44 protein-coding genes and 3 pseudogenes are annotated in these 57,671 nt (G+C 70.7%); 19 read left to right on the plus strand and 28 right to left on the minus strand.

Annotated features, from left to right (window positions below):
* Positions 1-954, minus strand: a 954-nt coding sequence (locus tag GAS53_RS27385; RefSeq protein ID WP_151480448.1) for a DMT family transporter, incomplete at its 3' end; no start/stop codon positions are given.
* The gene (locus GAS53_RS27390; protein WP_151480388.1) at positions 951-1,799 is read right to left on the minus strand and encodes a phosphatase PAP2 family protein; all 849 of its coding nucleotides are present in this window, start codon (positions 1,797-1,799) and stop codon (positions 951-953) included. The genes GAS53_RS27385 and GAS53_RS27390, both read right to left, overlap by 4 nt.
* 226 nt (positions 1,800-2,025) lie before the next feature.
* On the opposite strand from GAS53_RS27390, the gene GAS53_RS27395 reads away from it, so the two are divergent.
* Positions 2,026-2,649, plus strand: a complete 624-nt coding sequence (locus GAS53_RS27395) for a TetR/AcrR family transcriptional regulator (protein ID WP_151480389.1) — start codon at positions 2,026-2,028, stop codon at positions 2,647-2,649.
* A 168-nt stretch (positions 2,650-2,817) separates the two neighbouring features.
* Here the strand turns inward: GAS53_RS27395 and GAS53_RS27400 are convergent, their stop codons facing one another.
* Positions 2,818-3,771: a DUF2510 domain-containing protein gene (locus tag GAS53_RS27400; RefSeq protein ID WP_151480390.1), complete on the minus strand. Its 954-nt coding sequence runs from the start codon at positions 3,769-3,771 to the stop codon at positions 2,818-2,820.
* A gap of 343 nt (positions 3,772-4,114) precedes the next feature.
* On the opposite strand from GAS53_RS27400, the gene GAS53_RS27405 reads away from it, so the two are divergent.
* The gene (locus GAS53_RS27405) at positions 4,115-6,793 is read left to right on the plus strand and encodes an ATP-binding protein (RefSeq protein ID WP_151480391.1); all 2,679 of its coding nucleotides are present in this window, start codon (positions 4,115-4,117) and stop codon (positions 6,791-6,793) included.
* Positions 6,794-6,895: 102 nt separating this feature from the next.
* Here GAS53_RS27405 and GAS53_RS27410 read toward each other — a convergent pair whose 3' ends face one another.
* From GAS53_RS27410 to GAS53_RS27445, 8 genes are all read right to left on the minus strand, one after another.
* Positions 6,896-7,696, minus strand: a complete 801-nt coding sequence (locus GAS53_RS27410) for an SDR family NAD(P)-dependent oxidoreductase (protein WP_151480392.1) — start codon at positions 7,694-7,696, stop codon at positions 6,896-6,898.
* A 97-nt stretch (positions 7,697-7,793) separates the two neighbouring features.
* Entirely contained in the window at positions 7,794-8,942 is a 1,149-nt protein-coding gene (pcaDC, locus tag GAS53_RS27415) for a bifunctional 3-oxoadipate enol-lactonase/4-carboxymuconolactone decarboxylase PcaDC (RefSeq protein ID WP_225859108.1), read from the minus strand.
* On the minus strand, positions 8,939-10,267 hold the full coding sequence (pcaB, locus tag GAS53_RS27420; protein WP_151480450.1) for a 3-carboxy-cis,cis-muconate cycloisomerase: 1,329 nt from the start codon (positions 10,265-10,267) through the stop codon (positions 8,939-8,941). The genes pcaDC and pcaB overlap by 4 nt, the downstream gene beginning before the upstream one ends.
* A 77-nt stretch (positions 10,268-10,344) precedes the next feature.
* Complete coding sequence (gene pcaG / locus GAS53_RS27425; RefSeq protein WP_151480393.1) at positions 10,345-10,908, minus strand: protocatechuate 3,4-dioxygenase subunit alpha; 564 nt, start codon at positions 10,906-10,908, stop codon at positions 10,345-10,347.
* Positions 10,909-10,910: 2 nt separating this feature from the next.
* The gene (pcaH, locus tag GAS53_RS27430; RefSeq protein ID WP_151480394.1) at positions 10,911-11,681 is read right to left on the minus strand and encodes a protocatechuate 3,4-dioxygenase subunit beta; all 771 of its coding nucleotides are present in this window, start codon (positions 11,679-11,681) and stop codon (positions 10,911-10,913) included.
* An 8-nt stretch (positions 11,682-11,689) separates the two neighbouring features.
* Entirely contained in the window at positions 11,690-12,892 is a 1,203-nt protein-coding gene (locus GAS53_RS27435; protein WP_151480395.1) for a thiolase family protein, read from the minus strand.
* Positions 12,889-13,533, minus strand: a complete 645-nt coding sequence (locus GAS53_RS27440; RefSeq protein ID WP_151480396.1) for a CoA transferase subunit B — start codon at positions 13,531-13,533, stop codon at positions 12,889-12,891. Before GAS53_RS27440 ends, GAS53_RS27435 begins: the two co-directional genes overlap by 4 nt.
* Positions 13,533-14,315: a CoA transferase subunit A gene (locus tag GAS53_RS27445; RefSeq protein WP_151480397.1), complete on the minus strand. Its 783-nt coding sequence runs from the start codon at positions 14,313-14,315 to the stop codon at positions 13,533-13,535. Before GAS53_RS27445 ends, GAS53_RS27440 begins: the two co-directional genes overlap by 1 nt.
* A gap of 205 nt (positions 14,316-14,520) precedes the next feature.
* Here GAS53_RS27445 and GAS53_RS27450 point away from each other — a divergent pair, with 205 nt between their 5' ends.
* The gene (locus tag GAS53_RS27450) at positions 14,521-14,994 is read left to right on the plus strand and encodes a MarR family winged helix-turn-helix transcriptional regulator (protein WP_151480398.1); all 474 of its coding nucleotides are present in this window, start codon (positions 14,521-14,523) and stop codon (positions 14,992-14,994) included.
* Positions 14,995-15,001: 7 nt separating this feature from the next.
* On the opposite strand, the gene GAS53_RS27455 is transcribed toward GAS53_RS27450, so the two are convergent.
* Together GAS53_RS27455 and GAS53_RS27460 are read right to left on the minus strand one after the other, a co-directional pair.
* Positions 15,002-15,970 carry a DUF3048 domain-containing protein gene (locus tag GAS53_RS27455; RefSeq protein ID WP_151480399.1) on the minus strand — a complete coding sequence of 323 codons (969 nt, stop codon included), beginning with the start codon at positions 15,968-15,970 and terminating at the stop codon, positions 15,002-15,004.
* Between the two features lie 215 nt (positions 15,971-16,185).
* On the minus strand, positions 16,186-17,256 hold the full coding sequence (locus GAS53_RS27460) for an ATP-dependent DNA ligase (protein ID WP_151480400.1): 1,071 nt from the start codon (positions 17,254-17,256) through the stop codon (positions 16,186-16,188).
* A gap of 415 nt (positions 17,257-17,671) precedes the next feature.
* Between GAS53_RS27460 and GAS53_RS27465 the strand changes: the two genes are divergently transcribed.
* Positions 17,672-17,932: a hypothetical protein gene (locus GAS53_RS27465; RefSeq protein WP_225859109.1), complete on the plus strand. Its 261-nt coding sequence runs from the start codon at positions 17,672-17,674 to the stop codon at positions 17,930-17,932.
* Positions 17,933-18,010: 78 nt separating this feature from the next.
* On the opposite strand, the pseudogene GAS53_RS58425 reads toward GAS53_RS27465, so the two are convergent.
* Positions 18,011-18,754: pseudogene (locus GAS53_RS58425) on the minus strand (SDR family oxidoreductase); the annotation flags it as partial.
* A gap of 253 nt (positions 18,755-19,007) precedes the next feature.
* Here GAS53_RS58425 and GAS53_RS27475 point away from each other — a divergent pair.
* Both GAS53_RS27475 and GAS53_RS58430 read left to right on the plus strand, forming a co-directional pair.
* Positions 19,008-20,015 (plus strand): sigma-70 family RNA polymerase sigma factor, encoded by a 1,008-nt coding sequence (locus GAS53_RS27475; RefSeq protein ID WP_404829298.1) that lies wholly within the window; start codon positions 19,008-19,010, stop codon positions 20,013-20,015.
* 39 nt (positions 20,016-20,054) lie between these two features.
* A pseudogene (locus GAS53_RS58430) lies at positions 20,055-20,231 on the plus strand (GNAT family N-acetyltransferase); the annotation flags it as partial.
* Between the two features lie 227 nt (positions 20,232-20,458).
* Here GAS53_RS58430 and GAS53_RS57680 read toward each other — a convergent pair.
* Positions 20,459-20,713 carry a hypothetical protein gene (locus GAS53_RS57680; RefSeq protein ID WP_263974168.1) on the minus strand — a complete coding sequence of 85 codons (255 nt, stop codon included), beginning with the start codon at positions 20,711-20,713 and terminating at the stop codon, positions 20,459-20,461.
* On the opposite strand from GAS53_RS57680, the gene GAS53_RS27490 reads away from it, so the two are divergent.
* Positions 20,594-21,241, plus strand: a complete 648-nt coding sequence (locus tag GAS53_RS27490; protein WP_263974167.1) for a metal-dependent transcriptional regulator — start codon at positions 20,594-20,596, stop codon at positions 21,239-21,241. The two genes, GAS53_RS57680 and GAS53_RS27490, sit on opposite strands and share 120 nt — an antisense overlap.
* A gap of 423 nt (positions 21,242-21,664) precedes the next feature.
* Here the strand turns inward: GAS53_RS27490 and GAS53_RS27495 are convergent, their stop codons facing one another.
* Together GAS53_RS27495 and GAS53_RS27500 are read right to left on the minus strand one after the other, a co-directional pair.
* On the minus strand, positions 21,665-22,399 hold the full coding sequence (locus tag GAS53_RS27495) for a sigma-70 family RNA polymerase sigma factor (protein ID WP_151480402.1): 735 nt from the start codon (positions 22,397-22,399) through the stop codon (positions 21,665-21,667).
* A 163-nt stretch (positions 22,400-22,562) separates the two neighbouring features.
* Entirely contained in the window at positions 22,563-25,373 is a 2,811-nt protein-coding gene (locus tag GAS53_RS27500; protein WP_151480403.1) for a helix-turn-helix transcriptional regulator, read from the minus strand.
* A 209-nt stretch (positions 25,374-25,582) separates the two neighbouring features.
* On the opposite strand from GAS53_RS27500, the pseudogene GAS53_RS58040 reads away from it, so the two are divergent.
* From GAS53_RS58040 to ligD, 3 genes and pseudogenes are all read left to right on the plus strand, one after another.
* Positions 25,583-25,678 (plus strand): annotated as a pseudogene (locus GAS53_RS58040) (IS5/IS1182 family transposase); the annotation flags it as partial.
* 179 nt (positions 25,679-25,857) lie between these two features.
* Positions 25,858-27,585 carry an FAD-binding protein gene (locus GAS53_RS27510; protein ID WP_151480404.1) on the plus strand — a complete coding sequence of 576 codons (1,728 nt, stop codon included), beginning with the start codon at positions 25,858-25,860 and terminating at the stop codon, positions 27,583-27,585.
* Positions 27,586-27,864: 279 nt separating this feature from the next.
* A complete protein-coding gene (gene ligD / locus GAS53_RS27515; RefSeq protein ID WP_151480405.1) occupies positions 27,865-28,893 on the plus strand; it encodes a non-homologous end-joining DNA ligase in 1,029 nt (342 codons plus the stop codon).
* Between the two features lie 61 nt (positions 28,894-28,954).
* Here ligD and GAS53_RS27520 read toward each other — a convergent pair whose 3' ends face one another.
* A complete protein-coding gene (locus GAS53_RS27520) occupies positions 28,955-31,177 on the minus strand; it encodes an OmpL47-type beta-barrel domain-containing protein (RefSeq protein ID WP_192583306.1) in 2,223 nt (740 codons plus the stop codon).
* Positions 31,177-33,696: a ThuA domain-containing protein gene (locus tag GAS53_RS27525; protein WP_192583307.1), complete on the minus strand. Its 2,520-nt coding sequence runs from the start codon at positions 33,694-33,696 to the stop codon at positions 31,177-31,179. Before GAS53_RS27525 ends, GAS53_RS27520 begins: the two co-directional genes overlap by 1 nt.
* 236 nt (positions 33,697-33,932) lie before the next feature.
* Here GAS53_RS27525 and GAS53_RS27530 point away from each other — a divergent pair, with 236 nt between their 5' ends.
* Positions 33,933-34,901, plus strand: coding sequence for a multicopper oxidase domain-containing protein (locus GAS53_RS27530; RefSeq protein ID WP_192583309.1), 969 nt, complete (start codon positions 33,933-33,935; stop codon positions 34,899-34,901).
* A gap of 10 nt (positions 34,902-34,911) precedes the next feature.
* Here the strand turns inward: GAS53_RS27530 and GAS53_RS27535 are convergent, their stop codons facing one another.
* On the minus strand, positions 34,912-35,610 hold the full coding sequence (locus GAS53_RS27535; RefSeq protein ID WP_151480407.1) for an alpha/beta fold hydrolase: 699 nt from the start codon (positions 35,608-35,610) through the stop codon (positions 34,912-34,914).
* A gap of 187 nt (positions 35,611-35,797) precedes the next feature.
* On the opposite strand from GAS53_RS27535, the gene GAS53_RS27540 reads away from it, so the two are divergent.
* A complete protein-coding gene (locus GAS53_RS27540) occupies positions 35,798-36,844 on the plus strand; it encodes a LacI family DNA-binding transcriptional regulator (protein WP_151480454.1) in 1,047 nt (348 codons plus the stop codon).
* Between the two features lie 198 nt (positions 36,845-37,042).
* On the opposite strand, the gene GAS53_RS27545 is transcribed toward GAS53_RS27540, so the two are convergent.
* Both GAS53_RS27545 and GAS53_RS27550 read right to left on the minus strand, forming a co-directional pair.
* Positions 37,043-38,269: a glycoside hydrolase family 64 protein gene (locus GAS53_RS27545; protein WP_151480408.1), complete on the minus strand. Its 1,227-nt coding sequence runs from the start codon at positions 38,267-38,269 to the stop codon at positions 37,043-37,045.
* A 256-nt stretch (positions 38,270-38,525) separates the two neighbouring features.
* Positions 38,526-39,317, minus strand: coding sequence for a VOC family protein (locus tag GAS53_RS27550; protein ID WP_151480409.1), 792 nt, complete (start codon positions 39,315-39,317; stop codon positions 38,526-38,528).
* A gap of 368 nt (positions 39,318-39,685) precedes the next feature.
* Here GAS53_RS27550 and GAS53_RS27555 point away from each other — a divergent pair, with 368 nt between their 5' ends.
* The gene (locus GAS53_RS27555) at positions 39,686-39,931 is read left to right on the plus strand and encodes a WhiB family transcriptional regulator (protein ID WP_192583308.1); all 246 of its coding nucleotides are present in this window, start codon (positions 39,686-39,688) and stop codon (positions 39,929-39,931) included.
* 48 nt (positions 39,932-39,979) lie between these two features.
* On the opposite strand, the gene GAS53_RS27560 is transcribed toward GAS53_RS27555, so the two are convergent.
* Entirely contained in the window at positions 39,980-42,451 is a 2,472-nt protein-coding gene (locus GAS53_RS27560; protein ID WP_151480411.1) for a hypothetical protein, read from the minus strand.
* 155 nt (positions 42,452-42,606) lie between these two features.
* Here GAS53_RS27560 and GAS53_RS27565 point away from each other — a divergent pair, with 155 nt between their 5' ends.
* Positions 42,607-46,125, plus strand: a complete 3,519-nt coding sequence (locus tag GAS53_RS27565; RefSeq protein ID WP_151480412.1) for a hypothetical protein — start codon at positions 42,607-42,609, stop codon at positions 46,123-46,125.
* A 118-nt stretch (positions 46,126-46,243) separates the two neighbouring features.
* Here the strand turns inward: GAS53_RS27565 and GAS53_RS27570 are convergent, their stop codons facing one another.
* From GAS53_RS27570 to GAS53_RS27585, 4 genes are all read right to left on the minus strand, one after another.
* Positions 46,244-47,224, minus strand: a complete 981-nt coding sequence (locus GAS53_RS27570; protein ID WP_151480413.1) for an acyl-ACP desaturase — start codon at positions 47,222-47,224, stop codon at positions 46,244-46,246.
* Between the two features lie 214 nt (positions 47,225-47,438).
* Positions 47,439-48,215, minus strand: a complete 777-nt coding sequence (gene ddaH / locus GAS53_RS27575) for a dimethylargininase (RefSeq protein WP_151480414.1) — start codon at positions 48,213-48,215, stop codon at positions 47,439-47,441.
* A 350-nt stretch (positions 48,216-48,565) separates the two neighbouring features.
* Positions 48,566-50,908 (minus strand): ATP-binding cassette domain-containing protein, encoded by a 2,343-nt coding sequence (locus tag GAS53_RS27580; protein ID WP_151480415.1) that lies wholly within the window; start codon positions 50,906-50,908, stop codon positions 48,566-48,568.
* Positions 50,909-50,918: 10 nt separating this feature from the next.
* Positions 50,919-52,604 (minus strand): ABC-F family ATP-binding cassette domain-containing protein, encoded by a 1,686-nt coding sequence (locus GAS53_RS27585; RefSeq protein ID WP_151480416.1) that lies wholly within the window; start codon positions 52,602-52,604, stop codon positions 50,919-50,921.
* A gap of 314 nt (positions 52,605-52,918) precedes the next feature.
* Here GAS53_RS27585 and GAS53_RS27590 point away from each other — a divergent pair, with 314 nt between their 5' ends.
* Positions 52,919-53,587 (plus strand): GOLPH3/VPS74 family protein, encoded by a 669-nt coding sequence (locus tag GAS53_RS27590; RefSeq protein WP_151480417.1) that lies wholly within the window; start codon positions 52,919-52,921, stop codon positions 53,585-53,587.
* Between the two features lie 119 nt (positions 53,588-53,706).
* Positions 53,707-54,528, plus strand: a complete 822-nt coding sequence (locus GAS53_RS27595; protein WP_151480418.1) for an isocitrate lyase/PEP mutase family protein — start codon at positions 53,707-53,709, stop codon at positions 54,526-54,528.
* A gap of 51 nt (positions 54,529-54,579) precedes the next feature.
* On the opposite strand, the gene GAS53_RS27600 is transcribed toward GAS53_RS27595, so the two are convergent.
* On the minus strand, positions 54,580-54,996 hold the full coding sequence (locus GAS53_RS27600) for a spore wall synthesis regulator SsgD (protein ID WP_151480419.1): 417 nt from the start codon (positions 54,994-54,996) through the stop codon (positions 54,580-54,582).
* Between the two features lie 279 nt (positions 54,997-55,275).
* On the opposite strand from GAS53_RS27600, the gene GAS53_RS27605 reads away from it, so the two are divergent.
* The 3 genes from GAS53_RS27605 (at position 55,276) to GAS53_RS27615 (ending at position 57,582) form a co-directional block, all read left to right on the plus strand.
* Positions 55,276-56,340, plus strand: a complete 1,065-nt coding sequence (locus GAS53_RS27605) for a WD40/YVTN/BNR-like repeat-containing protein (protein WP_151480420.1) — start codon at positions 55,276-55,278, stop codon at positions 56,338-56,340.
* A 78-nt stretch (positions 56,341-56,418) separates the two neighbouring features.
* On the plus strand, positions 56,419-56,742 hold the full coding sequence (locus GAS53_RS27610) for a plasmid stabilization protein (protein WP_151480421.1): 324 nt from the start codon (positions 56,419-56,421) through the stop codon (positions 56,740-56,742).
* 96 nt (positions 56,743-56,838) lie between these two features.
* Positions 56,839-57,582 carry an endonuclease V gene (locus GAS53_RS27615; RefSeq protein WP_151480422.1) on the plus strand — a complete coding sequence of 248 codons (744 nt, stop codon included), beginning with the start codon at positions 56,839-56,841 and terminating at the stop codon, positions 57,580-57,582.
* Positions 57,583-57,671: the final 89 nt, after the last annotated feature.

Raw genomic sequence — 57,671 nt, forward strand, 5'->3', positions numbered from 1 at the left:
CGGCAGCAACGAGGGTTCGTACGACGCCGATCCGGGCTCCAAGGCGAGGACCGCGGCCACCGGATGCTCCTCGTCCACCGGATGTTCCTCGTCCACCCGAGCCTCCGTGAAGGGCTCCACCGCCACAGGCACCGGCTCCGGGGCCGAGCGCGACAGCGTCACCACACCCCAGGCCGCGATCCCCGCACCGGCCAGCGCCAGCAGCAGACCCGCCGCGCCGCCTTGCAACCGGTCGCCGAGCAGCGAGAGCCCGATCACCGCGGCGGCGATCGGATTGGCCAGCGTGACCACCGCGAGCGGCGCGCCGAGGCCGCCCTTGTAGGCGGTCTGCGACAGCAGCAGCCCGCCCGCCGCGAAGGCCGCGACCAGCAGCGCCACCACGATCACCTGCCCGCTGAGCAGCGGACCCGAGCGGTCCGTGACGGCGACCGTGACGGTCTGTGTGAGCGCCGAGGCGACGCCCGAGGCGAAGCCGGACGCGGTCGCGTGCCGCAGCCCGGGGCGCGCGCCCGGCCGGGCCAGTACGCCGATCAGGGCCGCGGTCGCGCCCGCGACGGCCAGCGCCTGCGGGACGCTCAGCACATCGTCGGGCGCGGGCCCGGACGCCGTGACGAGCACCGCGGCGAGCCCGGCCAGCGTCAGCGCAGTACCGCGCCACTCGACGGAGGTGACCCGCCGCCCCGCCATCCGCGCGCCCAGCGGCACCGCGGCGACCAGGGTGAGCGCGCCGAGCGGCTGGACCAGCGTGAGGGTCCCGTACTTGAGGGCGGCCACGTGCATCAGCGCGGCCGACGCGTTGAGGCCCACCGACCACCACCAGGCACCGCTGCCCAGCAGACGCAGTACCCCGGAGTCGGCGGTGCGCGAGGCGAGCCGCTCCTGCGCCACGGCGGCGGCCGCGTACGCGACGGCCGAGAACAGCGACAGGACGACGGCGGCGAGGGTGGCGCTCATCGCCCGGCTCCCACGAGCTCCGGCGCTTCGGTTACGTCGGGAGTCGCAGGCTTGTCCAGCGCATCCGATACGGGACCGTCGGCGAGTGCGCTCTCCCGGTCGGGCTCCGTGGGCGTCGCCGTCCGGCGCGGCGGACGGATCACGACGAGGGCGACGCCGAGGAGCGCGGCCGCCATGATCGCGTCGAGCCAGTAGTGGTTCGCCGTACCGACGATGACCAGCAGGGTGAGCAGCGGATGCAGCAGCCACAGCGGGCGCCATCGGGACCGGGTCGCGGCGATCAGGCCGATCGCCACGATCAGGGCCCAGCCGAAGTGCAGCGACGGCATCGCCGCGAACTGGTTCGACAGTGAGTCGGCCGCGGGCGACGCGCCGTACACCGTGGGCCCGTACACCTGCCCCGTGTCGACGAGGCCCGTCGCGGCGAGCATGCGCGGCGGGGCGAGCGGGAACGTGAGGTGCACCACCAGGGCGGCTGCGGTGATCGCGGCGAGGATCCGGCGGGCCCACACATAGTGCCCGGGCCGTCGCAGGTACAACCAGGTCAGGAAGGCCGCGGTGGCGGGGAAGTGGACGGTCGCGTAGTAGGTGTTGACGATGTGCACGAGGGTGTCGCTGTGCAGCAGCGCGGACTGTACGGCGCCCTCGCCGGGCAGGTGCGCGAACCGTTCCAGGTCCCACACCCGGTGTGCGTTGTCGAAGGCCTCGGCGGTGTGGCCCGTGGCCAGCTGCCGGCCGAGCTTGTAGACGAGGAAGAGCCCCGCGACGAGCAGGAGCTCACGGACGAGGGGCGGCCGCGATATCGCGGCGGACCCCTTCTCTGCAGGCTCGGTTCGGCATTCCATCCCCCGGCCCTTTCGCTGAAGGTCTTGCGTGTGCTGGTGCGTGGTGAGCCCAGGAGGGGATCCACTCGACACAGGAGTGGGTCCTGTCCAAGGCTCATCGATACGCCAGTGTACCGATACGAAGCCGTATCGGTACACTGGCGTATCGATAGGAGTTACGACACACTGAGAAGCACACGGAGAAGCGGGCCCACCGGGGTCGCGGAGACGAGCGAGGAGAAGAGCCATGACGTCGCAGGCAGCGGACGGACCGGAGACGGTCGTCGCCTCGCGCCGCTCCAAGATCACGCCCGAGCGTGAGCAGGAGTTCTTCGACGCCGCGCTCGAGCAGATGCGCGCGTGCGGCTATGACGCGCTGACCATGGAGGGCATCGCCGCCAGCACCCGGTGCAGCAAGTCCACGCTCTACCGGCAGTGGAAGACGAAGCCCCAGCTCGTGGCGGCCGCGCTGCGCGCCAACCGATGCCCGCGGTTCGGGGGCATCGACACCGGCTCGCTCGCCGGAGATCTGCGCGCGGCCGCGCGCGCCGCGGGCGCGTGCTCCGACGACGACGCCAAGCTGTTGCAGGCGCTCGGGCAGGCCGTCATGCAGGACGAAGAGCTGCAGTACGCGCTGCGCGACGCGCTCATCGAACCCGACCTCGGCTCGCTCCAGGAGATGATCCGGCGCGCGGTCGACCGGGGCGAGATCGCCGCCGACCATCCGGCCCTGGAGTTCGTGCCCGCACAGCTGCTGGGCATGATCCGCGTCCGGCCGGTCCTCGAGGGGCGAAACGCGGACGCGGACTACCTCGTCCGCTATGTGGAGGTGGCCCTGCTGCCGGCCCTCGGCCTCTCGGAGGCCACCTGAGACCCAGGCCGCCGTCCACGGGATGACTGGACGGCGACCTGCTCGCGCCGCACCGTGGGGACGGGGGCGGCGCGCACCCCCCGGCCGGGTGGGGTTCCTCTTGAGCGGAGAGGCGCCTCACCCGGCCGACTGGCGCCCGGTCCGTCGGCTGTACGTCGGGACCGTCGGCTATACGTCCTGTCCGTTGCCGCCGCCCGAGGACTCCTTGATGCCCTTGGTTATCTCGTCGATCACGGACTGCTTGGGTGCCTCGGAGCTGACATCGATGCCGAAGCGCACGACGACGAGCTGCTTGGAGTTGGCCGGGGCCGGGAAGACGAGCGACTCGACGTAGCCGTCGTCGCCCTTGCTCGTGACGACCTTCCAACGGACCGCGTAGCCCTTCTGCCCGGCCACGGTGACCGCCTCGGAGGAGAGTTCCTCGTGCGAGGTGATCTTGCCGTAGCTCTTGCCGCCGTAGGACTCCTCGGCGTTCTTGGAGATGTCCTCCTTCGCGGCTGCCTCGGCCGTGGTGGCCTTGAGCTCCAGCGCGAGTGCGGGGGCGGAGTAGGCGCCGCCGCGCGTGCACTTCGCCGAGGTGTCGCCGGGGCACTTGTAGGAGTCCTTGGACGTCACCTGGGCGCCCACCTGGATGGTCCCGCCGCTCCAGCCGTCGGGCACGGGGAGGCTGATGCCGTTGATCGGATCGGTGGCGTAGCCCTCCTCGGACGGCAGCGGCTGCGGGACGGCGCTCTCGCCGCCGTCCGGGCCGCCCTGGCTGCCGCCGTCCTGACCCTGCGGACCGCCCGGCTGCGTCGGGGCCGGCTGGGCGTTGCTCGAATCGCCGCCGCCCGAACCGTCGTTCGCGGTCAGCGCGTACACGCCGCCGCCGATGCCCGTGAGCACCGCCACGGCCGCGGCGACGGCTATCGCCGTGCGCACTCCGCGCCGCGGGCCGCCGGGCTGCGCACCCGCATACGGCCCGGCGCCCGGCGGGAACCCCGGGGGACCCCATACCGCGCCCGACTCCGCGGGGCGGACCTGCTCCGTCCATGTCCTACCGTCCCACCAGCGCTGCGTGGCGGGGCCGTCATTTGTCTGCCCGGGATCGGGATACCAGCCGGGGGGAGTCGCCTGCGTCATGGGTCCACCGTATGAGGCGTGCGTGAAAGCCGGATGAGAGGACCCGGATCCATTCCGCTCGGCCACCGGCCGCACCGGCTGTTTCGCACCCGGGAGCAGCCACGGCAGACCGTCCCGCCCCGGCGTCACCTCCGGCGGCGGGATGGCGGGAAGTCGGTTTCAGTGCACCGCTGTTGACGGTTTATTACTTTTTCCCGTGCAGGTCGGCGGCGCCGTCCGTCGCCTCCGGGCCTCCGCCGTCACCCGTGGCGGCAACAGGTGTCCCGACCAGGCTCCATCGTGCCTTCCGGAGGGCTAGGCTCAAGGTCTGTACGTCGTTTGGGCGACCTGGGGAGGTAGCGGGATGACGGAGGTACGGCCGGGAACGGCCGCCTCGGCACCCCTCTGGGAGCGCGACGCGGAACTCGCCGCGGTCGCGGAGGCGGTCGACGCCCTGTGCGCCGGCTCCGCCTCAGGCAGCCTGCTGGTGTTCACCGGCGACGCGGGCATCGGCAAGACCGCGCTCCTCGCCGAGTCGCGCCGGATCGCGGAGGCGCGCAAGTGCACGGTGTGGTCGGCGCGCGGCGGCGAGACCATCACGTCCGTCCCCTTCAATGTCGTACGGCAGTTGCTGCAGCCCGCACTCGTGGCGCTGATGCCCGACGAGGCGCGTGAGTACTTCGGCGACTGGTACGACATCGCGGGCCCCGCCCTGGGCATAGCGGAACCGGGTGACCGCCAGGCCGACCCGCAGGGCGTGTGCGACGGCCTGGTCGCGGCCGTGCGCAGGCTCGCCCGGCGCGAGTGGCCGCTGGTGCTTCTCGTCGACGACGCGCACTGGGCCGACCAGGAGACCCTGCACTGGCTCGCCGCGTTCGCGGAGCGCCTCGACGACCTGCCCGTCCTCGTGCTGGTCGCCCGCCGCCCCGGCGACGTCACCGGCGAGGGCGCCCGCCACCTCGACGCGATCGAGGCTCTCGCCCGCCCGATGCCGACGGTGCGCGCGCTGACCCCGGAGGCCACGGCCGGGCTGACCCGCGCCACGCTCGGCGCGCACGCCGACGCCCCGTTCTGCCGTGAGGTCTGGGCGGTCACCGGCGGCAACCCGTACGAGACCGTGGAACTCCTCGCCAAGGTCCAGGACACCGAACTCGAACCGGTCGAGGAGTCGGCCGCCGGACTGCGCGCCCTGAACCGCTCGGCGCGCGGCCGCGGACTCGTCGACCGGCTCGAAGGTCTCGGCGTCGACGCCACCCGGTTCGCCTGGGCCGCCGCGATCCTCGGTACGCAGATCTCCCTGGACCTGGCGGCCGAGCTGGCCGGCATGCAGCGGGACGAGGCGGAGCGCTGCGCGACGCTCCTGGGTGCGGCGCGCATCCTCACCGAGGCCGACCGGACAACCGGGCAAGTCATCGAAGGGGACCTGGAGTTCGTCCATCCGCTCATCGCCACCGCCGTCTACCGCTCGATCCCGGACGCGCTGCGCACCGCGATGCACGGCGTGGCCGCCTCCGTCGTCACCGCCTCGGGACTCGGTGCCGCGGCGGCCTCCCGTCACCTCCTCGAGGTGCACCCGGACGACGACCCCGAACTCGTCGAGCAGATGCGCGAGGCCGCCCGCGAGCACCTCGCCGTCGGCGCCCCGGACGCGGCCCGCCGCTGCCTGGAGCGCGCCCTGCTGGAACCGCCGCTCCCGGAGGTCCACGCGCGCGTGCTCTACGAGTTGGGCTGCGCCACGCTCCTCACCTCACCCGCGACCACGATCGCGCACCTTCGGGAGGCGCTCACCGTGCACGGCCTGGAGGAGGAACTCCGCGTCGACGCGGTCTGCCGGCTCTCCCAAGCACTCGTCCACAACGACCAGTTGGAGGACGCGGTCTCCACAGTCGACGCGGAGGCCGCCCGGCTCGGTGCCGGTCCCGCTCGGATGCGCCTGCAGGCCGTGCACTACATGTGGGAGGGCATGCACGCCGCCGAGGAGGACCCGCCCGGCCGCTCCCGCCGCCTCGCCCACCTCGTCAAACCGCTCACCGGCCGCGACAACTCCGAGCGCGCCCTGCTGATCCTGCGCGCCTTCGACGTCATGACCCGCGGGGAGAACGCCGAGGAGGTCGTCGAGCTCTGCGACCGCGCCCTCGTCAACGGCCGCCTCGCGCCCGGCCTCGGCTGGACCGACACCGAGTGGAGCTTCGAGCTCCTCATGATGCTCGGCATCTCGTACACGTACGCGGACCGCCTCGACCGCGCCGAAAGCCTCTTCACCGAGGCCCAGCGGACGTACGAGACCGCCGGGTGGAGCGGCGGCCATCTGGCCATCGCGACCGCCTTCGCGGGCTATGTGCACCGCAGACGGGGCCGCCTCAGGGACGCGGAGGAGTTCCTGCGCGAGGCGCTGCGGCGGGCGGACCGGGTGGGCCGCGGACTGCCCATGCACTGGGCCGCCGCCTGCATGCTCATCGACACGCTGCTCGCCCGCGGCCACGTCGGCGAGGCCGAGGAGATCGCCGAGCGGTACTCCTTCGAGCCGCCCCATCCGTCCACGATCGTCCTGCCGGACACCCACTCGATAAGGGGCCGCCTGCTGATCGCCACCGGGAGTGTCGAGGAGGGCGTGAACGAGCTGGAGACCGCCGAGAAGATGTCCGTGGCCCGCGGCGGCCACAACACGGTGATGGCTCCCTGGGCGGGAGACCTCGCCAGGACGCTCGCCGTCCAGGATCCGCGGCGCGCCGCCGAGGTGGCCGCCGACGCCCGTGTCCAGGCCGAGCGCTTCGGCACCGACACGGCCATCGGTGAGGCCCTCCGCTGCGCGGCCGCCCTGGAGACCGGCCAGCGCTCGGTCGCGCTGCACGCCCAGGCCGTCGCGTATCTCGAAGCGTCGCCCTGTGCCTACGAACACGCCGCGGCCCGCGTGGACTTCGGCATCGCGTCCCGCTCCGTGACGGAACTCGAGCGCGGCCTGACGCTGGCGCGTTCCTGCGGCGCGGACGGCCTGGTGACCAGGGCGCGGGAGGCACTGGACTCGGGCCGCGTCGCCCGCTGAGGCCGCGGCAGGCGCCCCCGGAGGGGCGCGGGGAACTGCGCGACCAGCCACGACGGACCCGCAGACGATCCACGGACTATCACGGCACTTCCTGCGGAGCGCTCAGGCCCCGAGCAGCCGGTCCGTGGCCGCCTCCAGGCGCTTCCACACGTCACGGTCGTACGCCTCCGCACGGGCCCGCGAGGGACTCGTACCGTCGAAGTACCGGCCGGTGTTGTCCTGCCCCGCCTCCGTGGTGGCGAGGGCCAGTACGCCCGCCGCTCCGTCGGAGATGGTGGACAGGGGCTCGATGCTCGCCTCACGGACCATCGCGGTGTCGATGAAGGTGGCGGGGTGCAGCACGTTGACGGAGACGCCGGTGCCCGCGAGCTCCTCGGCGAGGGCGAAGCTATGGGCGGCCAGGGCGAGTTTGCTGCGGCGGTACGCCGTCACCCCGTCGTAGTTCCGTGTCGTCTCGAAGTCGTCGAAGTCCAGGGGCAGTTGACCCGCCGAACCGACGTTGACGATGCGCGAGGGGGCGCTCGCGCGCAGCAGAGGCAGCAGGGCGCGCGTGAGAGCGACGGGGGCGAGGTAGTTGACCGCGAGCCGCAGCTCGTGACCGTCGGCGCTCTCCTCACGACCGGCACCGGGAGCGCCGAAGCCCACCCCCGCGTTGTTGATCAGTACATCGAGCCGGGAGTGGGCGGCGGCGACCCGCGAACCCAGCTCACGCACCTGTGCCAGCGACGCCAGGTCCGCGACGAAGCCGTGCGCCTCGCCCTCCGTGCGCAGCTCGGCGATCAGCCGCTCCGTACGTCCCGGGCCGCGGCCGTGGGCGAGGACGACGTATCCGGAGCGGGCGAGCTCGAAGGCGACGTAGCGGCCGAGTCCGGAGGTGGCGCCGGTGATCAGAACAGTGGGCATGCCTCCACCCTAGGCACGGGGGCGCGGGCGGTACGAGGTGCTGCTGAGGGTACGACCACCAGGGTCACCCTGGGGCACCTTCCTACGACCGGCAGTGTCACCCGGCGGCTTCGTCCTCCTCCGCGAGCACCCGCTGCGCCACGGCGAAAGCCGAGTTGGCCGCCGGCACCCCGCAGTACACGGCGGTCTGCAGCAGTACCGCGCCGATCTCCTCCGGTGTGAGCCCGTTGCGGCGGGCGGCGCGGATGTGCATCGCCAGTTCGTCGTAGTGCCCGTGCGCGACCAGTGCGGTCAGCGTGATCATGCTGCGTTCGCGGCGTGCCAGGGTCTCGTCCGTCCAGATCTCGCCCCACGCGTACCGCGAGATGAAGTCCTGGAACCGCGCCGTGAACTCCGACTGCCGGGCCTGCGCCCGGTCCACGTGCTCGTCACCGAGCACCTGCCGGCGCACCTCCATACCCCGCTTGGCGCCACCGTCGAGGTGCGCGCGCAGGGCGGTGAGTACGGCTTCCGGGCACTGCGCCGGCGCGAGGTGCGAGGCGCCCGGGATCTCGACGAGCGTGGCACCGGGCACCGCGTCCGCGATCTCGCGGAGGTGGGCGGGCGGCGTCGCGGGATCCTCACGGCCGGCGACGAGCAGCGTGCGCGCGCCGATCCGCGGCAACTGCTCACGGATGTCGAAGGCCGCGAGCGCGTCACAGCACGCGGCGTACGCGTCCGGATCCGCCGTGCGGTGGTCCTCGATCAGCTCCGGAACGGTGAAGCCGGGCGTGAACCAACGGGAGTCGGCGCCCTCCGCGAGCTCGGCCAGCCCCTCGGCGCGTACGCGCGCGGCCCGCTCCTCCCACGGCTTGGACCCGTTGAAGTGGGCGGAGGAACAGATCACGGCGAGCCTCTCGACCCGCTCCGGGTGGTGCACCGCCAGATGCAGCCCCACCGCCCCGCCGAGGGAGACACCGGCGTACGAGAACCGGTCGATGCCGAGCGAGTCGGCGAGGGCGAGGACGAGTCGGGCGAGCTCGGCGACGGTCGCGCCGGGGCCGATCAGGTCCGCGGGGGAGTCACCGTGGCCCGGCAGGTCCCAGAGCACGATCCGGTGGGTGACGGAGAGTTCGGGCGCGACCTTGTCCCACAGGGCCGTCGACGTGCCGAGGGAGGGGCCGAGGAGGAGTGGGGGAGCGGTTGCGGGTCCCTCGGCGCGGTGGTGCAGCAACTTGCCTGTGGGGACGGGCGATCGGTTGGTCAACGTCGCTCCAGGGCACGGTCGGTGAGGGCTCCGGCGGAGCCGGTGTACTGGGTGGGGTCGGTGAGGGCCGCCAGGTCGAGGTCCTTCAACTCGGGCTCCTCGGCGAGGAGTTCCACGAGCGGCCGGTCCTCGGCGCCGGCTCGCAGCGCGGCCCGCGTGAGCAGTTCCTTGGCGCGGGCCCGTCCGAGCACCGGCGCGAGTTCGGCGGACAGCCGCTCGGAGACGATCAGGCCGTGCGTGAGGTCCAGGTGCGCGCGCATCGCGTCCGAGTGGACCTGGAGCCCCTCGGTCAGCTCGGCCGCGTCGCGCGCGGCCCCGCCGACCAGACGGAGCAGGTCACGGAGGGGCTCCCACTCGGCGTGCCAGGCACCGGCGGGCCGTTCGTCCTCGGCGGCCAGGGATCCGTACAGCGTCGCGGCGAGCTGCGGCGCCCGGCGGGCCGCGGCGGCGACGAGGGTGGAGCGCACCGGGTTCGCCTTGTGCGGCATGGCGGAGGACCCGCCGCCGGTGCCCTCGCTCAGCTCACGGATCTCCGTGCGCGCGAGGGCGAGCACGTCCGTGGCCGCCTTGCCGAGGGCGCCCGCGGTGAACGCGAGGGCGCCCGCCAGATCGGCGACGGGCGTGCGGAGGGTGTGCCAGGGCAACACCGGTGCGGCGAGGCCGAGTTCACGGGCGTATGCCTCGACGAGCACGCGCGTGTCCGAGGCGCCGTACGCGGTGAAGGCGGCCAGTGTGCCTGCCGCGCCGCCGAGTTGGGCCGGGAGACCGTCACGTACGGCCTGGACGCGGTCCCTCGCGTCCAGCGCCAGCGACCGCCAGCCGGCCGCCTTCAGCCCGAAGGTGGTCGGCACGGCGTGCTGGGTGAGGGTCCGCCCCGGCATGACCGTGTCGCGGTGCTCGCGCGCGAGGCGCGCCAGCGCACGCTCCGTGCGGGCGAGGTCGGCCAGGACCAGGTTCAGCGTCCGTACGGCCACCAGCATCGTCGCCGTGTCCATGATGTCCTGGCTGGTCGCGCCCCGGTGGACGTAGGCGGAGTGCTCGGTGCCGACCGCCGCGCCCAGGTCCGCGACCAGGGGAATCACCGGGTTGCCGCCGGCCCGCGCGCGCAGCGCGAGCGCGCGGACGTCGAAGCGCGCCGCGTCGGCAGCCGCGGCGGTCACCGCGTCCGCCGCCTGCGCCGGGGCGAGCCCGAGCGAGGCCTGCGCGCGAGTGAGTGCCGCCTCCGCGTCGAGCAGCGCCTGAAGGAAGGCGCGGTCGCCCGTCGCGGACTCGGCGGGGGAGCCCGCTCGCCCGGGGGCGAGGAGCCCGACGTCGTCGCCCCCCACGGGATCGCCGGAACCGACGGAACCGACGGAACCGACGGGAACGCCGGAACCGTCGGGATCGACAGGGTCGACAGCTGTCACTGGAACTCCAGGAAGACCGTTTCGCCTTCGCCCTGAAGGCGGATGTCGAAACAGTACGTCCGGTTCGCGCCCTCGGCCGCGATCAGCGTGGCGCGCCGGTCGGCCGGGAGCGAGTCGAGCAGCGGGTCCGCGCCGTCGGCGAGGTACGCGCGGGTGAAGAGGTTGTGCGTCAGACCGCGCGCGAACACGCACACGCTGATGTACGGCAGCCCGGCGTTGCCCGGCGGCAGCGTGTGGAGCGCATAGTGCCCGTCGGCGTCGGTGGGCACCCGCCCGTAGCCCGTGAAGTCGACGCCGTTGCGGCCCACGAAGCCGCCCGTCGACGGGTCGCGGCGCATCGAGCCGGGGGCGCCTTTCAGCGAGCCGTCGGGCGCCGCCTGCCAGAAGTCCAGCAGGGCGTCGGGAATCGGGTTGCCCGCGCCGTCGAACACGTACCCGTGCAGGGTGATCGCGTCGGGGTGGCCCTGGGGCGCGACCTGCCCGCCGTCCGGAAAGGGGAGCGCGTGGCCGTAGAAGGGGCCGATGGTGTGGGACGGGGTGGGGAGCAGTTGCTCGGCCATACTCAACGGCCTTCCTCGATCCAGGTGGCGGAGGGACCGTCGAGGACGATGTCCCATTCGTAGCCCATCGAGAACTCGGGCTGGGAGAGATCGTGGTTGTACGTGGCGATCAGGCGATTGCGGGCCGCCTCGTCCGTCACCGACTGCAGGATCGGGTCGTACCGGAACAGCGGGTCGCTCGGGAAGTACATCTGCGTCACGAGCCGCTGGGTGAACGCCGTACCGAAGACCGAGAAGTGGATGTGTGCGGGCCGCCACGCGTTGGTGTGGTTGCCCCACGGGTACGGGCCCGGCTTGATCGTGGTGAACGAGTACCGGCCCTGATCGTCCGTCAGGGTCCGCCCCACACCGGTGAAGTTGGGGTCGAGCGGCGCCGGGTGCTGCTCCCGCAGATGGGCGTACCGGCCGGCGGCGTTGGCCTGCCAGATCTCGACGAGCTGGCCGCGCACGGGTCGGCCGTCGCGGTCGAGCAGCCGCCCCGAGACGGTCATGCGCTCGCCGATCGGCTCGCCGCGGTGCTGAAGGGTGAGGTCGTGGTCGTGCTCGGTGATGTCGGTGACGCCGAAGACCGGCCCGGACAGCTCGACCGTCTCGGGGTCACCGCCGCTCACGGCGACCAGCGGCTGGTTGGGGTGACGCAGGAGAGAGCTGCGGTACGGGGCGTAGTCGCGCCGCGGATGGTGCAGGACCGGTGCGCCGCCGGCGACCGCCTTGTCGTACGAGTCCTGGAGATCCTTGATCTCGATGTCGATGTCCGACTGGGTGAGAGCCATGAGAGTTCCTAACGCTCCAGTACGAGGGCGAGGCCCTGGCCCACGCCGATGCAGAGGGTGGCGACGCCGACTCCGGAGCCCTGGCGGGCGAGTTGGTGGGCGACGGTGCCGGCGAGGCGGGCCCCGGAGGCGCCCAGCGGGTGGCCCAGTGCGATGGCGCCGCCCTGCGGGTTGAGCACGGCCGGGTCGAACTCGGGCCACTCGGCGAGGCAGCCGAGGACCTGGGCGGCGAAGGCCTCGTTCAGTTCGAGAGTTGACAGGTCGTCAAATGTCTTACCCGCCTTGGCGAGGGCGCGGTTGACGGCTTCGACGGGGGCCAGGCCGAAGTAGTGCGGGTCGAGCGCGGAGACCCCGGATGCGGAGATACGGGCGAGCGGTTCGCGGCCGGTGGCCTTGAGCCCCTCCTCGTCGACCAGCAGCAGGGCGGCGGCGCCGTCGTTGAGCGGGGAGGCGTTGCCCGCGGTCACCGTGCCGTTCTCCTTGCGGAAGGACGGCTTGAGGCGGGCCATGGCCTCGAGCGACGCCTCGGCGCGTACGCACTCGTCGCGGCCGAAGGCGACCGGGTCACCCTTGCGCTGCGGGACCGGCACGGGGGCGATCTCGCCGTCGAACCGGCCCGCCGCCTGCGCGGCAGCCGCCTTGCGGTGGCTGTGGAGGGCGAACTCGTCCTGCTGCTCACGCGTGATCTTGTGCTTGTCGGCGATGAGTTCGGCGGACTCGCCCAGCGGGATGGTCCACTGCGGGTCCATCTTCGGGTTGACCATCCGCCAGCCCAGCGTGGTGGAGTACAGCTCGGCGTGCCCGGCGGGGAAGGGCTTGTCGTTCTTGGGCAGCACGTAGGGGGCCCGGGTCATCGACTCCACCCCGCCGGCCAGGGCGATGTGCGCGTCGCCGCAGGCGATGGCGCGGGCGGCCTGGAGGACGGCTTCCAGCCCGGAGGCGCACAGCCGGTTGACGCTCACGCCGGGCACGGAGGTGGGCAGGCCCGCCAGGAGCGCGGCCATCCGGGCGACGTTGCGGTTCTCCTCGCCCGCGCCGTTCGCGTTGCCGAAGTACACGTCCTCGATCCGCGACGGATCCAAGTCCGGGGTACGGGCCAATAGTTCACGGATCGCGTGCGCGGCCAGGTCGTCCGGGCGGACGGACGCGAGGGAGCCGTTGTACTTGCCGAACGGGGTCCGCACGGCATCGACGATGTAGACGTCCCTCATGAGAGCTCCTCCGGCGTGTGCACCTTGGCGGCGGTCTTCGCCGCGATCTCCTCGACGGTGACACCCGGCGCGGTCTCCACCAGCACCAGCCCCTCGTCCGTCACGTCCAGCACGCCCAGGTCGGTGATGATCCGGTTGACGCACGCCTTGCCGGTCAGCGGCAGCGCGCACTCCTCCAGGATCTTCGGACTGCCGTCCTTGGCGGTATGGGTCATCACGACGATCACCTGCCGGGCGCCGTGCACCAGGTCCATCGCCCCGCCGATCCCGGTGATCATCTTGCCGGGGATGGCCCAGTTCGCGAGGTCCCCGGCCGCGGAGACCTGCATCGCGCCCAGCACCGCGACGTCGATGTGCCCACCGCGGATCATCCCGAAGGACAGCGACGAGTCGAAGTAGGAGGCCCCCGGCAGCACCGTGACGGTCTCCTTCCCGGCATTGATCAGATCCGGGTCGACCTGCTCCTCGGTGGGATACGGGCCGGTGCCCAGGATGCCGTTCTCCGACTCCAGGATCACCTCGACGCCCGGCGGGAGGTAGTTGGGGATCAGTGTCGGCAGACCGATGCCCAGGTTCACGTACTGGCCGTCCCGGAGTTCGCGCGCGGCGCGGGCGGCCATCTCTTCCCTGCTCCAGGCCATTACTGGCTCACCGTCCCGTTGGTCGCGGGCGCGGAAACCGTCCGCTTCTCGATCAGCTTGTGGTTCGCCTGCTCGGGGGTGAGGGCGACCACCCGTTGCACGAAGATGCCCGGCAGATGCACCGCGTCCGGGTCGATCTCGCCGGGCTCCACGAGTTCCTCGACCTCGGCGATGGTCACCCGCCCGGCCATCGCGGCCAGCGGGTTGAAGTTGCGGGAGGACTTGGCGAAGACGAGGTTGCCGTGCCGGTCGCCCTTCGCCGCCCGGACCAGCGCGAAGTCGGTGCGGATGCCGTGCTCCAGGACGTACTGGGTGCCGTCGAACTCCCGCACCTCCTTCGGCGGAGAGGCCAGCGCGACGCCGCCCGCCCCGTCGTAGCGCCAGGGCAGCCCACCGTCCGCGACCTGGGTGCCGACCCCGGCCGGGGTGTAGAAGGCGGGGATACCGGCCCCGCCGGCCCGCAGCCGCTCGGCGAGCGTGCCCTGCGGGATCATCTCCACCTCCAGCTCCCCGGCCAGATACTGCCGGGCGAACTCCTTGTTCGCCCCGATGTACGACCCCGTCACGCGGGCGATGCGGCCCGCCGCCAGGAGGATCGCGAGGCCGGACTCCATGGCCCCGCAGTTGTTGGACACCACGCCCAGACCGGACACCCCGCGCTCGTACAACGCCTGGATCAGCACGTTCGGCACCCCGCTGAGGCCGAACCCCCCGACCGCGAGCGACGCGCCGTCCTGCACATCGGCCACCGCCTCGGCGGCTGTGGCGACCACCTTGTCCATCTGCGAAGCCCCATCTCTCCTGAGCGTCCCCGGCCCAATTAGTCAGGGCACTGAGTATTTCTCCAAGGTTTCAAACACGCTGCCATCCTCGCCCTGAACCGTCAAGACTTTCAGGGAATCAGCAGCTCAGAGTCTCCTCCGCGCGGCGAGACAAGGGGAGCGGCTGCCCGGTATCGTTCAGTACACCAACGAATAGGGAGCGCACATGGCCGCGGTGGATCTGTCCACCCACCCCGGGCACCTGGCCCGGCGGCTGCAGCAGGCGCACTACCTGCTGTGGAACACGATGGTCTCCGAGGAGATCACCTCGCCGCAGTTCGCGGTCCTGAACGCGCTCGTCGCCGAGCCGGGGCTCGACCAGCGGACGGTGGGGGAGCGGGTGGGGCTCGACCGGTCCACCATCGCCGAGGTGATCAGTCGGCTCGGCCGGCGCGGACTGCTGGACAAGGTCCGTGATCCGCAGGACGGGCGACGGTTTCTGCTGCGCCTCACCGACGAGGGCGTGCGGGTTCATCGGAAGCTGACCGTACGGACGGCTCGGATGAATCAGGTGTTCCTGGCGCCGTTGTCCGGTGAGGAGCAGGTCGTTTTCTTCGATCTGCTCCAGCGGGTGTCGGATGCGGCGGAGGGGTTGCGTAACCCCGGCAGTTCGGCAGAGCCCCTCGTCTCCCAGCGCTGAGGCGGGCTCACGCCTTTGCGAACACCACCCACACCTGGCCCTTCGCGAAGTTCATCGGGGTGCCGTTCGTCGTGAATTCCGTGCCGTCCGTGGCCGTCGGGCGCTTCCAGGCGGCGTCGAAGGCCTTGCCGTCGCGCAGGACCTTCGCCGTGCCCGAGCCGACGGTTTCCGTGAAGGGCGTGTTGTTGCCCAAGTAGTCGTGGAACTGGGACTTCCGTACCTTCACGTACTGCACGACGACCGTCGAGGCGGCCACCCGCTTGCCGTCGGTCGTGACCGTCGGTGTGCCGTCCATCGACACCAGCCAGCGCTGCCGGTCCTTGGACCAGTCGAAGGTGAAGCGGGCCGCGGGGAAGCGGACCGTGCGCATGGTCTCGGCCTTGCCGCCCGCGGGCGGCGCGCCGTACCGGAAGCCCGTCGTCAGCGCGTCCGCTCCCGGCGCGGACGCCAGGAGGCGCTGGGGGCGCAGATAGAGGTTGTGCGGGGTGGGTTTGTCCGTGCCCCGGAAGTACGCGTCCGAGTCATTGCCCGGAGACACCGCGTGCAAGGGCGCCTTGTCGATCAGCGGCAGCAGCTTGCCCTGTGCTCCCGAGAAGGCGAGCGTCGGCTCGTTGAACTGGCGCAGGAGCTCCAGGTCGGACTCGCGTGCGCTGCGCACCGGGCCTATGGTCTTCGGGAGCTTGGTCGCGTACACCGCCATCAGCCGGCTGAGGCCGCCCTCCACCTGCTCGGCATACACGATGTCCGCGGCGTCCAGGCCCGTCTGCGGCCTGGCACCGCGGACGTTGTCGATCTTCACGGCGAGTGGCGAACCGGCGCTGGGTGCGGTGCTCTCCGTGCTGTCCGGGGCTTGGCCGCGGCCGTCGTCGCGCGGGCCACCCGGTGTCGTGCAGCCCGACGCCAGGGAGGCGGCCACCGCGGCGGCCAGCAGCGCCGCTGTCATCGTGCGGCGCCGCCTGCGCGCCATGCGTCTCATGCCCACCGTTGCCACCAGTCTCGTGTTAATGATTGTGCGCTTATAAGTTCATTGATGGCCATACCCGCTTGGTTCTGATTGCGTGCGTTGGATGGGTCGATCAGTCGAAGTTGATGACTGATCGAGACATGCCGACGGTTCGGCGGCGGGCGCCCGGGCGCCCGCCCGCGGGCCTCGTTCCGTGTCAGTCCGTGTCAGTCCTGGTCAGTCCCTGGTCAGTCCTGCGGTCCGAAGATGTCCGCCAGGTCGTAGCCGACCGGCTCCTCCAGCTGGGCATACGTGCAGCTCTCGGGCGTGCGGTCGGGGCGCCAGCGGCGGAAGCGGGCCGTGTGCCGGAAGCGCTGGCCGTTCTCCATGTGTTCGTACGCCACCTCGCACACCCGCTCCGGCAGAACGGGCACCCAGGAGAGGTCCTTCTTGCCCGACCATCGGCTGGGCGCGCCCGGCAGCCGTGCCGACTCGTGCGCGGCCTCCTCCGCCCAGGCCGCCCACGGATGCCCCGCCACCGACTCCATGCGCAGCGGCTCCAGCTCCGCGACCAGCTCCTCGCGCCGCTTCATCGTGAACGCCGCGCACACGCCCACGTGCTGCAACGTGCCCCCGGCGTCGTACAGGCCGAGCAGCAGCGAACCGACCACCGGCCCGCTCTTGTGGAGGCGGTAGCCCGCGACCACCACGTCCGCCGTTCGCTCGTGCTTGACCTTGAACATCAGGCGCTCGTCCTGCCGGTAGCGCAGCGTGAGCGGCTTGGCGACCACCCCGTCGAGCCCCGCGCCCTCGTACTGCTCGAACCACTGCCGCGCCACCTCGATGTCCGTGGTCGCCGGCGCCACATGCACGGGAGCCGTGGCCCCGGACAACGCCATCACCAGCAGCGCCCGCCGGTCCCCCAGCGGCACGTCAAGCAGCGACTCGTCGGCGAGCGCGAGCAGGTCGAACGCCACGAACGACGCCGGGGTCCGCTCGGCGAGCGTCTTCACACGCGAGGCCGCGGGGTGGATGCGTTCCGTCAGCGCGTCGAAGTCCAGCCGCCCGTCGCGCGCGATCACGATCTCGCCGTCCACCACACAGCGCTCCGGCAGCCGCTCCCGCAGCGCCTCCACCAGCTCGGGAAAGTACCGGACCAGCGACTTCGTCGTACGGCTGCCGATCTCGACCTCGTCGCCGTCCCTGAAGACGATCGCCCGGAAGCCGTCCCACTTCGCCTCGTAGTGCATGTCCGGCGGAATCGCCGGCACGGACTTGGCGAGCATGGGCTTCACGGGCGGCATCACCGGCAGATCCATGCTCCGACTCTACGAAGTGGTCGCGGGGACCGCCTGTCGGCCGCAACCGACCAGATGGGCCAGGTCAGAAGCGCCTCGGCCGACGCCTCACACGCGGGCCGTGAGATACGTGTGAGACGGCGGCCTGCCCCGGAGACACGACCCGGAGACACGAAGGGACCCCGCCGCAGGAGGCCTCTTGCGGCGGGGCGCACGGGACGCGACAGGCCCGCGGGGAAGCACCGCGCCCCGTGTGGGCTCGGGCCTGTCACCGCCCCGTCGGCTGGGCGCGGGACTATTCGCCGACGGGGCGTATGGGCGGCGGCCCGGCCGCAGGGCTGGGCCTGTGCGGGCGGGCCTCTCACCGCCTCCCCCTGCTTCGGACCATGGACGTGCCATGGGGTGATCGGGAGGGCGTGCGGGTTGGCCTGTGCGGGTGGCCGTCTCACACGGGGTGCGAAGAGGCCTCGCCAATCCGGAGACCTGGCCCGAGCCCGCGATCACCACGGTCACCGACACCACCAACTACGGCAAGGCCGAAACCGAGGCATGGGACCGGGTCCTCCGTCGGCCCTGGGAGAAACCCGGCGCCTCCGAATCCCGCTACGACGTCGGCAAGACCGTCAAACGCCCCGAGACCCTCAAGCAAACGCCCCGAGACCCTCAAGCCATCGGTAGACCAGGCAGATCCTGGTAGATGAAGAACAAGCTCAGCGAAGCGTCGGTCGCTAGTCGTCCAGGCTGCCCATGGTCAGGTTGACGGTAGTGCCCGTCATCCCGCTCGCCTTGTCGGACGCCATGAAGACCGCAACGTCAGCCATCTCCGCGAGCGTCATGAGCCGTCGCGGGTGGGTCCTGCCGGCGAGCAACTCCTGCCACTGTTCCCAGGTCATGCCCGTTGCCTTGGCGCGAGGCTCGAAGGCTTCCTTGATCGTGCGTGTCTCCGGCATGCCCTGTGGGCGCAGACCGACCACGCGGATGCCCTGAGGCGCGAGCTCGGCGGACAGGCCTCGAGTGAGTGCCTCCTTGGCGGCCTGTGCCGGACCGTAGCCTCCCACCAATGGGAGGCCCGTCCGCGAGTGGAGCGCGGTGACGGTCATGATCACCCCGAGCTGTTCGGGATCATGTGCCGTGCGGCCAGGCGCGCGGTCAGGAAGTAGGACGTGACGTAGGCCGTGATCGGCAGGGCGAACTGCCCGGCGTCCAGCTCGGCCAGAGGGACACCCACAATCTGTGCATTCGGGATGCCGACCGCGTTGAAGGAGATATCAACGCGGCCCGACTGATCGATCACGGACTGCAGATGGCTGTCCACGGCCTGCTCGTCGAGCGCGTCGACCTCGGCCGCCTCAGCGGATCCGCCGGCAGAAACGATGTCCTTGGCAACCACCTCGACCGGTGCTTGGAGGCGCCCGGTGAGAAAAACCTCGGCCCCCTCGCGCGCAAAGGCATGTGCGACAGCACTGCCGATCGCGCCTCCGGCTCCGTAGATCACCGCAACCTTGTCCTTCAGCATCATCTCTCTGGTTCCCTTCTGTGCAGTGGGTGGTCGCACCTGCCCACCTCATGAGTGACGACCGACGGCTGGGACTCGTCTGCGCGGGGCTGGGCTTTCGCCATCAGCCGGCGACCGGATCGTCCGAGCCGTCGATGATGTAGACACCGCGACGTCGGGAAAGGGGGCACCCATCAGCCGCCCCCTTCGCCCCGCTGCCGGTGTCCATACAGGATGGAAATGCGACACGGCGTGGGAAGAAGGTGAGGTGAGGGTGGTGACAGCCGACCTGATCTCAAGGGCGCGGGCAGGGGACGGTGAGGCGTTCCGGGAGCTGACCGAGCCGTACTGCCGGGAGCTGCAGGTGCACTGCTACCGGATGCTCGGATCCTTCCAGGACGCCGAGGACGCTCTGCAGGACACGTTGCTGGCCGCCTGGCAAGGCATCGGAGGATTCCAGAGGCGCGCCTCGATCCGCACCTGGCTCTACCGGATCGCCACCACCCGGTGCCTCAACGCGCGCCGCTCGGCAAGCCGACGCCCGGCCAAGGAGTGGTATGTGCCCAATGTTGAACCGCCGGAGCCGACCCGGCTCGGCGAGGTCGTCTGGCTGCAGCCGTTCCCCGACGCCCTCATAGGGGGTGCGATCGGCATGCCGCTCGGCCCGGAGGCCCGCTACGAGCAGACCGAATCCATCTCTCTGGCCTTCGTGACCGCACTGCAGGTCCTGCCGCCTCGCCAGCTCGCCGTCCTCATCCTGCGCGACGTCCTCGGATTCCCCGCGAACGAGGTGGCCGACATGCTGGACTCGAGCGTCGAGTCGGTCAAAAGCGCCCTCAAACGTGCCCGCGCCGGCCTGCAGCGCCGACCGCCGCCGACCGCCGAGCGCGAACCGGCTCCCGCCTGCGACTCACCCGCCGAGGACGCGCTCGTGGCGAGATTCGTCCGCGCGTGGGAGTCCGCCGATGTCGACGCGCTGGTAGCCCTTTTGACCGACGACGTATTCATGTCGATGCCGCCGATGCCCTTCGAATACCAGGGCCCAGACATCGTGGCCCGCTTCTGCGCCAGCATCTTCGGCGCGGGCCGAAGGTTCGACCTCGTGCCGACCCGGGCCAACGGTCAACCGGCGTTCGGAGCCTACCTGCGCGCCCCTACCGGGGTCCGCCACGGGACCGGCCTCATCGTCCTCACCCTCACCGGCGACCGGATCTGCGCCATGACCCACTTCGAGACCAGCGTGCTCCCATCGTTCGGGCTGCCGCGATCGCTCCCGAGCCGATAAGCCGGCTTCCGAGCGGTGGATGTGCGCGGCAGCGGAACGGCCCGTGCTGCAGGGCAGCACCCGTATCTGCACGCATTTCCGAGCGTGGATCATTCCGCGTCCAACTCGGTCTGTCGTAAGGCGGGGTTCGAACTGCTCGGTGCGGTCAAGTTCGAGCATCGGAAAGGCTGCTGGATCACATCCAATGACTGGCGGGTGGACCTCAGGGGTGTCTGACGTGCAGGTCAGGAGGCTTCTCCGGCGGGCCACTCGGCGGCTCAACGCTGGTGGCGCACGGTTGGTCGCCTTCGACGACAACTTCTGCTCCGTCCCGCTGTTACTGAGCGCTATAGATGGCGGATGAGAGGTGTAGTTGGCGGGCTGAGCGGTGTAGCCGACGGAGCAGGGGAGGGTGGGCGCGGGCTTGTCCACTGCTAGTCGTCCGGCCAGGTTGGCGAGGCGCGTCAGGCTTCCTTCGCGGGGTCGTGGTGGGCAGAGCGGGTGAGCGCGGCCGCGGTCAGGGTGAGGTGCTGGGTCAGTAGTTCGGCCGCGGCGTCGGCGTGGCGGGCCAGCGCCGCCTCCTCCAGCTCCGCACCCTCCTGGAGCTCGAGGAGGAAGGTGTGGTGCCCATACGCGCCCGCATCGCCGAGCGCCTGAACCAGAGCGGCCCCACCGTCAGCCAGACCGCCGCCCGCATGGAGCGCGACGGCCTGCTGCACCTCGCCGGCGACCGGCACCTGGAGCTGACGGCGCACGGCCGACGGATCGCCACCCGCGTGATGCGCAAGCACCGGCTCGCGGAGTGCCTGCTCGTCGACGTGATCGGGCTGGAGTGGGAGCAGGTCCACGCCGAAGCCTGCCGCTGGGAGCACGTGATGAGCGAAGCCGTCGAACGCCGCATCCTCAAGCTGCTGCGCCACCCGACGGAATCGCCCTACGGCAACCCGATCCCGGGCCTGGAGGAGCTCGGCGAGAAGCCCACCGCGGATCCGTTCCCCGACGAGAGCGTGGTCAGCCTCAACGACCTGGAGCGGGGGCCGAACGGCGCAAGCGCGGTCGTGCGGCGCATCGGCGAGCCGATCCAGACCGACCCCGAGCTGATGTACACCCTGCGGCACGCCGGGGTGCAGCCCGGCGGGGTCGTGAGCGTGACGTCGTCGCCCGGCGGCGTGAGGGTCGACAGCGGCGGCAAGGCCGCCGAACTCCCCACGCGGACGGCCGCGCACGTCTTCGTGACCGTGCGTTGAGCCCAGCCGGGCGCCGGCCCGTTGCCGTGGCCCGTGCAGGCACGAGGATGGCCCTCGACCGCGATCGCGGTCGAGGGCCATCCTCGTTGCGCCAACCCGCACGCCCTCCATGAAGAGTTCGGCGTTGTCGGTGATCTCCTCGTACTCGTACTCGTAGTCGGCCACCGACAACTTCGGGGCCCCGAGCACTGTCGTACCAGTCCTCATGAACTCACCCCTGCAGTAGGCCCGCTCCAGCATTCCCTGCAGTGCCGGGAGGGATCCCGAAGCCCTCGATCGGTCATGTCCCGCGAAGGGCAACGCCGTTGCACTTCATGGGACGCGATCCCAGAGTCGGACAAGGTCGGCCACTATGCCTCGTTTCGGGACCCCACACGCTCGCTGAGCCAACGCGCCCTGTCCGCTCCGCCTCGCCGCCTACTCTCACGCGGCGCATCGGACCGGTCGGTGACCCGGACGAGACGATCGAGGGGCCGGCGACGGCAAGCGGTGCACATGGCCGTCCGGAGCGAGCAGCTGCGTAAGGCCTTCGAGGTCACCGGTGCCGGCCGCGGCCTGGAACGCCGCGACGAGGCGACGGTGTGACTCAGCGGGAACCGGCCGCTCGCGGCCACTCTTGAGGCGGGCCTGCGCGCGGTGGACCAGTACCCGTGCGTTCGAGACGCTGATCCGAAGCAACCGCGCAAGATCGGCGTAGGTGTAGTCGAAGCCCTTCCGCAGCACGTAGGCGGCCAGCCCATCCGGCGTCAGCCTCGCCATGAGCAGGGCCAAGGCCTCCTCGATCGCCACGGCTTGCTCGGCACGCAGCATGGGATCCTGGGCGGCCCGGTCGACGAGTTCGACCAACCGCAACTCGGTCGGGGTTTCGCGGTGGTGTCGCGCGGACCGGATGACGTTGATCGCCAGACGAGTTGTGGCCGTGGTCAGGAACGCCTCTGGATTTTCGATCTCCGTGCGGTGGGTGAGTTGCCAGCGCAGCCAAATCTCCTGGACCACGTCTTCGGCTCCCGAGACGTCGCCGAGAACCCGGTAGGCGATACGGAACAGTCGTGTCCGCTGAGCCAGGAAGATGTCGAGGGCGAGGTCCAGGTCGTCCTCGGTCGACCGGGCGACCGGGGGTTCGGTCGGTGTCGTCATCTCCAGGCTGGGCGCGGACATCGGGGGCTCCTCTGCGTGGACGGCGCCCATCGAGGGCGATGGCTCCACCCTCGGTCCGCGGGACCGCTCACCGCGCCCTGAAAGTCCGTAGTCGAGGCCGTAGGGACCCCGGGGGGTACCGCTCCGGGGACCCCCCGGGGCCCCCGGGGTACCGCTCCGGCTCTCAGCCGGATTGCCCCGTGCCCGCGCCCCTGGTGTCCGTGGCCGGGGCGCTCGCGAGGGCACCCGGCAGCGCGCGACGTGAGTTGATCCCGAGCTTCGCGTACACCTTCCGCAGGTGCCACTCCACGGTGTGTGGGCTGATGAACAGCTCCGCACCGATCTTCGCGTTCGTCATGCCGTCGGCGGCGAGCGTCGCGATCTGCGACTCCTGGGGGGTGAGGGCGCTCGCCGGCTTGGTTTCCCGCGCCCGGACGTGCTCGCCGCTGGCGAGCAGCTCGCGGCGGGTTCGCTCGGCGAACGCGTGCGCCCGCATTCCGTCGAACATCTCGTGGGCCGTGCGCAGGTGCTCCCGGGCCAGCGAACGGCGGCGGCTGCGGCGCAGCCACTCGCCGTACAGCAGGTGGGTACGTGCCACCTCCACGGCCACGCCGCCGCGGCCGAACTCCTCGATCGCGATCTGGTACAGACGATCGGCCTCGTCACCGTCGGCGAGGAGAGCTTGGCTGCGAGCGCTGGCCCCACGGGCCCATCCGGAATCGACGGCACGGGTGAGTTCGACCAGCCGGGCGAGCGAGGCGCGCGCCTGTTCGAGCTCGCCGCACCGGGTCGCGGCCTCTATGTGTTCGACCAGCGACAGGCCGGTGAAGTTGAACCCGTCGTGCTCGATGCCCGAGCGAGCGGCGACCAGCGCCTCGTCGTAGCGTGCCAGGCCGTTGAACAGCAGGCTTTGGACGAAGCCCGTGACGCCCAGGAGGGACACCTCGCCACCGTGTGCGGCGCTCGCCTTGGCGTCTTCGATGATGCCGGCCGCAGTGGCCTCGTCGCCTTGCCACCCGGTCAGGACAAGCGTCGCGTATTTGTGCGGAGCGTGGCCGCTCGCGGCGGCGAGCGCGTCGGCTTCGTCCATCATCCGGGCTGCCTCGGCGAAGTCGCCGGTGTGGATGTGCACCCCGCCGGCATAGACCAGTGCCGGTGGCAGCGCGCTGAACGCACCGATGTCGCGAGCCAGTCGCACCGCACGAGTCGCCAGCGCGTCCCACGCGTGCAGGTCCCAGGCGTAGTGGATGAACGCCTCCAGTGCGACCGGGGCCAGGAGAAGCCAACGCATCGTCGCCTCCCGGGTGCCGAGCTCCTCGTTCACAAGAGGCTCGAGCGCGCGACGCAGTGCCGGGACACCGGTCTCGGAACCGTCTGCGATGAGCGTGGCCACACCGTCCAGGAGCAGGTCGGCGGCCTTGGAGCCCGAGGGGGGCGCCCCGGACCCGCGGGCCGCGATCGCGGCAGCAAGGGCACCTTTCGGACCGTGGACCGTGCCCGCGAAGATGGTCGCGCTGATTGCCTCGAGGTAGGTCTCCCGTGCCAGTGGCGACCCGGCGGCAGCAAACTGTCCGGCGGCATCGAGGAGCAGAGGTGCCGCCTCGTCGCCGCGGCTGCGGGCGAAGAGGATCCTGGCACGCAGGCGCGCCAGGCGGGCGCGGTCCAAGGGGCTGAGGGGACACAGTTCGGCGAGCGTCGCCAGCTCCGTGGCGCTGTCGGGCGAGGCGGCCGAGAAATGCGCCTCGGCGGCCGCGAGAGCTCGGCGCCCCCGCAGCCACGGGTCCGGCGTCACCTCGGCCGCGCGCTCCAGCAACAGGCCCTCGGCGGCCATGCCGCCGCGCTGCCGCGCGCGGCTGGCGGCCTGCTCCAGCCCTGCGGCGACCTCCTCATCCGGCCCATCGGCGGCCTGCGCGGCATGCCAGGCGCGCCGGTCGGGATCCAGGACCGGGTCCGTGGCCGCGGCCAGCGCCCGGTGCGCCGCTCGGCGTTCTTCGAGGTCGGCCTGGTGGTAGACCGCCGAGCGGACCAGCGGGTGTCGGAACCGAACGGACTCACCGAACTCGATCAGGCCGGCCGCCTTGGCCGGTGCGGCATCGGGAGTGATCTTCAGAGTGGCGGCCGCGCGGACCAACAGGCGTGCGTCACCGACCGGTTCCGCCGCGGCGATCAGCAGCAGCGTCCGGGTCGGCGCCGGCAGCGAACCGAGCCGGCTGGCGAAGTCCCGTTCGAGGCGGCTCGACACCGTCCCTTGGACATTCGGGGAACTCGAGTCCAGGCCGTACGCCAGCTCGGCGGCGCTACGGCCGCGGGAGAACTCGAGCAGCGCGAGTGGGTTGCCGTGCATCTCGGCCACGAACCGGTCTCGGATCCGTTTCTCCAGCCGCCCGCCGACGGCGGCCTCGAGGAGCTCTCCGGCCGCAGCGGCGTCAAGACCGCCGATCCGCAGTGCCGGCAGACCGCCGAGTGCGGCCTCCCCCTCGGGGTCGCGTACCGCGAACGCCATCGCGACTGCCTCGGCGAGCAGTCGCCGAGCCACGAACTCCAGTGTCTGCAGGGACACCTGGTCCAGCCACTGGGCGTCGTCGACCAGGACGAGCACCGGCCGGGTCTCCGAGGCCCGGGTGAGCAGAGTCAGCACGGCGAGGCCGACCAGGAAGCGGTCGGGCGGGTCTCCGGCCGACATCCCGAACGCCACGCGGAGGGCATCGCGCTGGGGTTCCGGCAGCTCTTCGAGCTCGCCCAGGAACGGCGCACACAGCTGGTGCAGGCTCGCGTAGGGCAGCTCCATGTCGGCCTCGATGCCTCGCGCCCAGGTCACCCTCACCCGTGACGCCTGCGCGGCCACATACTCCAGAAGCACCGACTTCCCGATGCCCGCTTCGCCACGGACCACCAATATTCGGGATCCGCCTTCACGCAGGCCGACCAGCAGGTCGTCGAGCGCGGCGCACTCGCGATGCCGGCCAACCAGGACAGGAAGCGGGCTGGCGGTCATGCAGCGCGGCTCCTAGAGGACTCCGGGGACGGCTCCCAGGACGGTTGTCAGGACGACGATCATTGAAACGATACCTGGGACCGCTCCCTCCCTCCTATGAATACTCAAATCCACTTGTAGTACTTCGTCGGGTTGGCTGGCTTGGGCGGTGTTCTGATGGGGCTGCAGTTGGTATGTCGCGTCGGCGGGTGGGGCATGTGCCGGTCCACCGGCACCGCTCGGTCAGCGGGCACCAGGGCGCCTATGAGATGCGGGAGATGGTGAACGCGATTCCCTACCAGGGGCGAACCGGCTGCCAGTTGGCAGGAACAACCGCCACGAAATAGGCAGGGAAGCGGTGTTGGACGCCATAAACCGCACAGACAGCCCGACATCTCAACAGCTGTGACGGACTCCACACTGAAAAATGCTCCGGGACTGTCACAAAAGGCGCCGCTATCCGGTCGACGCTGCCGATCGTCCGTTCGCCGTCACAGGAGGTCCCATGTCATCGCTCGGACACCAGCTCGCCACGTCCGTCCTCGTGGTGGGAACCGGTGGGGCAGGCCTCCGAGCAGCCATCGAAGTCGCCGAGGCCGGTGTCGCGGTCATCGCAGTGATCAAACGCGCGGCCGACGATGCTCGCACTGTGGCGTCCGGTGGTATCAGCGGGGCGCCGGCCTTCACCGACCCCGCCGACACGTGGGAGCAGCATGCGGCTGACACGTTGCAGGAGAGCTACTTGCTGGCCGACCCACGCACCGCCCTGGTCGTGGCCCGCTATGCCGCGCAGGGATTCCACGACCTGGCGCGCTACGGTGTGCGTTTCGACCGCCAGGGCGGCGGCCGGATCGCCCAGCGCCACTTCGGCGCCCACACGTACCGGCGCACCGCGTTCGCCGGTGAGTACACCGGCCTGGATGTGCAACGAGCGCTCCGCGAACGCGCGCACCAGCTCGGCATTCCCGTCCTGTCGAGCGTGTACGTCACTCAGCTGCTGGTCAGCGACGGGACGGTGTTCGGTGCCTATGGATTCGATCTCGTCGACGGCTCGCGCTACCTCGTGCATGCCGACGCCGTGATCCTCGCGACAGGAGGGCACACGCGCATCTGGCGACGTACGTCCTCGCGTCGCGACGAGAACACCGGCGACGCCTTGCGCCTTGCCGTCGAGGCCGGTGCCCGGTTGCGCGACCCCGAACTGGTGCAGTTCCACCCCTTCGGGCTGATCGACCCGGAGAGCGCGGCCGGCACGCTGGTCAGCGAGGCCGCACGCGGCGAGGGCGGAACCCTGCTCAACAACCTCGGTGAGCGGTTCATGACGCGCTACGACCCCGAGCGGATGGAGCTCTCCAGCCGGGACCGGGTCGCGCTGGCTTCCTACACCGAGATCAAGGAGGGCCGCGGAACCCAGGCCGGCGGTGTGTGGCTCGACCTGTCCCACCTGTCGCACGAGACGGTCATGACGCGGCTGCCGACGGTGCACCAGGCCCTGTTGGAACTGCAGATGCTCGATGTCACCCGCGACCCGATCGAGGTCGCACCGACTGCCCACCACTCCATGGGCGGTGTCTGGGTCCGGCCTGAGGACCACAGCACCGATGTCAACGGGCTCTTTGTGATCGGGGAGGCCGCCAGCGGTCTGCACGGCGCGAACCGGTTGGAGGAGAACTCGCTGATCGAACTGCTCGTCTATGGCCGAATCGCCGGCCGGGCCGCGGCGGAGTACTCGGCCAGGCTCACCGACCAGCAACGGTCGCCGGGAGCGGTTCGCGCCGCGGAGGCGGACGTGAACCGGCTTCTGACTGCTGACGGCGACCAGAACGTCCGCGCGCTGCAACGGTCAGTGCGCCACCTGATGACGGAGCACGCCGGTGTCGTGCGAGACGAGGCCGGGCTCACCGCCGGGCTCGCCGGACTCGACGAGATCGAGGCCCGCATGGCGGACGTGGGCGTGCACATCGACATCGGCGGCTTCCAGGACCTCGCGTACGCCTTCGACCTCAGGTCCACCGTTCTCGCCGCGCGAGCGACACTCGAGTGCGCGTTGGAGCGGCGAGAGACACGAGGCTGTCACAACCGGTCCGATTACCCCGAGCTCGACCCGGAGCTGAAAGTCAACCTGGTGTGGTCGCCGGAGACCGGGGTGCGCCGCGAGCCCGTCCCCCCCATCCCCACCCACATCGCCGAGTTGATGCGCGACGTCTCGGCCGACGACAAGCTCTTCGAGTAGGAGCCAACCCTGCGGAAGGGCATATGCCCAAGTACCTCTTCGACCGCACCAACGGCGTGGTCGGCCTACTGAAACGGCTGATCGAGCCGGCACCAGGGTCACCGAGCCGGTGACGGCGGTCGACGCATGCCTGGTCCACAGGCTCGCGCGCGATCGTCCCGGTCGCCGTACGGTGCTGCCCCTCGGGCTCCGATTCTGCGCGCCTCGGCGAAGGTCCGCCCGTTGTGCCTCATGTGACCGAACATGCGAGGTATGCCCGGTACGCCTACCCTGGCTCGCATGGCAGACGCGGTGGAGCTGGAGGCGGCGGGCAGGACGGTACGGCTGTCCAGCCCGGACAAGGTCTTCTTCCCGGAGCGTGGCTTCACGAAGCTGGATCTCGCCCGGTACTACCTCGCCGTCGGCCCCGGCATTCTGCGCGCCCTGCGGAACCGGCCCACGACCCTGCAGCGCTATCCGGATGGCGTGACCGGTGAGTCGTTCTTCCAGAAGCGGGCGCCGAAGAACATGCCCGACTGGATCCCCACCGCGCACATCACCTTCCCGAGCGGCCGCAGCGCCGACGAGATGTGCCCCACCGAGGTCGCCGCCGTCCTGTGGGCCGCCCAGTTCGGCACGCTCACCTTCCACCCCTGGCCGGTACGCCGCGACGACGTCGACCGGCCCGACGAACTCCGCATCGACCTCGACCCGCAGCCCGGCACGGACTACGCCGCCGCCGTACGCGCCGCCCACGAACTGCGCGAGGTCCTCCACGAGTACGGCGACCTGAAGGGCTGGCCGAAGACATCCGGCGGCCGGGGCATGCACGTCTTCGTGCCGATCCAGCCCCGGTGGACCTTCACCCAGGTGCGCAGGGCGGCCATCGCGGCCGCGCGCGAACTGGAGCGCCGGATGCCGGACCAGGTGACCACGGCCTGGTGGAAGGAGGAGCGGGGCCAGAAGATCTTCGTCGACTACAACCAGACCGCGAGGGACCGCACGATCGCCTCCGCCTATTCCGTACGCCCCCGCCCGCACGCCCCGGTGTCGGCGCCCCTCACCTGGGACGAGGTCGGTGACGCCGTGCCCCGTGACTTCGACCTGGCCACCATGCCCGCGCGGTTCGCCGAACTCGGCGACGTACACGCGGACATGGACGACCACGCCTTCTCCCTCGAAGCCCTGCTCGAACTCGCCAGCCGTGACGAGCACGACCACGGACTCGGCGACCTGCCGTACCCGCCCGAGTACCCGAAGATGCCGGGTGAGCCGAAGCGGGTACAGCCGAGCAGGGCCAAGAAGGAGAACGGACCTGGACCTTCCTGATGGTTACAACTCTCTGACGGTTACGCCTCCCAACTCCCTTACGGTTAGGCCTCCTTGAGGTCTACAGCTCCTTGATCCGGATGTCCCGGTACGAGATCACGTCCGTCGTGCCGTGCACCTGCAGCCCGACATAGCCGGAGGCGAACCGTCGCCCGTCCGTGCCCGGGTCGTCCGAGCGCGGCGGGGTGAAGTCCTGGCCGCCGATGTTGTCGAACTCGTTGATCAGCACGCCGTTGCGGTACACCGAGTAGTGCTGGTCGACCACCCGGATCTCGTAGTCGTTCCAGGTGCCCTTCTGGGTGACGCCGGCACCGGCCAGGCCCACCCGGTCGAAGCCGTAGACCGAGCCGGACTTGTACATGTCGCCGTCCGGGCGGTCGTTGATCTGCAGTTCGTGCCCGTACTTGATGGCGACCCACTCCGGACGTGACTCCTCCGGATGGTCGTGGACCCATGGGAAGCGGGCGAACACACCGGCGTTGGCGTTGCCGGTGCCCGGTGCGTCGTCACGCCACTGGAGCTTCAGCGAGAAGTCGCCGTACTTGCGCTCCGGGAACCACAGCATGCCCATGCCCGCCACCGTGGTGCTGCTGGTCATCGAACCGTCCGCGTTCACAGCGAACCTGCCGCCACCGACCTGCTGCCACTTCGCGAACGACTCCTCGGAGCCGTCGAAGATCGTCCGGTAGCCCTCGGTCTGGCCGGGCTTGCCGATCCCCGACTGCTTGGCCGCCTTGTTGATCAGGTTGTACTCGCGCTGGACGATGACGCCTTCCTTGAGAAGGGCGTCAAGGACGGTCCGTACGTGCTTGAGGAACAGCGCGTGCGACGTCCACTCCTTCTCGTCCTCGATCAACTCGTTGATGCGGCACCGGTTGTTGGTGACCCGGTTCGGCACACCCGTGTCGACCGTGCCGACGATGACCGTCAACCGCTCGTCGTACTCGGCGCAGTTGGGCGCCGGGACTCCGCCGCCCGAGGCGACCGTGAAGCTCACGGTCCGGGCGTCGGACGTGTTACCCGCCTTGTCGCTCGCCCGGTACGCCACCGTGTGCGCGCCCACCCGGTCCACCACCACGGGAGCGGTGTACGTGAGGTACGGGCCGCCGTCCAGCGAGTACTCGATCGCGGCGACACCGGAGCCGTGTTCGTCGGTGGCGGTCACCGTCACCTTGGCGCTGTTGACGTACGCCCCGGAGGAGTTCTTCGTGCCCTCCACGCTCACTCCGGTCACGGGCGGAGTCTTGTCCTCGGCGGGCGGCGCGACCACGGTGAACGAGACGGACTTCTCGGCGGCCGCGTTGCCCGCCTTGTCCGTCGCGCGGAACCGCACCTTGTGCGCGCCCACTTCGTGGACCATCACCGGAGCGGTGTACGGCTGCCAGGCGCCGGAGTCACCGAGCGCGTACTCGATGGTGTTGACGCCGGAACCGGTGTCGGAGGCCGTCACGGTGACGGTCGCCATGGAGATGTACTCCCCTTGCGGGTTCTGCTCGCCGGTCACGGAGGCCGACGTCTCCGGAGGAGTCGTGTCGTCCGTCGGCGGAGCCACCACCGTGAACTCCTCCGCCTTCTCGGCGGCCATGTTCCCAGCCTTGTCGACCGCCCGGTAGCGGATCTTGTGGTCGCCGACCTGATCGACCACCACAGGGGTGGTGTACGGCTGCCAGGCACCCGCGTCACCGATCGCGTACTCGATCCGGTCCACGCCCGAGCCCGCGTCCGTCGCGCTCAGCGCTACGGTCGCCGAACCGACGTAGGCACCGGCACCGTTCTGCGTACCGGTCACGGTCGCCGCCGTCTCGGGCGCCGTCGTGTCCTCGCCGCTGCCCTCGGTGACCACGAGGATGCCCTGCATCTGGCCGTGGCCGGGGATGGTGCAGTAGTAGCGGTACCGGCCGGGCGTGAGCGTCACTTCGGCGGTGTGCTTGCCGCCCTGGTCGTCGTTCGGATTGGCCAGGATGTTGAGCGGGACGTCGTTGTTGTACTCGGGGTCGGAGACGTCGAAGGTCAACGTGTGCGGCATACCGGTGGTGTTGCCGGTCGCCGTGCTGTTCTCGAAGACGATCGTCGTCGTGCCCGCGACCGCCGTGGCGGGCGCGGACGTGTACTTGGAGATGTCGTCGCCGGCCGTCCACGTCAGCGTCTGCGCGGCGGCCGCCGCGTCGGCCGGGGCGCCGTCGGTCTGCCCGGACGCCGAGGTGGACGTCAGCCCGAGCACCATCAGCAGCGACGCGAGCAACGCCGTCCACAGCCGGACAGTTCTTCGCCTTCGTACGCGCATCACTCCGCCTTCCTGGCCAGCTGGTCGGCGGCAGGCGTGGGGCCACCGCCCTTGTACGTCACCTGCCACAGCGCGGACTTGGCGTCCGAGGTGAAGAAGCCACGCCCGTAGTCGAGGACGTACAGCGTGCCGTCGGGCCCGAACTTCCAGTCCATGAGGTTCTTGATGCCGTCGTTGCCGACGGGGATGATCTTCTTCAGGGACTCGGCGTGCACCGGAATGCCGCCCTGCCCGGCCGTCTTGGGGTCGAGGAGCACGGCGTGCCGCGGCTGGTCGGCGTCGTAGAAGTCGCCGACGAACCACTTGCCGTCCCAGTAGGAGGGCCACTTCGCGTCACTCGCGGACGTGCTGTCGTACCGGTAGACCGGCCCGTTCATGGCCGCCTGCCCGCCGCCCTTCAGCCACGGCAGCAGGAACTTCTGCTCCTCCGCCTTGTACGACGGAATGCCGTTCGCGTCGCGCGGGAAGTCCGGGCCGCCGCCCTGGGGCGAGTACCAGATGGTGTTCGAGGTGACCGGCGGGAGGTTGACGAGACCGTCGTTGTTGGGCGACTCGTTCTTCGGGGCATCGCAGTTGTACCAGCCGAGCGGCTGCGTCGGATCGGGCAGGTTGCGGTCCCGGTAGGGCTGCTTGTTGCCCATGCAGTACGGCCAGCCGTGGTTGCCCGGCTTGGTGATCGCGGCGAACGTGTCGTACTTCGCCGGCCCCCAGGTCGTCGACGGCGCCGAGGCGTCCGGGCCGACCCAGCCCGCGTACAGGGTGTCGGTCTTCTTGTCGACGGAGATGCGCGCCGGGTTCCTGACGCCCATCACATAGATCTCGCCGCGCGTCTTGCCGCCGCCCTCGGCGGTCTCCTTGCCGGTGAAGAGGTTCCCCTCGGGCAGGGTGTACGTGCCGTCCTGTTCCGGATGGATGCGCAGGATCTTGCCGTTGAGGTTGTTGGTGTTGCCCGCGGTGCGGCGTGCGTCCGCGAAGGAGACGCCCTTGTAGTTCGGCTGCGGGTTGTTGCCCGAGTAACCGCCGCTGAAGCCACTGGAGTTGTTGTCGCCGGTGGCGATGTAGAGGTTGCCCTTGGAGTCCCAGGCCATGCCGCCGCCGGAGTGGCAGCAGCTGTGGATCTGGACCGGCCACTTCAGCAGGACCTTCTCGCTGTTCAGGTCCAGTTTGTTCGTGGCGGAGTCGAGCGTGAAGCGGGAGACGTAGCGCTCGGCCATCCGTGTGTCGCGGTTGATCCGGGAGTGGGGTGTGTAGTGCAGGTACACCCAGCCGTTCTGCTCGAACCGCGGGTCCAACTCGATGCCCAGCAGGCCCTCTTCGACCTTGATCAGCTCGTCGCCGCCGCCTTTGTTGCCGAAGACGGTGAGGGCGCCGGCCAGGGTGACCTTCTTGGTCTTCGGGTCGTAGACGTGGATCTCGCCCTTGCCCTTGCCGATGTCCGGGTTGTTCCAGTCGGTGACGACGGGCTGCGAGGAGTCGGCGCCGCCGCGGCCGATGTAGAACACCCGGCCGTCGGGTGCGGTGACCAGTCCGTGCGGTTCGCCGATCTGGTCGTTCTGGCCCGGCTGGTTGGGCTGGGTCAGGCGCTCCGCCTTGTAGTTGGCGTTGATGGCGGCCTTGCAGTCGGCCTGGACGATGCGGCTCGTCCACAGCAGTGCCCCGCGCAGATGCGTACGGAAGTCCGTCTCGTCGTACGCCGCGACCGTGCCGCCCATACCCGTGTAGAAGGACCGTCCGCCGTCGTAGTCGCGGCACCAGGACACCGGGTGGTCGGCGCCGTTCTTGCTGTCGCCCGGCTGGTACGTCGACTCGCGGACGCGTGCCACGGTGTGCACGTCACCGGACGGGTTCTTGACCCAGTTCAGCCACTGGTCGGGGCGTTTCCACTGGAGCGGGAGGTCCTTGGTGGCCGGGTGCTGCCGATCGCCGACCTCAACGGTCGCCCGCTGTACGGCGGTTGGGCTCGAAGCGGCCGGGCGCGCGCCGACGAGTCCGGTGAACCAGTCCGAGTACGGCTCGGCGCGGGCCGCGTCATGGATGCCGACGAAACCGCCGCCCGCCTCCATGTACGCCTCCAGACCGGCCTCCTGCTCCGGTTCGAGGACGTCGCCGCCGCCGGTCAGGAAGACGACGGCGTTGAAGCGGCCGAGCTTCGTCTCGTTGGTGAAGACCGAGGCGTCGTCCGTGGCCTCGACCTTGAAGCGTTGCGCGGCCGGGCCGGACAGGCCGATCTTCTCGATCGCCTCGATACCGGCGTTGACGACGGGCGACTCCTCGCCGCCCGCCGCGGACCCGTGGAAGACCAGCACCCGTACGTTGGCGCCGCCCGGCGGCGACTTGATCGACATCGTTGTCAGCGCTGGATCGGGCGCCGGGCGCGCACTCGCGGACGGACCCGAGAGCACCCCCGCGGTGACGACGCCGGCGGCCAGTGCGGCCGCCCAGCCGCTGCGTCTCGTTCTGCGTCTTGCTCTGCTCAACCCTCGTACGGCTAAGGGCTCTTGATGCGGTGTGAGCCGCATGTGTCCACCCACCCCTCTTCGGTCACAGCAACAGCGCCATGGAAGCTAGACCTTTTCGCGTAACTCGCCAATAGCTATGACCGGGATGGCACGAACTTTGTCCTGGGTGTGGATAAACGGGAGGAGTGCCACTACCGTCTCCCGAGTTCGTCTCTGTCACTCGGTTCCTTCGGTTCCGTCAATTCCGTTGATTCCGCACCACGTTGGGGGAGTTCGGCATGGGCACCACGGACGACATGGACAGACGCGGCCTCAGCCGGCGGATGATGCTGGGCGGGGCTGCCGTGGCCACGGTCGCGACATCGTTGTCGCTCGTAGCCGCGCAGGACGCGGCACCCGCCGAGGGCCCCGCACGGACCGCCCCCGCGGGCGGCGAGGTGAAGCGCATCAAGCTGTACGCCGAGAAGCTCGCCGACGGGCAGATGGGCTATGGACTGGAGAAGGGCAAGGCCTCGATCCCCGGCCCGCTCATCGAACTCAACGAGGGCGACACGCTGCACATCGAGTTCGAGAACACGATGGACGTGGCGGTGAGTCTGCACGTCCACGGTCTGGACTACGAGATCTCCAGCGACGGCACGAAGCTGAGCAAGTCCGACGTCGAGCCGGGCGGCACCCGCACGTACACCTGGCGCACCCACGCCCCGGGCCGCCGCAAGGACGGCACATGGCGGGCGGGCAGCGCGGGCTACTGGAACTACCACGACCACGTCGTCGGCACCGAACACGGCACGGGCGGCCTTCGCAAGGGCCTCTACGGTCCGGTGATCGTCCGTCGCAAGGGCGACATCCTCCCCGACAAGACGTACACGATCGTCTTCAACGACATGATGATCAACAACAAGCCAGGTCACCAGAGCCCCAACTTCGAGGCCACGGTGGGTGATCGCGTCGAGTTCGTGATGATCACGCACGGCGAGTTCTACCACACGTTCCACATGCACGGTCACCGCTGGGCGGACAACCGCACGGGGTTGCTGACCGGACCCGACGACCCGAGCCAGGTCATCGACAACAAGATCGTGGGGCCTGCGGACTCGTTCGGCTTCCAGGTGATCGCGGGGGAGGGCGTCGGGGCGGGCGCGTGGATGTACCACTGCCATGTCCAGAGTCATTCCGACATGGGGATGGCGGGGCTGTTCCTGGTGAAGAAGACGGACGGGACGATTCCGGGGTACGAGCCGCACGAGCATCAGGGCCACTGAAACACTTGGCTCACCCGTCGGACGCGGCCGCGTCCAGGAGGATCCGGGTCAGTTCCCGTGGCTGGGAGAACATCGGCCAGTGGCCCGTCTCCATCTCGACCAGCCGCCAGTGCTTGCTCGTCAGCAGCTCGGCCACCTCTTCGCTCGGTTCGGGGTCGTCGAGCAGGCACTTGATGTACGTCGCGGGCAGCTCACCGAGTGGGCCCGCCAGCACGGCCGGCTCGGTCAGCGTGGCGCCCCGGTGCGGTGTCGCGCCGGCCGCGAGGCGGGCGATCTGCTCGTCGCTGAGGCCCTGGCCTTCGAAGTGGGCCGCGGGCGGCACGACCCAGAAGCCGCCGTTCTCGGCGATCGAGGCCAGCGCCTGGCCGGACGGCCAGGCCGACATGAACGACTCGCCGTCGACCGGCACGCTCGAATCGACGAAGACCACACGGGTCAGCCGGTCGCCGATCCGCTCGGCGGCCTGACCGACCGGGACGCCCGCGTAGCTGTGCCCGACCAGGACGACGTCACGCAGGTCGAGCCGCTCCACCTCGTCGACGATGTCCTGGACATGGGTCTGCTGCCCGGCCGGGACGCCCTTCTTCTCGGCGAGGCCGGACAGCGACAACGCGTGGGCACCGTGCCCGGCCGCCCGCAGCCCCGGCACCACCTCGTCCCAGGCCCATGCTCCGAGCCTCGCGCCTGCGACCAGTACGAAATCCGTCATGACCGCAACATAGTGGCTCTGTCCGACAGTTGGCCGGCAGACGACACGGCGGCCGCCTATGCCGGTGTCAGTGCTGGTGCCCGTCGGGGGCGACGGGGTCGGCGCGACGATCGGGGAGCGCTCTCAACGGCGGGTCGAACGGCGGCTATCCTGATCCACAACCGCCGCCCTGAGGAGCCCCGAGGTGATCGAGCAGTCGACAGAGCCGCGCCCCACGCTGGAGGCCGTCGCCGCCCGGGCCGGAGTCTCCCGGGCCACCGCGTCGCGTGTCGTCAACGGCGGCGACGGTGTGCGGGAACCCCTGGTCGAGCGGGTCAGGCAGGCCGTCGAGGAACTCGGTTACGTGCCCAACCAGGCTGCGCGCAGCCTGGTCACCCGACGGCACGACGCGGTCGCCGTGGTGATCGCCGAACCGGAGACACGGGTCTTCGCGGACCCCTTCTTCGCGCTGCAGCTCCGGGGCATCAGCAAGGAGCTGACGGCTCACGACTCGCAGCTCGTGCTGCTGCTCACGGAAGGGCGCGACGACCACGCGCGCGTGGGCCGCTATCTCGCCGGCGGCCATGTCGACGGCGCGCTCGTCTTCTCGCTGCACCTCGACGACCCGCTGCCCGGCCTCATCCACGGCGTGCCGACCGTGTACGGCGGGCGGCCCGGCTGGAGCGACGGGTCGCGCGGAGCGGTCTATGTCGACAGCGACAACCGGGGCGGCGCCCGCGAGGCCGTACGCCATCTCGTCGGGCTCGGCCGCAGGCGCATCGCCCACATCACCGGCGCCCTCGACCAGACCTCGGCGGTCGACCGGCTCGACGGGTTCCGGGACGTCATGGTGGACGCCGATCCGAAGCTGATCGCGGAGGGCGACTTCACCCCGGCGGGCGGCGAGCGCGCGATGCGGGAACTCCTCGACCGCTGCCCGGACCTGGACGCGGTGTTCGCCGCCAACGACCTCACGGCCGCGGGGGCACTGCGCGTGCTGCGTGAGCGGGAGCGGCGGGTGCCCGAGGATGTCGCCGTGATCGGCTTCGACGACATGCTCCCGGTCACCGAGCAGGCCGACCCACCGCTCACGACGGTCCGCCAGGACATCGAGGAGATGGGCCGGCTGATGGCGCGGCTGCTGCTGCGTGGGCTGGACCGGACCGCTTCCGCGGGGGTGCCGGCCGGCGGCTTGGCGGGGGCCCCGGCCAGTGTCGTCCTGCCGACGACACTGGTTCGGCGGGCCTCGGCGTAAGCGCTCCGCGGGGTGGCTTGTGTTTTCGGTGCGGCCCGGTGGGGGCTGATCGCGCAGTTCCCCGCGCCCCTAAAAAGCAGGGGCTACCGCCCCCAAAGACGAAAGACAGGGGCGCAGCCCCGTCTTTCAGGGGCGCGGGGAACTGCGCGACCAGCCCCCACCGGGCCCGCAGACAACAATCCCCCTCCAGCGGAGCGCTTACGCTCCGACTGTCACCGTGAAGCGCCGCGGGTTGCCGTCGTGGGCCGCGCCGGACACGTCGGGCTGGCCGTCCGGGCGTACGTCGTCGTACGGGAAGGCATAGCCGATGGGCGAGTTGGCGTGCACCACGCGTGCCCAGTGATTGGTGACCGTGCCCTTGTAGTAGTCGGCCGTGGTCGTGCCGTTGGGCTGGCTCGGGTGGGTGAGCATGATCGAGCGGTTGAAGCCGGCGGCGAGGCGGGCGAGGAGGGCCTTCTTGTCGTCGGGGTCGCCCGGGTTGTTGGCGAACGGGCCGTGGTTGCAGGTGAAGACGTCCTTCGACGTGGGCTTGGCGAAGGTGTGGCCGCCGGTGAAGGTGAGCGTGTCACCGCTGACCCGGCCGGTGAGCACGCCCCGGCCGCCCTGGAGGTCGATCTTCAGGTCGGTCGAGCGGTACTTCGCCCAGACCTGGTCGATGTAGCTGGTCCAGAGGTCGCGGAACGGCATCTCGGCGGGGCGGTCGAAGTACGGAGCCATCAGGTTCTGCGGGGAGATCACGCGCAGTACGGAGCCGCCGTCGCCCCGGATCACCAGCTTGTCCCAGGGCTGGCCGTCCCTGGCCGCCTGCGCCGTGAGGTCCGCGGCGATCCTGTCGACGGCGCCGTTGGGCAGCGGCGCGACGGTGTGCGTGGCGTCGCCCTCCAGCGTGAGGCCGATCGGCAGGGCGGTGACCAGGTCGACGTAACTGATGTTGGCGTACAGCTGCTGGGGGTTGAACGTGAACTCGCAGAACGACCAGGTCCTGCCGTAGTTCGGGTCGGCGGGCGTGGCGAACGCGGGCTCGACCAGCGAGGGGCCCGGGTTGAGGAAGAAGTCGAGGGTGCTGTCGCGCACGAAGTAGACGCGGGCGCCGAACATCTGAGGAAGCGTCAGGACCTTCGGGGCGGAGCCGGCGGCGCCGAGCGGTATGGCGCAGTCGACGGGCAGCGGGGTCTGCGGTGCGGAGGGTGACGAGGGACGGTAGACACTGCCGTCCGCCCGCAGCAGGACCCAGTTGCCCGTCGACTGCTCGTGCCCGGTGACGTACGCGCGGACGGTACCCGGCAACGAGGCGTTCTTGAGGGCGAGTTCACAGGTGGCGGGGGCGGCCTTGGCGTCCGGGCTGAGAGCGCTTCCCCAGACGGGATAGCTCGCGGCGGTGGTGACGGCTGCGGCTCCGGTCAGGAACGTTCTGCGTGAGATCACGGAAGTCTCCTGGGGTGTGGGGGGTGCAGGGATGGGCCGGTGTGTGGGGCACCGGCCCCCTGCGGGGCACCACTGTTCCCAGGGGGAGTTGAAGCGTCAAGGGTTATGACTGAGAGCGCTCTCGAAATCTTCTTGCGTTCAGAAGTTGACGGTGCAACAGGGGGTGATGAGTCGGTGGACGGGCCTGCGAGGGGGCCGAGTCTCGCCAAAGAGACCCGGCCCCCTTTATCAGCTGCCAGTCATCAGCGATCAGCGATCAGCTCTGCGGCGGCTCGCTCTTGATCACCGCGAAGCGTGCCCCGTACGGGTCGGCGAGCTTCGCCATGCGGCCGACGCCCTCCGCGGATGTGGCGGGCATCCGGACCGTGCCGCCCAGCTCCTCGGCCTTGGCGACCACGGCGTCCGTGTCCGCGACTTCGAAGTACGGCAGCCAATAGGCCCCCGCCGCCTGCTCCGTCGGGTCGTCGGCCAGCGGGACGACACCGCCGAACATGGCGTCCTCGCCGCCGTCCGCGGGGTTGATGCAGGTGTACGTGCCACCGGGGAAGGGGACGGCCGACGTCTCCAGGCCCAGCACGGAGTTGTAGAACGCGGCCGCCGCGGCCATGTCCGGCGTGTAGAGCTCGACCCAGCACAGGGAGCCCGGGTCGCCGGCCACATCCAGACCCTTGAGCTGGTTCGGCTGCCAGATGCCGAAGCTGACGCCCGCGTTGTCGGCGAGGATGGCCAGACGCCCCCTGTCCATGACGTCGTCGGGAGGAATCAGAACGCTGCCCCTTGCCTGCTCGGCCGCCTTGGCCGTGGCGTCGGCGTCCGGGCTCTGGAAGTACACGGTCCAGGACGGCGGCCCCTGCTCCGGTGTGGTCTGCATGGCGGCCGCGACGGTCTTCCCGGCCAGTTGGAAGAAGCCGTAACCGCCCGAATCCGGGCCCGCCGACTGGAAGTCCCAGCCGAAGAGGCCGTTGTAGAAGGACTGTGCGCCGTCGATGTCGCTGGTGCCGAGGTCGACCCAGTTCGGGGCGCCTGTGACAAAACGGGTGGTGAGCATGTTGCCCTCCTCTAAGGGTCCCGCTGCCTGCTGTGCTGAGTCTTGCACCGCGCACTGACATCTGCCGCTGGGCATGGCGGGTGGGGTGGTTACTCTTTGTGATCGACTGGCCGTGGTGGGGTGTGGGGGCCCGCAGTGGGGGCGTGCGGTGGTGGGCTCGTGCGGGTCGGTGGGGGCTGGGCGCGCAGTTCCCCGCGCCCCTATGGGGCGCCGGCTGTAGGGCGCGCCGGTGTGCGAATGGACGGCTTCGGGCTGCATCATTGGGGTTCGCCCGTGGTCGTGGGGGAGGTTCCCAGGACGAGCTGTCGGGGCGAGTCGTTGATGTGGCGTTGATCGAACGTTTTTCGGTGCGCGGCACGATCGCCGGCATGCACAACGACACCATCGCCGCGCCCGATCTCTCCTGGCAGGAAGGGGCGCTGTGCGCTCAGACCGGATCCGACTTCTTCTTTCCTGAGCCGGGCAGCTCGGTGCGCGAGGCGAAGCGCATCTGCGGACTGTGCGAGATGCGCTCCGCGTGCCTCGAGTACGCGCTCAACCACGACGAACGCTTCGGCGTCTGGGGCGGCCTCTCCGAGAAGGAGCGGCTCAGCCTTCGACGCACACAGCACTAGAGCCGGCACTGGCACCGGCACTACTGCTGGTAATGATGGCGGCATCCCTCACTCGTAGGTCACCGTGAACTGCCACGTCCCGGCCGGCACGTGCACGTCGTGGCCCGTCACGACCAGCTCCCGCCCGTCGGCGGACGCCGCCCGCACGCGGCCGAACCGGCATGGATAGACGAACCGCACCCGCTCCGGCGCCTGTGTGATGTCGACCGTCACCGTCCGCTCGGCCGGATCGTGCGTGAGCCGGTACCCGAACGGCTCCCCGAAGAGCGTCGGCGCCGCGTCCACCGCCAGCCTTTCGCCCTCCGGCACCCAGTGCGGCCGTACTCCCGGGGCGATGTACACATGCGGATCGTGGTCCTCGTCCGCCTCGAAGAAGAGGATGTCGCGGATCAGCAGCAGATACTCGGCGGCCGCCCAGCCGTGCGGGATGTCGCCCATGTACCAACGCGAGTACGGGACTTCGGCGAAGTCCGAGGCGACCGGGAACGCGTGCTGCTCGTTCCACGCGCCGAGTGCCGCCACCCGCCCCGCCGTTCGCGGGAAGCCCGCGCCGACCGTCCAGCCGAGCAGCTCGTCCATCCGGGCGGGATCGCCCGCGAGCAGGTACGCGTGTGCCAACTGCAGGGTCAGATAAGGCCCGTACGCGTTCCAGGCCGCCTCGTGCCGGTAGCCGCCGGTGACGAAGTGCGCGTACATCGTGTCCAGGGTGAAGCGGGCCGCCCGGTCGACCTCCTCACCCAGCTTGCTGCCCATGTGCAGGCGCAGCGGATGGAAGTAGGCGGCCGTACCGATCATCGTGGAGTCGAGCCGTCCGACGTCGGCAGGGCCGGTCGGGATGTACGTCTCCCAGGCGCCGCGAGCACGCTGCTCGGCCAGCACCCAGCGGATCGAGTCACCGGTGGCCCGCTTCAAGTCGTCGAAGGCGGCCCAGAGTTCGGGCACCTCCGGCGCGCCGATCCGTTCCGCGAGGCGCGCCGACTCGTACAGTCCGGCGAGGCCCCAGAGGTCGTCCCAGTAGTGCGGCTTGTCGCGTTCGCCGAGGTGCTCGGCGCTCCAGCCGCTGTGCAACAGCCCGTATCCGTCACGGTTGTCACGCAGCCAGCGGGCCGCGTCGCGCACATAGGGGACGTACAACTTCGCCCCGAACGCCGCGTCCTTGCCGCTCGTGCGGTCGAACCGGCCGATCGCCCACAGCGCCTGGCCGTTGCTGTCCCACTCGCGGTCGTCCCTCTCGTGCGGGCCGCCGTAGAAGCCGTACTCGGCGCACGGGCCGATCCGGCCGGTGCCGCGGTTGAACTTCAGCGGATAGTGCGTGCCCAACTGGTGCTCGGCCAGGGCCGTATCCCCGACCAGCGAGCAGGCCGTGGCCTCCACGGACGAGTCACGGATCCAGAACGAGTCGTAGACGGTCGGGCCGGGATGGATCTCGCCGTGGTCGGAGAGGATCAGCAGCTGCGACCGCGCCTGGCGGAAGAGATCCGCCAGATGCCCTACAGGGCCCGGCAGTTGGGGCTGCAGCCCCTGTCCGAGCAGCTTCGCCGCCCAGAAGTCCCGGTTGGCGGACTCCAGTTCCGTGGCCGGCGTCGCCCTCAGCTCCGCCAGGTCGTCGGCTCCCGCGTACAGATCGACCGGCAGCCGTACGTCGATCTCGAAGACCTCGTCCGCCACCACCCGGAACGGCCAGGCGAACACGGCACTGCACAGCCCCGCCACCTGGTCCTGCGCCTCCAGTGCGCCGTTCAGCTTGCCGCCCATCACCAGGTCGTGGAACGGGCTGTGGGCCAGATACGAGTCCGGGTCGAAGGAGAAGTCCGGATTGCCGTACACGCCGTACTGCTCGGGCGGGGTGTCGAAGACCGGCCCCCATCCCGAGTTGGTCTCCACGCGCTGTTCGTCCGGCAGATGTCGCAGGTACGTGAGCCGCCGGTCGGTGATCTGCCGGCCGTTGCGGTCGTGCCGCTGGAACCCGCTCGGCCCGGCCGGCATCACCGCCGCGCACAGCAGCCCATCACGCGGCTGACCGGTCGGACTGCTCACCGTCACCCGGGTGACGGCCAGGTCCCGCTGCCGCGCGCCGACGGGCGTGGCGAAGGTGCGCTGCACGAACTCGACGTTCTCCGGCGTACGGAACGTCGTCAGGACCACCGGTAAGTGCGGTGCTTCCATGCGCTGTTCGACGTTTCCGCCGTCCGGGAGCTGGGGCAGCCGCAGCGTGCCCGTCGCCGGGTCGTGCAGGAAGAACGAGAGGCAGTACTTGTCGTAGACCGGCTCGATCTCGCCCGCCTGTCCGATCAGGGACTCCTGCCGGTGGTCCTTGACGCCGACCATGTGCCAGTAGCGGTACAGGGCGTTGGAGGCGAAGGCCGCCTCCTTCGATTCGTACGTACCGGCGTCGAAGTCGTCGCTCCACCGCCGGAAGGCCTGCTGCGCCCACCAGGGCACGGGATACGGGACCTGCGCCCGTCCCGCCCAGCCGCGCCACATGACCTCGTAGAACATCCACTCATGGGTCTGTGCCATGGTGTTCACCCCCTTCGGGCACCGTTGCACCACGAGGGCGGGCCGTAAATGCGTACGGCGGACCGACTGTTGGTGCGACAGGGGATTCCGCTTCGCCGTCGGCCACATCGGGAATTCGGCGCGCGTCACGGCTCCCGGCAGGCACAATCCACCCCATGGTCCACACCCCGCGGCACCAGGCCGAGAGCCTGCTGAACGCCCTTGATCCGCTGCCGTATCCGCTGCGTATGCGCGAACTCGCCGCCCGGGTACGGGAATTGGAGGAGGCGCGTCCGCTGCTGGACGAGTTGGAGGCCCGCGGGCCGTACGAGCGGGGGCTCGCTGTCGTCGCGGCGGCCATCAGCCGGGACGTCGAGTGGATCGCGGCGCGGATCGCCGATCCGGACTCGTTCGTGCGCGGACACGCGCTGAGGGCGGCGGACAGCCTCCAGGTGCCCGACTCGGCCTACGAGTCGGCACTCTCCGACGCGCCCGAGACGGTACGGCGACAGCTGCTGCGTGCCGTCGTCGCGGGGCGGCGTACCGCGCTGGCGGACCGGCTCGTCGACGGGCTGCGGGACGAGTGGGGCGACGCGGAGGCGGCGCGACTGCTGCCCGGGTGCTCGCCGCAGACGGTCGCCCGGCTGCTGCCCTCGCTCTTTCACGCCGTACGGGGCTGGAAAGCGCTCGGCAGACGGCACGCGGGAGTTCTACTGGACGTGGCGGAACGGGAGTTGGCCGCACTGCCGGAGTCGCTGCGCGATGCCTGGTGGCAGCGGTACGCGCAGGCCGTGGCGGTCACGGTGGCCGTGGAGCCGTCGCGTGCGCTGGAACTGGTCGAGCGCTTCGGTCCCGCCAGGATTCCGTTTCAACTCCAGGACCGACTGGGCGCGTTCGCGGCTGTCGCGCCGGGGCGGGTGCTCCGGCTGCTGCTCGGGGGCAGCGGTCCCTCGCTCCGTGGTGTGCGCAGCCGGTCGCTGCGGTACAGGCTGGCGCGGTCCGGGGCGGATGAACTCGCCGCCTTCGGAAGGGTGTTGGCCGAGTCGGGTGATCTCGCGTCCTGGCTCATGGCGCTGCCGCCCGCTCGTCGCCACGCCTTCTATACGGAGGCGATGGCGGGCCGGGGCGCCGACGGCGTCACCGTCGATGCCGTCATCCTTGAGGCGTTGCCGCGCAGTTGCGTCGCCGAGGAGGCCCGACGGATGGCCGCCGCGGCGCGCGAACGCGGCGCGGCCTGGGGCACCGTGCTGCTTGCCGAATCCTTCCTGCCCGTCCCCGAAGTGCGCGAGCGGCTCATCGAGGCGACGCGCCGTCCCGCCGCCGAAGACCGAGCTCTGGCCTGGCCGTTGCTGATCGGCAACGCCGCCCGCTCAGGTGACTCCGCGGCCGTCACCTCCGTACTGGCGGAGTCGGCCCGGTTGCGCAACGAGCAGGAGCCGGTGCGGCTGCCTGCCCTGCGCGCGCTGTCCCACACTCCGCCCGCCCTGTTCACCGAGGACGCCGAGCCGCACCTCGACCGGATCGCCGTCGATGCCGTCGAGGCCAGGGACTCCTCCCCGGAGATCCGGCGCAACCTCAGCCAACTCGCCGTGTCCGTGCTGCGGGAGCACGCCGCGGGCAGTTCGAGGGAGTTGGTGAACTGGGCGCTGCGCACGCTCGTGCGGATCTCCGGGAACACCGGCGGCGCCGACCTGGGCCGGCTCGACGAGAAGCTGCGGCGCGGGCAGGAGCACCAGGTGTACGAGGCGCTGCGGCCGTGGATCGAGGCGGGCACCGAGAAGGCCGATTACAGCCTCGCCTTCGCGCTCGCCCGAGCCGTGGGGCGGCGCGCCGCCGGGATGCCCGAGTTGCAGGAACTCCTGTGGCAGGCCATCCGGTTCGGGAACGACGTGACCGTGCGCAACGCCGTCGAGCTGTGGCTGGAGCCGCCCGCCACCCGTCACGAGAGGGTGGCGCGACTCCTCGCGCTCGAGCCCTCGGCGGGCGTGCTGTGGCCGGTCCTTCCCGTGGTCACCCGACGCCGCACCGACCTCCTCGACGTACTCCTGGCCGACACCCCGCCGTACGGCCGTTTCCTCACCAAGGACACCCACTGGACCGTGCCCGTTGGGTATGACGTACGACGCTGGTTGCCGCGTCAACAGGACGCCGTGGCCCGGAAGTTGGCGAAAGCGGCCGCCGATGCCGGACTGCCGTCGTACGCGCGGGTTGCCGCCATCGGGCAGGCCGCGCGCGTGCCGGGCCAGGGTGCCGCACTCGTACGCCGCTGGACCGGTTCGCGGAACGTCGTGCTCGCGGAGGCCGCGCTCGGCGCGCTCGCCCACATCGACCGGCCCGGCGACGCACTGCCGGAACTGCTCGCGCACGCGGGCGACGACCGGGCACGCGTCGCCGTGTACGCGGCCACGAGGGCGTCCCGGCACGTGGCGCCGTCGCTGCTCGCGGGGCAGCTGCGTGAGGTGCTGCTCGGACCGGGCACCAAGGTGACCAGCCGCAAGGAGGCGGCCCGGTTGGCCGCGACGCGGCTCCCGATACCCCGGGCGGTGGAGCTCCTCACCGAGGCGTACGGCCGGCCCGGCGCCCACCCCGACGTCCGGGCGGCCTGCGTCGCCGTCGCGGGCCCGCTGCTCGCCGACGACCGGATCTGGACCGTGCTGCACGACGCGGCCTGCGCGGAGCCGGTCCTGCGCACGGCGGTCCTGCGTGTACAGCCGCTCGACCTGGCGGAGTCCCATCGCGAGCGGTATGCCCGCCTCGTCCGAGACGTCTCCGCCGCCGAGGACTCGGAGACGGCCGCCCTCGCCTTCGACGCGCTGGCCCGCTGGGCCTCGTGGTCGGACGACGCGCCGACGGTGCTGGCGCAGGCCACGGCGGACCTGTCGGACCGCAAGGCGTGGAAGGCTGCCGCGAACGGCCTGGTGACCGCCGCCGCGGGGGCACCGCAGGGTGGCCTGGGGCTGCTCCGGGCGTTGGCGGAGCTGGCGGAGGCCGACACCGGAACGGGCGACCTCACCGATGGGGAATCCGCCCTCGGAGCCGAGGATCGGCCGGCCGCGAGCGCGGCCGGGACGCCTACTGCCGCGGGCGCCGTGGAGAGCGGAGCCGGAGCGACCGCCCAGGCCGACGCCGCCGCCGATTCCGTACGGAGGCCCGCCTCGCACGCCCTCCCCGACGCCGAGGAACAACGCGACCGCCCGGCCCGTCGCCGGGTGGAATACCTCGTCGGGCGTCTCACCCAGCAGGCCGGGACCGCCCCCGGGCCGATCCGCCCGGCCGCCCTCGCCGCGGGTGAACTCCTCGCGCGGTACGACGACTTCATACCCCAGGCCGCCACCCTGGCGGCCTGCCACCTCGACCTCGACGCGGAGCCGCACGAGGTGGACGCGGCGCTGGACCGGCTTGCGGTACTCACCGACGGCCGGCCCGCGCTCACCGGGCGGATCGCGCACGAGCTGTCCGGACGGCTGCGTCGGCAGCCGCCCGAGGGGGATGTCGACGCGCTGCTCGGCACGGTCCGCCGCCTCACCGAGCACGGCGGCTTCGCCGAGGGCCTGCTCGCGGCGGCCCTCACCGACGCGATAGGCCCCCGCACCGCCTGGTCCGGCCCTTGGCGCGAGCAGCTGAGAGCACTGCGCCGCCACCGGGCGCCCGATGTACGTGACATGGCGCTTGCCCGGGTGACGGCGTACGAGTGAGAGACGGCAGAACCCGCGCCCCACCAGGGGCGCGGGCCTGTGACATGTGCGGCTCCGCCGAGTGGCCGGGACCAACCACAACCAGCCCGCAGCCGATGAAGGACCCCAAGCCCTGCGTTTACACGCCGGCGGCCCTCGCCGCCATGCGGGCCTTACGGGCCGCGAGCTTCTCGTCGAACTTCAGGGCCTCGGAGTCCAGACCGCGCATGTAGAGGCCGAGCTCCTCCTGGGCCTGGAGGCCCTCGGGGCCGAGGCCGTCGATCTCCAGGACCTTGAGGTGGCGCAGCACCGGCTGGAGTACGTCGTCGTGGTGGATGCGCATGTTGTAGACCTCGCCGATCGCCATCTGCGCGGCGGCGCGCTCGAAGCCGGGCATGCCGTGGCCGGGCATCCGGAAGTTGACGATGACGTCGCGGACGGCCTGCATGGTGAGGTCGGGGGCGAGCTCGAAGGCGGCCTTCAGGAGGTTGCGGTAGAAGACCATGTGCAGGTTCTCGTCGGTCGCGATGCGCGCCAGCATGCGGTCGCAGACCGGGTCACCGGACTGGTGCCCGGTGTTGCGGTGCGAGACACGGGTCGCGAGCTCCTGGAAGGCGACGTACGCGACCGAGTGCAGCATCGAGTGGCGGTTGTCCGACTCGAAGCCCTCGCTCATGTGCACCATGCGGAAGGCCTCGAGCTTGTCGGGGTCGACCGCGCGCGAAGCGAGCAGGTAGTCGCGCATCACGATGCCGTGCCGGCCCTCTTCGGCGGTCCAGCGGTGCACCCAGGTGCCCCAGGCGCCGTCGCGGCCGAAAAGGCTGGCGATTTCGTGGTGGTAGCTGGGCAGGTTGTCCTCGGTGAGAAGATTGACGACCAGGGCGATCCGGCCGATCTCGGTGACCTTGGACTGCTCCTTGTCCCAGGCCTCGCCGTCCTCGAAGAAACCGGGGAAGTTGCGGCCGTCGGACCAGGGCACGTACTCGTGCGGCATCCAGTCCTTGGCCACCTTCAGGTGCCGGTTGAGTTCGGTCTCCACCACTTCTTCCAGTGCGTACAGCAGCCGTGCGTCGGTCCAGGCGGAGGACGGGCTGCCGAGATGGGGAGAAGTGATCGTCACGGGGGCTCCAGGGGGGACGTAAATGCTGAGCGTTCACACAACCTACGGCATCGTAGGCTACGTATCCGTAGGTTACGATGCCGTAGGTTAAGCGCGCCGTAAAGAGCGCTGATCAGCAACGTTCTCAGCCGGAGATCGGCAAGGCGTGTCCTCGGAGCACACTCGCCGGGCGGACGCGCAGGTCCCGGAGCCGAGCGGGCGCTGCGTCGGCCGTTCAGGCGTACAGCTCCCGGAGCCGGATCGAGAGGCATGTCACACAGCCCTCGAGCTTCTCGAACTCGCTGATGTCCACGAGGACGGGTTCGTGGCCGAGATCGGCGAACAGCTCGGCGGTCTTTGGTGCGCTTGCCGCCATCAGCAGCTTTCCGCCGCCGAGCAGCACGACGTGGGCGCCGGACTCCTCCGGCACCGCCAGGAAGCGCGGAAACAGCGACGGCGTGTCCACGAGCGGCCCGTGCCCGACGACCGTGCCGTCGGGCAGCGCGGTGACGGCCGACTTCAGGTGCAGCACCTTGCTCACCGGTACGGCGACGACGCGCGCGCCGAGCGGTTCGAAGGCGGCCCGCAGCTGCTGGATGCCGGCGGCGTTGGTACGGCCGCCGCGGCCCACGTAGATCGTGTCGCCGACCTTCAGGACGTCGCCGCCGTCGAGCGTGCCCGGCTCCCACACCCAGTTCACCGAGCAGCCGAGCCGGGCCACGGCCTCCTCGACCCCGGTCGTCTCGCCGCGCCGCGCCTCCGCGCCCGGGCGGCCGATCAGCGCCACGTTGCGGAAGACGACCACCGTGTCCTCCACGAACACGGAGTCCGGGCAGTCGTCGGCGGGCTCCACCTCGATGGTCTCCCAGCCGTGCGTACGCAGCGCCTGCGCGTACGTCTCCCACTGCTCGACCGCCAGACCGACGTCGACCTTCGTGCGCTCGATGTGCGTGACCAGGCCTTCGGCCAGGCGAGGGCTGGGTCGGCGGATGAGGGCCTTCTGGCTGGGCACGTGCGGGTCTCCGAATCGCAGGGGTCTCGCGCACATCATGCAGCGCCGTGCCGGGGTGACAACAGTCCCCTGAGGGTGCGGGGGTGGAGAGGGGAATGTGGTGGTTGTGCCCATATCCGGGGAGGTGCGGGCGGGCTGCCGGTGCCTGGCGGTGCCTGCCGGAGGAGTCTTCCATCAGGGGGCTGAGCAGTTGCCGCGCCTTACCGTCCGCGACGGGTTCCGGGCGCCCCGAAGGGGCGCGGGGCTCTGACATTTGCGGCTCCGCCGCGTGGGCGCGACCAGCCCTCACCTACCCGCACCCGCCCTCCTGGCCGTCGCGCCCGGCGCAGCCGCCCGCAGCCGCCGACGCCCTACCCCACATACCGCCGGAGGTGTTCCCCCGTGAACGAGCCCTTCGCGCGCAGGAGTTGACGAGGTGTTCCCTCGAAGACGACCCGGCCGCCGTCCTTGCCGCCGTCGGGGCCCAGGTCGATGACCCAGTCGGCGTGGGCGACGACATCGAGGTTGTGCTCGACGACCAGGACCGTGTTGCCCGCGTCGACCAGCCGGTCGAGGAGGGCGAGCAGACCCTCGACGTCCGACATGTGCAGCCCGGTCGTCGGCTCGTCGAGCACGTACACAGCCCCGGTCCGGTGCAACCGGGTCGCGAGCTTTATACGCTGCCGTTCCCCGCCGGAGAGCGTGGACAGGGGCTGACCGAGCGTCAGGTACGTGAGTCCCACATCCCGCAGGGCACGCAGACGGCGGCGTACTCCGGAGTCCTCGAAGAAGCCGAGGGCCTGATCGGCCGTCATCTCCAGTACGTCGACGATCGAGTTGCCGCCCACGGTCAGCCGCAGCACCTCGTCCTTGAAACGCCGCCCCTCGCAGTCGGGGCAGGTCGTCGTCACCGGATCCATGAACGCGAGATCGGTGTAGCTGACCCCGCGGCCCTGGCAAGTCCCGCAGGCTCCTTCGGAATTGAAGCTGAAGAGCCCCGGCTGGACGCCCAACTCCCGCGCGAAGATCTTCCGTACGGTGTCCATGACGCCGAGATACGTCGCCGGTGTGGACCGCGCCGAGATGCCGATGGACGACTGGTCGACGACCACCGCGTCCGGGTGCGCCGCCGTGAACTCCCGCGAGACGAGCGTGCTCTTTCCCGAACCCGCGACCCCGGTCACCGCGGTCAGCACGCCCGTGGGGAACTCCACCGTCACATCCCGCAGGTTGTGCAGGTCCGCGCCCTTCACCCAGAGCCCGCCGGTGGCCGCCCGCGGCCGTTGCTTCACCTCGGCACGGCGGTGCAGACAGCGGCCCGTCGGGGTGTCGGCCGACGCCAGCTGTCCGGGCGTCCCCTCGAAGACCACCCGGCCGCCGTCGGCCCCCGCCCCCGGCCCCATGTCGACGACATGATCGGCGAGGGCGATGACGTCCGGGTCGTGTTCGACGACCAGCACGGTGTTCCCCTTGTCCCGCAGTCGTAGCAGCAGATCACCGAGCCGCCCCACGTCACGCGGGTGCAGCCCGACGCTCGGCTCGTCGAAGATGTACGTCATCCCGGTCAGGCTCGACCCGAGATGCCGCACCATCTTCAGCCGCTGCCCCTCCCCGCCGGACAGCGTCTGGGTCTCCCGGTCCAGGCTGAGGTAGCCGAGCCCGATCGCCTCGATCCGCTCCAGCGAGGCCACGGCCGCCGCCGCGACCGGCGTGGCGACCGGGTCGTCGATGTCCTTCAGTACGGCGATCAGGTCGCTGACCTGCATTCGGGCGCAGTCGGCGATGGACAGGCCGGACCGTCCGTCGGCCCCCGCGCCGATCCGGGTGGCGAGCGCCGCCTCGTTCAGCCGCGCACCCCGGCATCGCGGGCAGACGCCCTCCGTCATGAAGCCCTGCACCTGATCACGCGTCTTCTGGCTGAGCGCGGACAGGTCCCGCTTGAGGTACAGCCGCTCGAAACGGTCGGCGAGCCCTTCGTAGTCGGTGCTCCAGGCGCCGCCCGAGCCGCTGATGGTGACCTTGCTGCCGGGGCGCCCACGCATCAGGAACTCCCGCTCGGCCGCAGTGAATTGACGTACGGGCTTGTGCGGGTCCAGCTCAGTGGTGTTCGTGTACGCCTGCCCCTGCCAGGTCCCCGCGGCGAACGGCGGGAAGAGGATCGCGCCGTCCGCCAGGGACCTGTCCGGATCCAGGATGCGGTCCCAGTCGGGCCGGACCGTGCGCCCGAGGCCGTCGCACTCGGGGCACATGCCCGACGGGTCGTTGAACGAGTACGCGGTCGCCGGACCCGCGCTCGGGATGCCGTGCCGTGAGAACAGGACCCGGATCACCGAGTACACGTCCGTCATCGTGCCCACGGTCGACCGGGAGTGGCCGCCGACCGGTTTCTGGTCGACGACGATCGCCGGCGAGAGATCCTCGATGGCCTCCGCGTGCGGCCGCTCGTACTTCGGCAGCCGGTTGCGGACGAACCAGGTGAAGGTCTCGTTCAGCTGGCGCTGCGACTCGACCGCGATCGTGTCGAAGACGACCGACGACTTGCCCGATCCGGACACCCCGGTGAAGACCGTGAGCCGGCCCTTCGGGATGCGCAGGGTCACATCCCGAAGGTTGTTCTCATGTGCGCCGACCACGCTGATGAACGAGTGATTACCGGAAACGGGCTGGTCAGGAGCAGTGACGGGCTGATGTGTACCGGTGATGAACTGGCTCATACCGCCGAAGCTAACCGGTATACCCGACAGCTTCTGGCGTGATTTCCTTTAGTTCTCCTTCCATCAGCAGCCAGCGCGTGATCCCGATCGACTCCAGGAACGGCACGTCGTGGCTGGCCACGATCAGCGCTCCCTCGTACGACTCCAGGGCCGTGGTGAGCTGCCGCACGCTCGCCATGTCGAGGTTGTTCGTCGGCTCGTCGAGCATCAGGAGCTGCGGCGCGGGCTCGGCGAGCATCAGCGCGGCCAGGGCTGCCCGGAAGCGTTCGCCGCCGGAGAGTGTCGCCGCGCGCTGGTCGGCCCGCGCGCCCCGGAACAGGAAGCGGGCCAGCCGCGCCCGGACGCGGTTGTTGGTGGCGCCGGGTGAGAACCGGGCCACGTTCTCGGCGACCGTCAGCTCGTCGTCGAGCACGTCGAGCCGCTGCGGCAGGAAGCGCAGGGGCACATGCGCCCGCGCCTCCCCGGAGACCGGCGCCAGCTCCCCGGAGATCGTCCGCAGCAGGGTCGTCTTGCCCGCTCCGTTGCGCCCGATCAGCGCGACCCGCTCGGGTCCGCGCAGATCGAAGTTGCCCGCCACGCTCGCTCCGTACGCCAACTCCAGGTCCAGGAGCGTGAGTACGGTACGGCCCGGCGGCACGGCCGTGTACGGCAGGTCGACGCGGATCTCGTCGTCGTCCCGCACGGCGTCGACGGCCTCGTCGAGGCGGTCCTTGGCCTCGGCGAGCTTCTCCTCGTGCATGATGCGGTGCTTGCCCGCGGACACCTGGGCCGAGCGGCTCTTCAGCTTCATCACGGCCCGGGGCTCGCGCTTGGTGTCGTACATCTTCTGCGCATACCTCTTGCGATGCGCCAACTTGACCTGGGCGTCGACCAGTTCGCGCTTCTGCTTCTTCAGGTCGGACTCGGCAGCGCGCACCATGCGCTCGGCCGCCTCCTGCTCGGTGGCGAGTACCTCCTCGTATGCCGAGTAGTTGCCGCCGTACCAGGCGACCTCGCCCACCCGTCTCCCACCACCACCCTCAACCGAGGCGCTGCGCGCCGCACCTCCTCCTCGGTGGAGATCCGCGATCTGGTCGACCAGGTCCAGGAGTTCACGGTCGTGGCTGACCACGACCATGACCCCGGACCAGGCCTCGACGGCCGCGTACAGGCGTCGGCGCGCGTACAGGTCGAGGTTGTTGGTGGGCTCGTCCAGCAGGAGTACGTCGGGCCGGCGCAGCAGCAGCGCGGCCAGACGCAGCAGGACCGACTCGCCGCCCGAGACCTCGCCGATGGTGCGGTCCAACTCGATATGGCCGAGGCCGAGTTCGCCGAGGGTCGCGACGGCGCGCTCCTCGACGTCCCAGTCGTCGCCCACGATGTCGAAGTGCTTCTCGGACACGTCGCCCGACTCGATGGCGTGCAGCGCGGCGCGCTTGGCGGCGATGTCCAGCGCCTCGTCGACCCGCAGGCCGGTGTCGAGGGTGACGTTCTGCGGCAGATGGCCCACCTCGCCAGCGACGCGGACGGTGCCGTCGGTCGGGGTGAGCTGCCCGGCGATCAGCTTCAACAGAGTTGATTTTCCTGATCCGTTGACCCCGACGAGCCCGGTTCTGCCCGGGCCGAAGGACACCTGCAGATCCTCGAAGACGGAGGTGCCGTCCGGCCAGGCGAAGGAGAGGGAGGTGCAGGTGATGGAGGTGGGGAAGGTAGACATACGCGCCTCGCGGTGCTTGATGCGGTCAGGGCAACGCGTATCGAGACACCGGAAGGCGGCGACGGCCGGCGGACGGCGGAAGTCCCCGGGCATCCTCAGAGGAAGGGAAAGCCCTGTACCGGAGAACGGCTCGTAGGCCGAGGTCGCACGCTACGCACACACGACAGACGTGTGTGACGCGGTGTCTCAGGACCTCAGACGAGCAACGTCCTTCTCCAATCGGCGGCAACAGGACCTTTACACCGTACGAGGGGTCGCGGTGCCTGTCAACGAATTAACGTGAGCCCCGACCTCGACCGCGTGAAGGAGACCCCGTGCCCAACGGTTCGCTCTCGCTGCCCGCCCGGCTCTACCTGCTGGCCTGGGACACCACGAAGCTGAAGGTCACCGGCGCGACCTACCTCCCGCATCTCGTCCGGGCCGGCGCCCTCACCGAGCTGGCGCAGCGCAGGCTGCTGGCCGACGTGGACGGCATCGCCACGCCCACGGACCCCGACGGCCGGACCGGCGACCCCGTCCTCGACGGTCTCCTGGAACTCGTCGAGGAGTCCCGGCCGCACAGGTGGAAGACCTGGGTCAGCCTGCGGGCGCACGTCACACTGGACGCCGTACGGGCGCAGCTCGCCGCCAGCGGATATCTGCGCGCGGAGAAGAAGCGGGTTCTCGGGCTCTTTCCGTCCGTCGAGTACGAACTGGCCGGCGTCGCCGTCGTGGACGGACTGCGGGAGGAAGCACGGCAGGTGCTGGAGGGTCCGGTGCCCGTCGACGAGGTCTCCGAGCGGGAGGCGGCGCTCGTCGCCCTCGCCGCCTCGGCCGAGCTGCACACACTCCTGTCGGGCAGCGAACGGCGCCAGTACAAGGAGCGCCTCGAGGCACTGACCGAACGCACCGGGGCCACGACTCCGGCCCTGCGGAAGGCGATCCAGGAGGTGCGGACGGCGGTGGCCGTGGCGATCACGACGTCGGGAGTGCCGGGGAACTGAGTCCCCGCTCGGTTGTGGCGACGGGGAGCCGGGGCCTGCGAGAACGCTTCCGGGGCGGCCCATGTACGTGTCGGATTCCTGCCAGCCAGGCCCCGCATCCCGGTGATTGGCTCGTCCACATGACCAATCCCAATCTTCGTGAACAGGCCCTGGCCTTCCGCGAACTGCACATCCCCGGCCGCCCCCTCGTCCTCGCCAACGCCTGGGACACCGCGAGTGCCCGCATCATCGAGGCGGCCGGCGCCCCCGCCGTCGCGACCACCAGCGCGGGCCTGGCCTGGGACCTGGGCGCGGCGGACGGCGACCGCCTCGACCGGGAGCGTGCCCTCGGGGCTGTCGCACGGATCGCCGCCGCCGTCCGCGTGCCGGTCAGCGCGGACATCGAGACCGGCTACGCCGAGGACGCCAAGGGCGTCGGCGACACGGTCCGTGCGGTACTCGCGGCCGGAGCGGTCGGCGTGAACATCGAGGACGCCCTGTACGGCGGCGGTGAGCTGCTGCGATCGGTCGCCGAGCAGGCCGAGCGGATCGCGGTGGCCAGGGAGGCCGCCGACTCGGCCGGGGTGCCGCTGTTCGTCAACGCCCGTATCGACACGTATCTGACGGGTGCCGGAGACCTGGCCGCCACCCTGGAGCGCGCCGCCGCCTTCCTCGCCGCCGGGGCCGACGGCGTCTTCGTGCCCGGTCCCGTCGACCCGGTCATCGTCAAGGCCTTGGCCGAGGGCGTGGACGGCCCGCTCAATGTGATGGCGGGGCCCGGCGCACCGTCCGTCGCCGAGCTGGCCTCGCTCGGCGTCGCCCGGATCAGCGTGGGCTCGGGCATCGCGCAGGCCGCGCACGCACTGGTCCGCCGCGCCGCGCGGGAGCTGCTGGACACGGGGACGTACGAGTCGCTGGCCGGCGGACTCGACTACGGGGAGCTCAACGCCCTGCTGGGGTAGGGGCGTTAGCCTCTCTTCGAAGCTCTCGAAGAGAGGCACTTCCCGAAGGGATCAGCAGGCGTCCCGCATCAACTCGGCGAGCTGGTGGTCCAGATCCTGGTGCAGATGCTCCAGACCGACGGGCACCAGCTCCGTCGAACTCTCCAGAAAACGCCGCAGCTCGCCCGCGCGGACGTGGATCACGGCGGTGCCCTCGGGGGCGTGGAACTCCAGGACGATGCGGTCGTACCCATACGGGCGCACCCGCACGTCCCCGTGCCCCACCGGCTCCTCCAGGCCCAGGACGAGCAGTTCGCGGGCGAAGGTCCAGATCACGTCCACGCCTTCGAGCGTGGCCGGGGCCGGGAAGGACATGCGGACGGCGAAGGGGTCGCGCGGGTCGTAGCGGAGTGTGGCGGGAATGCTCGGCATCCGCGGCGCGGCGGCGACGAGGCGGGCCTCTACGGGCTGCTCGATGACGGTGGACAACGCCTTGCTCCCTTGTGACGGATGGACGAACGGCGGACGGATGAGCCGGGCACTTGTAGAGACGACGGAATGGGCCAATCCGTACTCACGAAAACGCATGAAGTCCGAGTGACCTCCGTCACCACCTTCAATCACGGGAGTGATCGCAGATTTTTGAAGTGGTCGCCGACGCCTTCCGGGCCATCTGGACGCCACCGGGGGAGTGGGCTAGCTTCGCCCGCCATGAGGGTCTTGGGGAAGACGCGACGGACGAGACGTACGAGATCCACGAGGCGACTGATGACCGTAGGGGTGTGCGGAGTTGCGCTCGCCGCCGCGCTCACGGCGCCCGCGCAGGCACAGGGACCGGACCACGGACCGGACCACGGGAAGTCGCCGCACTGGGAGTTGAAGGACAGCGGCACGGACGTACGCTTCCGGGGGCTCTCCGCCGTCAGCCGGAACACTGCCTGGCTGGCCGGGTCCAAGGGCACCGTGCTGCGCACCTCCGACGGCGGAGCGAGCTGGCGGAACGTATCGCCGCCCGGGACCGCCGAGTTGGAGTTCCGCGACATCGAGGCCTTCGACAGCCGGCGTGCGGTGGTGCTGGCCATCGGTGAGGGCGAGGCGTCCCGGGTCTTCCGGACCGAGGACGGCGGCGCGACCTGGACCGAGTCCTTCCGCAACACCGACGCGAAGGCCTTCTACGACTGCCTCACCTTCTTCGACCGGCGCCACGGCCTTGCGATGAGCGACCCGGTCGACGGCAAATTCCGGATCCTGTCGACCAGCGACGGCGGCCGCTCCTGGAAGGTGCTGCCCAGTGACGGTATGCCCGCGGCCCAGGAGGGCGAGGCGGGCTTCGCGGCCAGTGGTCAGTGCCTGGTCAGCTCGGGGCCGCGCGACGTGTGGCTGGCCACCGGCGGGGCCGCACGCGCGCGCGTGCTGCACTCCTCCGACCGGGGCCTGACCTGGACGGCCACCGACACGCCGATTCCGGCAGGCGACCCGGCCCGCGGCGTCTTCGCCCTCGCCTTCCGCGACCGGACGCACGGCATCGCCGTCGGCGGCGACTACCGCGCCGACCAGGCCTCACCGCGGGCGGCCGCGGTCAGCGGCGACGGCGGCCGCACCTGGACGACGGCCGCCACACTGCCGCCCGCCTACCGCTCGGGCGTCACGTGGCTCCCGCACAGCCGCTCGGCCGCCCTCGCGGTCGGCCCCACCGGCACCGACCTCACCACGGACGGCGGCCGCACCTGGCGCGGGCTGGACACCGGGTCGTACGACACCGTCGACTGCACCCCCGACCTGGGCTGCTGGGCCTCCGGAGAGAAGGGCCGGGTGGCACGACTGGAGCGCTGATGCGCCGGGACCCGGGCCGTGCTTGGCTGGAAGACGAGCTGTTTCCAGCGGTCGCTTTCCAGCGGGAGGAGTCCTGCCATGCCACGCGGCTCGAGTTCCAAACGGGAACGCCAGTACGAGCACATCAAGGAGAGCGCGCGCGAACGCGGCGAGAGCGAGCGGCGCGCCGAGGAGATCGCCGCCCGGACCGTCAACAAGGAACGCGCCCGGAGCGGCGAGTCCGACACCGCGAGCCGTACGTCGACCCAGGACATCTCGTCCGGCCGTCGCGGGGGCCGGCGGTCCGGCAAGGGCGCACAAGGGCCCACGTACGACCAGCTCTACGAGGAGGCGAAGCGCCGGGGCGTCGAGGGCCGCTCCAAGATGAACAAGCAGCAGTTGTCCCGGTCGCTGGGTCGTTGAAGCCGCCCGGGCCCGGCGCCCAGGCGACGTCGGGCGCCCTCCTCGGCAGGGTCGCCTTGTGATCCTGCCGGCCAATCGGAGACGATCGGCGGCACCATGACGACCGTACGCATCCCCGCGGGCTGGCCCGCCACCGAAGAGCAAGCACGGGCCGTGCAGGACGAGTTGCGGGGGCGGGTGGTCCTCGACGAGCCCGGGCCGCCGCCGGGAACCGGCCTGGTGACCGGGGTCGACGTGGCGTACGACGACGAACGCGACGTCGTCGTGGCCGCGGCCGTCGTGCTCGACGCGGCGACCCTCGGCGTCGTCGCCGAGGCCACGGCCGTGGGGCAGGTGTCCTTCCCGTACGTCCCCGGGCTGCTCGCCTTCCGGGAGATCCCGGCGGTCCTGGCCGCCCTCGAAGCGCTGCCGTGCGAACCGGGCCTGGTCGTCTGCGACGGTTACGGCCTCGCCCACCCCCGGCGCTTCGGCCTGGCCAGCCACCTCGGCGTCCTCACCGGCCTCCCCACGATCGGCGTCGCCAAGAACCCGTTCACCTTCGTGTACGAGGAGCCGGACGCCCCGCGCGGCTCCTCCTCCCCGCTGCTCGCGGGCGAGAAGGACGAGAAGGGCGAGGCGGGTGAGAAGGGCGAGAAGGGTGAGGCGGGCGAGGAAGAGGTCGGCCGGGCGCTGCGCACGCAGCCGGGGATCAAGCCGGTGTTCGTCTCGGTCGGCCACCGGGTGACCCTGGACAACGCCTGCGCCCACACGCTCCACCTCGCGCCGCGCTTCCGCCTCCCGGAGACGACCCGGCACGCGGACGCGCTGTGCCGCCGGACTCTGAAGGTGACGGCGGCCTGAGCAGGTGTCCCTCGGTACATGTCCCTCGGTACGTGCCCCTCGGTTCGTGTCCCTGGGTATGCGTGCTGAGTACGGCTTCTGAGTACGGC

Origin of the sequence: Streptomyces albicerus (genome assembly GCF_008905045.1) — a bacterium.
Classification (GTDB): domain Bacteria; phylum Actinomycetota; class Actinomycetes; order Streptomycetales; family Streptomycetaceae; genus Streptomyces; species Streptomyces albicerus.

Bases quoted from the DNA above. Each gene is read 5' to 3' on its own strand.
- GAS53_RS27390 (WP_151480388.1), bottom strand. From the start codon at position 1,799: ATGGAATGCCGAACCGAGCCTGCAGAGAAGGGGTCCGCCGCGATATCG.
- GAS53_RS27395 (WP_151480389.1), top strand. From the start codon at position 2,026: ATGACGTCGCAGGCAGCGGACGGACCGGAGACGGTCGTCGCCTCGCGC.
- GAS53_RS27400 (WP_151480390.1), bottom strand. From the start codon at position 3,771: ATGACGCAGGCGACTCCCCCCGGCTGGTATCCCGATCCCGGGCAGACA.
- GAS53_RS27405 (WP_151480391.1), top strand. From the start codon at position 4,115: ATGACGGAGGTACGGCCGGGAACGGCCGCCTCGGCACCCCTCTGGGAG.
- GAS53_RS27410 (WP_151480392.1), bottom strand. From the start codon at position 7,696: ATGCCCACTGTTCTGATCACCGGCGCCACCTCCGGACTCGGCCGCTAC.
- pcaG (WP_151480393.1), bottom strand. From the start codon at position 10,908: ATGGCCGAGCAACTGCTCCCCACCCCGTCCCACACCATCGGCCCCTTC.
- pcaH (WP_151480394.1), bottom strand. From the start codon at position 11,681: ATGGCTCTCACCCAGTCGGACATCGACATCGAGATCAAGGATCTCCAG.
- GAS53_RS27435 (WP_151480395.1), bottom strand. From the start codon at position 12,892: ATGAGGGACGTCTACATCGTCGATGCCGTGCGGACCCCGTTCGGCAAG.
- GAS53_RS27440 (WP_151480396.1), bottom strand. From the start codon at position 13,533: ATGGCCTGGAGCAGGGAAGAGATGGCCGCCCGCGCCGCGCGCGAACTC.
- GAS53_RS27445 (WP_151480397.1), bottom strand. From the start codon at position 14,315: ATGGACAAGGTGGTCGCCACAGCCGCCGAGGCGGTGGCCGATGTGCAG.
- GAS53_RS27450 (WP_151480398.1), top strand. From the start codon at position 14,521: ATGGCCGCGGTGGATCTGTCCACCCACCCCGGGCACCTGGCCCGGCGG.
- GAS53_RS27455 (WP_151480399.1), bottom strand. From the start codon at position 15,970: ATGAGACGCATGGCGCGCAGGCGGCGCCGCACGATGACAGCGGCGCTG.
- GAS53_RS27460 (WP_151480400.1), bottom strand. From the start codon at position 17,256: ATGGATCTGCCGGTGATGCCGCCCGTGAAGCCCATGCTCGCCAAGTCC.
- GAS53_RS27495 (WP_151480402.1), bottom strand. From the start codon at position 22,399: ATGTCCGCGCCCAGCCTGGAGATGACGACACCGACCGAACCCCCGGTC.
- GAS53_RS27500 (WP_151480403.1), bottom strand. From the start codon at position 25,373: ATGACCGCCAGCCCGCTTCCTGTCCTGGTTGGCCGGCATCGCGAGTGC.
- GAS53_RS27510 (WP_151480404.1), top strand. From the start codon at position 25,858: ATGTCATCGCTCGGACACCAGCTCGCCACGTCCGTCCTCGTGGTGGGA.
- ligD (WP_151480405.1), top strand. From the start codon at position 27,865: ATGGCAGACGCGGTGGAGCTGGAGGCGGCGGGCAGGACGGTACGGCTG.
- GAS53_RS27520 (WP_192583306.1), bottom strand. From the start codon at position 31,177: ATGCGCGTACGAAGGCGAAGAACTGTCCGGCTGTGGACGGCGTTGCTC.
- GAS53_RS27525 (WP_192583307.1), bottom strand. From the start codon at position 33,696: ATGCGGCTCACACCGCATCAAGAGCCCTTAGCCGTACGAGGGTTGAGC.
- GAS53_RS27530 (WP_192583309.1), top strand. From the start codon at position 33,933: ATGGACAGACGCGGCCTCAGCCGGCGGATGATGCTGGGCGGGGCTGCC.
- GAS53_RS27535 (WP_151480407.1), bottom strand. From the start codon at position 35,610: ATGACGGATTTCGTACTGGTCGCAGGCGCGAGGCTCGGAGCATGGGCC.
- GAS53_RS27550 (WP_151480409.1), bottom strand. From the start codon at position 39,317: ATGCTCACCACCCGTTTTGTCACAGGCGCCCCGAACTGGGTCGACCTC.
- GAS53_RS27555 (WP_192583308.1), top strand. From the start codon at position 39,686: ATGCACAACGACACCATCGCCGCGCCCGATCTCTCCTGGCAGGAAGGG.
- GAS53_RS27560 (WP_151480411.1), bottom strand. From the start codon at position 42,451: ATGGCACAGACCCATGAGTGGATGTTCTACGAGGTCATGTGGCGCGGC.
- GAS53_RS27565 (WP_151480412.1), top strand. From the start codon at position 42,607: ATGGTCCACACCCCGCGGCACCAGGCCGAGAGCCTGCTGAACGCCCTT.
- GAS53_RS27580 (WP_151480415.1), bottom strand. From the start codon at position 50,908: ATGAGCCAGTTCATCACCGGTACACATCAGCCCGTCACTGCTCCTGAC.
- GAS53_RS27585 (WP_151480416.1), bottom strand. From the start codon at position 52,604: ATGTCTACCTTCCCCACCTCCATCACCTGCACCTCCCTCTCCTTCGCC.
- GAS53_RS27595 (WP_151480418.1), top strand. From the start codon at position 53,707: ATGACCAATCCCAATCTTCGTGAACAGGCCCTGGCCTTCCGCGAACTG.
- GAS53_RS27605 (WP_151480420.1), top strand. From the start codon at position 55,276: ATGACCGTAGGGGTGTGCGGAGTTGCGCTCGCCGCCGCGCTCACGGCG.
- GAS53_RS27610 (WP_151480421.1), top strand. From the start codon at position 56,419: ATGCCACGCGGCTCGAGTTCCAAACGGGAACGCCAGTACGAGCACATC.
- GAS53_RS27615 (WP_151480422.1), top strand. From the start codon at position 56,839: ATGACGACCGTACGCATCCCCGCGGGCTGGCCCGCCACCGAAGAGCAA.